Source organism: Pseudoramibacter porci, assembly GCF_009696145.1.
Classification (GTDB): domain Bacteria; phylum Bacillota; class Clostridia; order Eubacteriales; family Eubacteriaceae; genus Pseudoramibacter; species Pseudoramibacter porci.
The window spans coordinates 57,672-101,470 of record NZ_VUMO01000009.1 but is presented as its reverse complement, the minus strand read 5'-3'; the positions used below and the strand labels follow the sequence as shown (position 1 = coordinate 101,470).

General features: G+C 53.6%; 36 protein-coding genes (1 of these 36 only partly in view). 8 read left to right on the top strand and 28 right to left on the bottom strand.

Annotated elements, in window-relative coordinates; translation table 11 throughout:
• Positions 1-238: 238 nt before the first annotated feature.
• From FYJ52_RS07610 to FYJ52_RS07575, 8 genes are all read right to left on the bottom strand, one after another.
• Positions 239-2,647 carry a homocysteine S-methyltransferase family protein gene (locus FYJ52_RS07610; protein ID WP_154576627.1) on the bottom strand — a complete coding sequence of 803 codons (2,409 nt, stop codon included), beginning with the start codon at positions 2,645-2,647 and terminating at the stop codon, positions 239-241.
• Between the two features lie 149 nt (positions 2,648-2,796).
• Entirely contained in the window at positions 2,797-3,138 is a 342-nt protein-coding gene (locus FYJ52_RS07605) for a DUF2442 domain-containing protein (RefSeq protein WP_154576626.1), read from the bottom strand.
• An 84-nt stretch (positions 3,139-3,222) separates the two neighbouring features.
• Positions 3,223-4,479, bottom strand: coding sequence for a phosphoribosylamine--glycine ligase (gene purD / locus FYJ52_RS07600; RefSeq protein ID WP_154576625.1), 1,257 nt, complete (start codon positions 4,477-4,479; stop codon positions 3,223-3,225).
• A gap of 20 nt (positions 4,480-4,499) precedes the next feature.
• The gene (gene purH, locus FYJ52_RS07595; protein WP_154576624.1) at positions 4,500-6,053 is read right to left on the bottom strand and encodes a bifunctional phosphoribosylaminoimidazolecarboxamide formyltransferase/IMP cyclohydrolase; all 1,554 of its coding nucleotides are present in this window, start codon (positions 6,051-6,053) and stop codon (positions 4,500-4,502) included.
• Positions 6,054-6,074: 21 nt separating this feature from the next.
• On the bottom strand, positions 6,075-6,701 hold the full coding sequence (gene purN / locus FYJ52_RS07590) for a phosphoribosylglycinamide formyltransferase (RefSeq protein WP_154576623.1): 627 nt from the start codon (positions 6,699-6,701) through the stop codon (positions 6,075-6,077).
• Positions 6,698-7,726 (bottom strand): phosphoribosylformylglycinamidine cyclo-ligase, encoded by a 1,029-nt coding sequence (gene purM, locus FYJ52_RS07585; protein ID WP_205960805.1) that lies wholly within the window; start codon positions 7,724-7,726, stop codon positions 6,698-6,700. Before purM ends, purN begins: the two co-directional genes overlap by 4 nt.
• A gap of 23 nt (positions 7,727-7,749) precedes the next feature.
• Positions 7,750-8,247 (bottom strand): 5-(carboxyamino)imidazole ribonucleotide mutase, encoded by a 498-nt coding sequence (gene purE, locus FYJ52_RS07580; protein ID WP_154576621.1) that lies wholly within the window; start codon positions 8,245-8,247, stop codon positions 7,750-7,752.
• 35 nt (positions 8,248-8,282) lie between these two features.
• Positions 8,283-11,999: a phosphoribosylformylglycinamidine synthase gene (locus FYJ52_RS07575; RefSeq protein ID WP_235901570.1), complete on the bottom strand. Its 3,717-nt coding sequence runs from the start codon at positions 11,997-11,999 to the stop codon at positions 8,283-8,285.
• A 196-nt stretch (positions 12,000-12,195) separates the two neighbouring features.
• Between FYJ52_RS07575 and FYJ52_RS07570 the strand changes: the two genes are divergently transcribed.
• Positions 12,196-12,912 carry an MBL fold metallo-hydrolase gene (locus FYJ52_RS07570; protein ID WP_154576619.1) on the top strand — a complete coding sequence of 239 codons (717 nt, stop codon included), beginning with the start codon at positions 12,196-12,198 and terminating at the stop codon, positions 12,910-12,912.
• A 50-nt stretch (positions 12,913-12,962) separates the two neighbouring features.
• On the opposite strand, the gene whiA is transcribed toward FYJ52_RS07570, so the two are convergent.
• The 7 genes from whiA to recD2 all read right to left on the bottom strand — a co-directional run bounded on the left by whiA (position 12,963) and on the right by recD2 (position 20,557).
• Positions 12,963-13,880 (bottom strand): DNA-binding protein WhiA, encoded by a 918-nt coding sequence (whiA, locus tag FYJ52_RS07565; RefSeq protein WP_154576618.1) that lies wholly within the window; start codon positions 13,878-13,880, stop codon positions 12,963-12,965.
• Positions 13,877-14,905, bottom strand: a complete 1,029-nt coding sequence (locus tag FYJ52_RS07560; RefSeq protein WP_154576617.1) for a gluconeogenesis factor YvcK family protein — start codon at positions 14,903-14,905, stop codon at positions 13,877-13,879. The genes whiA and FYJ52_RS07560 overlap by 4 nt, the downstream gene beginning before the upstream one ends.
• 48 nt (positions 14,906-14,953) lie before the next feature.
• Complete coding sequence (gene rapZ, locus FYJ52_RS07555) at positions 14,954-15,823, bottom strand: RNase adapter RapZ (RefSeq protein WP_154576616.1); 870 nt, start codon at positions 15,821-15,823, stop codon at positions 14,954-14,956.
• A gap of 40 nt (positions 15,824-15,863) precedes the next feature.
• Positions 15,864-16,604, bottom strand: coding sequence for a PHP domain-containing protein (locus tag FYJ52_RS07550; RefSeq protein ID WP_154576615.1), 741 nt, complete (start codon positions 16,602-16,604; stop codon positions 15,864-15,866).
• Positions 16,594-17,532, bottom strand: coding sequence for a UDP-N-acetylmuramate dehydrogenase (gene murB, locus FYJ52_RS07545; protein WP_154576614.1), 939 nt, complete (start codon positions 17,530-17,532; stop codon positions 16,594-16,596). The genes FYJ52_RS07550 and murB overlap by 11 nt, the downstream gene beginning before the upstream one ends.
• A 74-nt stretch (positions 17,533-17,606) precedes the next feature.
• A complete protein-coding gene (locus FYJ52_RS07540) occupies positions 17,607-18,350 on the bottom strand; it encodes a ComF family protein (protein WP_154576613.1) in 744 nt (247 codons plus the stop codon).
• The gene (recD2, locus tag FYJ52_RS07535) at positions 18,347-20,557 is read right to left on the bottom strand and encodes an SF1B family DNA helicase RecD2 (RefSeq protein WP_154576612.1); all 2,211 of its coding nucleotides are present in this window, start codon (positions 20,555-20,557) and stop codon (positions 18,347-18,349) included. Before recD2 ends, FYJ52_RS07540 begins: the two co-directional genes overlap by 4 nt.
• Before the next feature lie 198 nt (positions 20,558-20,755).
• Between recD2 and FYJ52_RS07530 the strand changes: the two genes are divergently transcribed.
• Positions 20,756-22,258 (top strand): IMP dehydrogenase, encoded by a 1,503-nt coding sequence (locus FYJ52_RS07530; RefSeq protein ID WP_154576611.1) that lies wholly within the window; start codon positions 20,756-20,758, stop codon positions 22,256-22,258.
• 69 nt (positions 22,259-22,327) lie between these two features.
• Here the strand turns inward: FYJ52_RS07530 and FYJ52_RS07525 are convergent, their stop codons facing one another.
• From FYJ52_RS07525 to FYJ52_RS07505, 5 genes are all read right to left on the bottom strand, one after another.
• Complete coding sequence (locus FYJ52_RS07525; protein WP_154576610.1) at positions 22,328-22,897, bottom strand: xanthine phosphoribosyltransferase; 570 nt, start codon at positions 22,895-22,897, stop codon at positions 22,328-22,330.
• 1 nt (position 22,898) lies between these two features.
• Positions 22,899-23,570: a Maf family protein gene (locus FYJ52_RS07520; RefSeq protein ID WP_408003709.1), complete on the bottom strand. Its 672-nt coding sequence runs from the start codon at positions 23,568-23,570 to the stop codon at positions 22,899-22,901.
• A gap of 48 nt (positions 23,571-23,618) precedes the next feature.
• Positions 23,619-25,808, bottom strand: a complete 2,190-nt coding sequence (locus FYJ52_RS07515) for a SulP family inorganic anion transporter (protein WP_154576609.1) — start codon at positions 25,806-25,808, stop codon at positions 23,619-23,621.
• On the bottom strand, positions 25,805-26,818 hold the full coding sequence (locus FYJ52_RS07510; RefSeq protein WP_154576608.1) for an NAD(P)-dependent oxidoreductase: 1,014 nt from the start codon (positions 26,816-26,818) through the stop codon (positions 25,805-25,807). The genes FYJ52_RS07515 and FYJ52_RS07510 overlap by 4 nt, the downstream gene beginning before the upstream one ends.
• 97 nt (positions 26,819-26,915) lie before the next feature.
• On the bottom strand, positions 26,916-29,495 hold the full coding sequence (locus FYJ52_RS07505) for a PEP/pyruvate-binding domain-containing protein (protein ID WP_154576607.1): 2,580 nt from the start codon (positions 29,493-29,495) through the stop codon (positions 26,916-26,918).
• Positions 29,496-29,717: 222 nt separating this feature from the next.
• On the opposite strand from FYJ52_RS07505, the gene FYJ52_RS07500 reads away from it, so the two are divergent.
• Positions 29,718-30,731 (top strand): helix-turn-helix domain-containing protein, encoded by a 1,014-nt coding sequence (locus FYJ52_RS07500; protein ID WP_154576606.1) that lies wholly within the window; start codon positions 29,718-29,720, stop codon positions 30,729-30,731.
• A 7-nt stretch (positions 30,732-30,738) separates the two neighbouring features.
• Here the strand turns inward: FYJ52_RS07500 and FYJ52_RS07495 are convergent, their stop codons facing one another.
• From FYJ52_RS07495 to asrA, 7 genes are all read right to left on the bottom strand, one after another.
• The gene (locus FYJ52_RS07495; RefSeq protein ID WP_154576605.1) at positions 30,739-32,109 is read right to left on the bottom strand and encodes an MATE family efflux transporter; all 1,371 of its coding nucleotides are present in this window, start codon (positions 32,107-32,109) and stop codon (positions 30,739-30,741) included.
• Positions 32,099-32,575, bottom strand: a complete 477-nt coding sequence (locus FYJ52_RS07490; RefSeq protein ID WP_154576604.1) for a pyridoxamine 5'-phosphate oxidase family protein — start codon at positions 32,573-32,575, stop codon at positions 32,099-32,101. Before FYJ52_RS07490 ends, FYJ52_RS07495 begins: the two co-directional genes overlap by 11 nt.
• Positions 32,576-32,618: 43 nt before the next feature.
• Entirely contained in the window at positions 32,619-33,932 is a 1,314-nt protein-coding gene (locus FYJ52_RS07485) for a C1 family peptidase (protein WP_154576603.1), read from the bottom strand.
• Between the two features lie 10 nt (positions 33,933-33,942).
• Complete coding sequence (gene pepT / locus FYJ52_RS07480; RefSeq protein ID WP_154576602.1) at positions 33,943-35,193, bottom strand: peptidase T; 1,251 nt, start codon at positions 35,191-35,193, stop codon at positions 33,943-33,945.
• A gap of 158 nt (positions 35,194-35,351) precedes the next feature.
• Positions 35,352-36,392 (bottom strand): sulfite reductase subunit C, encoded by a 1,041-nt coding sequence (asrC, locus tag FYJ52_RS07475; protein WP_154576601.1) that lies wholly within the window; start codon positions 36,390-36,392, stop codon positions 35,352-35,354.
• A 9-nt stretch (positions 36,393-36,401) separates the two neighbouring features.
• Complete coding sequence (gene asrB / locus FYJ52_RS07470; protein WP_154576600.1) at positions 36,402-37,205, bottom strand: anaerobic sulfite reductase subunit AsrB; 804 nt, start codon at positions 37,203-37,205, stop codon at positions 36,402-36,404.
• On the bottom strand, positions 37,198-38,214 hold the full coding sequence (gene asrA, locus FYJ52_RS07465) for an anaerobic sulfite reductase subunit AsrA (protein WP_154576599.1): 1,017 nt from the start codon (positions 38,212-38,214) through the stop codon (positions 37,198-37,200). Before asrA ends, asrB begins: the two co-directional genes overlap by 8 nt.
• 290 nt (positions 38,215-38,504) lie before the next feature.
• Here asrA and FYJ52_RS07460 point away from each other — a divergent pair, with 290 nt between their 5' ends.
• Both FYJ52_RS07460 and FYJ52_RS07455 read left to right on the top strand, forming a co-directional pair.
• The gene (locus tag FYJ52_RS07460; protein ID WP_154576598.1) at positions 38,505-39,005 is read left to right on the top strand and encodes a DUF2798 domain-containing protein; all 501 of its coding nucleotides are present in this window, start codon (positions 38,505-38,507) and stop codon (positions 39,003-39,005) included.
• Positions 39,006-39,080: 75 nt separating this feature from the next.
• Entirely contained in the window at positions 39,081-40,022 is a 942-nt protein-coding gene (locus FYJ52_RS07455; RefSeq protein WP_154576597.1) for a DUF1848 domain-containing protein, read from the top strand.
• A 45-nt stretch (positions 40,023-40,067) separates the two neighbouring features.
• On the opposite strand, the gene FYJ52_RS07450 is transcribed toward FYJ52_RS07455, so the two are convergent.
• Positions 40,068-40,775 carry an alpha/beta hydrolase-fold protein gene (locus tag FYJ52_RS07450; protein WP_154576596.1) on the bottom strand — a complete coding sequence of 236 codons (708 nt, stop codon included), beginning with the start codon at positions 40,773-40,775 and terminating at the stop codon, positions 40,068-40,070.
• Positions 40,776-41,050: 275 nt separating this feature from the next.
• Here FYJ52_RS07450 and FYJ52_RS07445 point away from each other — a divergent pair, with 275 nt between their 5' ends.
• The 3 genes in view from FYJ52_RS07445 to FYJ52_RS07435 are tightly spaced (at most 58 nt apart) and all read left to right on the top strand, a layout consistent with a single transcriptional unit that may run on beyond the window.
• Positions 41,051-41,671, top strand: a complete 621-nt coding sequence (locus FYJ52_RS07445) for a pyridoxamine 5'-phosphate oxidase family protein (protein ID WP_154576595.1) — start codon at positions 41,051-41,053, stop codon at positions 41,669-41,671.
• A gap of 58 nt (positions 41,672-41,729) precedes the next feature.
• Positions 41,730-43,265: an ABC transporter permease/substrate-binding protein gene (locus FYJ52_RS07440; RefSeq protein WP_154576594.1), complete on the top strand. Its 1,536-nt coding sequence runs from the start codon at positions 41,730-41,732 to the stop codon at positions 43,263-43,265.
• A 10-nt stretch (positions 43,266-43,275) separates the two neighbouring features.
• Positions 43,276-43,799 carry the 5' portion of an ABC transporter ATP-binding protein gene (locus FYJ52_RS07435; RefSeq protein WP_154576593.1) on the top strand. The gene runs 271 nt beyond the window's last position, so 524 of the gene's 795 nt are visible here — the first part of the coding sequence; it begins with the start codon at positions 43,276-43,278; the stop codon falls past the right edge of the window.

Below are 43,799 nucleotides of genomic sequence, written 5' to 3'. Positions count from 1 at the left end.
CGTATGTGCTAAACTATCTTTATCATTTTTCATAATGATTTACCTCCTTTGCGTAGTGATGCGGTTGGCGAACCGGCATCATTTTAGCATAGGAGGTTTTTACTTGAAGCTAAAGCTTTTTTAAACTCACCGACCTAGCCGGTGGTTCTTTGATTCTCCTCGTTCCTCTCGGCGAATCCTTTGCTAAAGCATTACAAAAAAACAGCCGAAGGTTGAATCACCAACCTTCGGCTATTTTTTATCCAAATACTTTTTCTGCGATGGCGACTCCGGATTTTGCATCGCTTCCGTAATAATCCGCATGGATTTTTTCCGCGTATTCTTCATTCATCACCGCGCCGCCGACCATGACTTGAATGGTCGGATCCGCCTGCTTGATCATTTCAATCGTCGTTTCCATATTTCGAACTGTCGTCGTCATCAAGGCGCTTAGTCCGACCAGCTTCACCTTATTTTTCACAGCGGTCTCCACGATCACTTCGGGATCGACATCTTTACCTAAGTCGATAATCTGGTACCCGTAATTTTCCATGACCGTCTTTAATATATTTTTTCCGATGTCGTGAACGTCGCCTTTCACTGTCGCCAGAATCACTTTATCTTTCTGCACAGACGATTCTGTATCCATATGCTGTTTGAGCACTTCAAAGGCATTCTGCACCGTTTCTGCGGAAAAAATCAGATTAGGCAGGAAAACATCGCCTGTTTCAAACAAATCGCCAATTTCGTCCAATCCGGGGATTAAATCACCGTTGACAATGTCCATCGGGCTGCAGGTCGCAAGCTTCTTTTTAACTGCCGGAACAATTTCTTCTTTTAGTCCGTCGACGACCATTTGTTTCAAATCCAATTGGTTTGCTGACGGCTGCGTTTGATTTTCCGTCTGAGTTTCAGCGGGTGCCTGCTTGTCATCCCGGGTCACTTCAATGGTCTTGTCATCTTTGTGGGCTGCGACGTAATCGATACACCCTTCGTCAATTCCAGACAAAGCCTTGTAAGCCGAGATGGTGTTCATCATTTCGGCGTCGCCGACTTTTAAAATCGGGGTGTCCAGGCCAGCGGCCAGCGCCATCGTCAAAAACGTCCTGTTGATCAGACGTCTGTTGGGCAGTCCAAAGGAAATGTTACTGACGCCCAGCACCGTCGGTACGCCGAATTTCTCTTTGACTAAAGTCAGCGCGCGAACCGTTTCCTTGACCGCTTTCTGCTGAGCGGAGGCCGTCAGCACCAGACAGTCGATGGCGACGTTGTTTTGAGAAATGCCGTATCCTTTTGCCGTGCTGATGATTTTATCCGCAATTTCGACGCGCTTCTCTGCTGTTTTGGGCAGCCCGTCATCGTCCAGGGCCAGCCCGAGAACTGCCGCGCCGTATTTGGCAACGATGGGCAGAACCTCGTCCATGGATTCCTGTGTGCCGTTAACCGAATTGATCAAGACCTTGCCTGGATAAGTCTTCAGTACCGCTTCGATGACCTCTGGTTTTGTGCTGTCGATTTGAATGGGCAGATCCACCACCTGGCTGATCGCGTGCACAACCTTGATCATGGTTTCCGTTTCGTCCAGCTCGGGCAGGCCGGCGTTGACGTCGAGAATATCCGCGCCCTGGCGCTTTTGTTCAATGGCCAGCTGTTTCACGACGGACAATCCGCCCTGCTTCAGGTCTTCCCGATACGCGGCGTTCGCCGTAGGGTTAATGGCCTCCCCGATGGTTCTGATCTCCGTCCCGAGGGTTACGGTCTTCGTCGTCGAGGCGATGCGCATCGGCTGCGGCCGTTCCCAGGGTTTTAAAAGCGGGAGATCCTTGGTCTTTTCGATGGTTTTCGCGATGTATTCCGGCGTCGTGCCGCAGCATCCACCGAGAACCGCTGCCCCAGCCTGCGCAATCTTTTTCATAATTAACGAAAAATCTTCGGCTGAGACGTCGTACACCGTCTGTCCGTCGACTTCTCTCGGCAGGCCCGCATTGGGTTCCACGACGATCGGAACCGAGGCGGTATCAATTAATTTTTCGATAATCGGCAGCATTTCTTCCGGTCCTGTGGAGCAGTTGACGCCGACCGCATCGACGCCGAGGCTTTCAAGGATGGTGACAACGGTCTCTGGATCGCTGCCGGTCAGCGTGCGTCCGCTTGATTCATAAGTCATCGAGCAGATAATCGGCAAATCGCACGCCCGTTTTGCGCCGATCACCGCCGCGCGGGCCTCAACGATGTCCGTCATCGTCTCGATCAGAATCAAATCAGCGCCAGCGGCCGCCCCCGCCTTGGCTGAGCGTTCGAAACAAGCTGTGGCATCTTCAAAGGTCATCTCGCCAATATCGCCAATCAGTGCGCCTGTCGGCCCGATGTCCAGCGCAACGTAACGCGGGTGCTGCGCCTTTGCAATTGTCACCGCCTGGGCGATCACGTCTTCGACCGAATACTTCGACGCCGCCATTTTGTGTGCATTCGCGCCAAAGGTATTCGACGCCAGAATATCGGCGCCTGCCTGAACGTAGCCGCTTTGAATATCTGCAATCAATTCGGGGTGCGTCATGTTGAGCTCTTCCGGAATCGGTCCTGGATCAGCAATGCGCTTTTGGATCATGCTGCCCATGCCCCCGTCCAGATAAAGCCGGTTTGTCTTGATTTCGTCTATTATCTGCATCGTTTTATCCTTATCTTTAAAAAATTTAATTCAAAATATCATAAAAACCTATTAAACTCAAGGGCAATATAAAAAAACCACCTGCAGCAGGTGATCGGCCCCGTCAAATCGGCAGGGGGCTGATCAAAGCAAGTGGCTTTGTCTCAATCTTAATGCATATGGCCCAATTGTTCGAGCGCTTTTCCCCAGATTTCCTCGTATCGTCTGAACGCGGTCATCTGGCGGGAAGGCAGCTTTTCAATCCAGCCGCCTTCGTAGATTTCTTTGGCACTGACACGGAGGACACCTGGCCAATAAATCGAACGGCGTCTGTCGTGAAAAGAAACCTGCACCTCCCTAAAGATGCGCGGATCCCGAAGCGGCTTAATCTCGGGATCGGTCTCGATCAGTGGCAGCATATCGTAGCGTTTAACGCATTGATTTTGAAAATGAACTTCAATCACGTAATCTTCCAGCGGAATAACTTGAACAATCGTCGGTATTTTTGACATGATGACCTCTTTATTTTTCTTAAATGTCGGTTTAAAAGATCAAGCGGAAGGATCAACTTTCTCCCCTCCGCTTGATCGCCTTACCTACGCATCGACGGCAATGTCGTTCCGATGGAAGCAGTCCTTGAACTGAATCTTGTCAATCTGGCTGTAAACTTTTTGACGTGCAGCTTCTGTCGTATCGCCAAGGGCCGTCACGGCCAGCACGCGGCCGCCGTTGGAGACAACTTTACCGTCTTTAAACGCCGTCCCGGCGTGGAAGACCACACAGTCTTCGACGTCGTCGAGCCCTGTGATTTCGTATCCTTTGGTATAACTGGCCGGGTATCCCCCCGACGCGATGACCACCGTCACGGCGTGTTCGGGACGCCATTTGATGTCGCAATCTGCTAATCGGCCGTCAATGCAGGCTTCCATGACGTCGACCAAATCCGTCTGCATCCGCGGCAGCACGACTTGCGCTTCCGGATCGCCAAAGCGCACATTGAATTCCAATACCTTCGGTTGGCCGTCTTTGATCATCAGGCCGATGAACAAAATGCCGACAAAATCCATCTGATCCGCTTTAAAACCTTCGATGATCGGCGTCAAAATTTCATCCTGGATTTTCTGATTCAATTCGGGATCGTCAAAGAGCTTGTTCGGGGAAACGTTGCCCATCCCGCCGGTATTGAGCCCTTTGTCGCCGTCGTAGGCGCGCTTGTAGTCCCGGGCGCTTTCCATCGGCACAATGGTATTGCCGTCAACGAAGCAGAGAATCGACGCTTCAATACCCGTCAGATATTCTTCGATCACCGCGGTGTCGCCGGCTTCGCCGAATTTTTTATCCGCCATGATTTCTTTCATCGCCGCCTTGGCATCAGCTTCCGTTTCTGGAATCACGACACCCTTGCCGGCTGCCAGCCCGTCGGCTTTGATGACCATCGGGTAGCCAAAGATGCCCAGATCTTTGACGATATCGTCGTAACTGTGGTATTCCTTGTACTGTGCGGTCGGAATGTTGTGGCGGATGAGGAAATCTTTCGTGAAGGCCTTGCTGCCTTCAAACTGGGCACATTTTTTGTTCGGCCCAAATACGCGGATGCCCGCCGCCTGCATTGCGTCCGCCATCCCTAAAACCAGCGGCACTTCCGGTCCGACGACGACGAGATCGACGGCCTTATCCTTTGCAAACTGAACGCAGCCGTCGATATCTTCAACTGAAATATCAACGCACTCTGCCAAATCGGCCATGCCGGCATTTCCCGGCACGCAGTAAATTTGATCAACCTTTGGACTCTGGCTGACTTTCCAGGCAATGGCGTGTTCTCTGCCGCCGCTGCCGACAATCATAACCTTCATGTGGTGTGATTCTCCCTTCATTAAGCGTGTTTGAAATGACGCATTCCGGTAAAGATCATCGCAATGTCGTTGTCATTGCAGACCTTGATTGAATCGGCGTCGCGAATCGAGCCGCCCGGCTGAATAATCGCAGTAATGCCGGCCTTTGCCGCTGCGGTGCAGACGTCATCAAATGGGAAGAAAGCGTCAGACGCCACAACCGCACCCTGGCATTTTTCGCCGCCGTGTTCGATACAGTTTTCCATCGGCCAGATGCGGTTCACCTGTCCCGGTCCGTTGGCGACGAGACACTTATTTTTGGCGACTGAAATCGCGTTGGATTTTGTGTGCTTGACCGCTTTCCACGCAAAGAGCAGATCTTCCATTTCTTTATCCGTCGGTTTGCGGTTGGTGACCACTTCCAGCTTATTGTAAAGCTCGGTGTCCCGTTCGGTGACTAACATGCCGCCGAGGACTTTCTTAAGTTCAAATCCGTTGTCACTGTACAGGATATCGTCGAGCTTGAGCAACCGCAGATTGGGCTTTGCCGCCAAAACTTCCTTTGCTTCTTCTGTGAAATCCGGCGCCACAACCACTTCGAGAAAGATTTTCACCATCTGATCGGCTGTGGCTTTGTCAATAGGCCGATTGGACGCGACGATTCCGCCGAAGATCGACGTCGGATCGGCTTCGTACGCCTTATGATAGGCTTCAGCGATGGTTTTATCGCTTGCAATGCCGCACGGATTGGCGTGCTTCACCGCGACAATCGTCGGTTCGTCTGTGTATTCTTTAAGCATTTCGATGGCGCCGTTGGTATCGTTGATGTTATTGTAAGACAATTCCTTGCCCTGGAGCTGTTCGGCACCGACGAGTGTGCCCTTATCTTCCCCAATTTCTCTGTAGAAGGACGCTCTCTGGTGCGGGTTTTCCCCGTAGCGCAAATCCTGAACCTTTTCGTAGGTGAAGGTAACCGTATTCTGAGCCAGCAGGTCTTCTTTATTCTGGGTCTGTTCCATCGACTGTTTTCTCAGGAAATCAGAGATCATCGTATCGTAATTGGCCGTTGTGGTGAAAACCTTCAGTGCCAGGTGATACCGCGTTTCGTAGCTGGTGCCGCCGTTTTGTTCGATTTCGGTCAGAACGGTTTCGTAATCCTTAGGGTCCACCACGACGGTGACGTCGTTAAAATTCTTTGCCGCAGAGCGCAGCATGGTCGGCCCGCCGATATCGATATTTTCGATGCATTCCTGGAAAGATACCCCTGGTTTGAGCATCGTCTTCTTAAAGGGGTAAAGGTTGATCACGAGCAGGTCGATATTTTCGATGCCCAGTTTTTGACATTCTTCCTGATGTTTTGGATTGTTGCGAATATTCAAAATGCCGCCGTGAATCAGCGGGTGCAGGGTTTTAACCCGGCCGTCTAAACATTCAGGAAAGCCTGTGATGTCTGAAACATCCTTGACATCCAATCCGCCTTCCCGAAGGGCTTTCGCTGTCCCTCCTGTGGAAATGATATCCCAACCACAGGCCGCGATTCGTTTTGCAAAATCGACAATCCCCGTTTTATCCGAAACTGAAATCAATGCTCTCATCCTACACTCCTCCTTAAATTATTATGGTTTATCAATCGTGACACGCCGACCATTGACGTGCACCCGCCCCAGGCAAATTTGCGTGACAACCCAGGGCAAAATCTGGTGTTCTTCTGCCAGCACTTTTTTCTGGATATCTTCCGGCTTGTCACTGTCTTCGAGCTGTACCGCTTTCTGTGCGATAATCGGGCCGGCATCCGCCTCTTCATTGACAAAATGAACCGTGCAGCCTGAAACCTTGCAGCCGTAGTCGTAAATCGCTTCGTGAACGTGCATGCCGTAAAATCCCGGTCCGCAGAAAGACGGGATCAACGCCGGATGAATGTTCACAATCCTGTTGGGATAGGCGTCCACAAAATTTTTCGTAACGATTTTCAAATAGCCGGCCAAAACGACGAGCTCGCAGCCGTATTTTTTCAGGGTCTCAACGATTTTGGCGTTGAAATCCTCTGCGCCGTCACAGGATTTTTCGTCGATAAAAACAGCCGGAATTCCTGCTTTTTCAGCTCGCTTGAGCGCGAAGGCGTCCGACTTGTTCGAAATGACAACGGTGATTTCTCCCGTCTTGCCGTGCACGCCGTCAATGACAGACTGCAGGTCTGTGCCGCCGCCGCTGGCCAGCACCCCGATTTTCATCAATGGTTTCATAAAACTATTTTTTCCGTTCCCTCTGTCACTTCGCCAAGGATGACTGGTTTTTCGCCCTTTTCTTTTAAGGCGTTGACAAATCCGTCCGCCTGATCCTGCGGCAGGGCGCAGACCAAACCGATCCCCATGTTGAAGGTATTGTACATGTCGTGATCTTCTACCGCGCCCAATTGTTTGAGGACATCGAAAATCGGCAGCGGTTCAATCACAGAAGTATCGACCTTCGCGCACAATCCGTCCGGAATCATCCGCGGAATATTTTCGTAGAACCCGCCGCCTGTAATATGGCTCATCCCTCTGACGCCGTAAGGGACAATGAGATCCGACAGCGCGTGGACGTAGATCCGCGTCGGCGTCAGAAGGGTTTCACCGATGGTCGCGCCGAGCTCGTCGATATAGGTGTCGACGGTCAAGTCGTGATCCTTGAAAATCAGTTTGCGCACCAGCGAAAAACCGTTGGAGTGCACCCCTGACGACGGCAGGCCCACTAAAACATCGCCCTTCTGAATGGACTGTCCGGTGACAATTTGATCTTTTTCAACGACGCCAACCGCAAAACCGGCCAAATCGTATTCATCGGTTCCGTACATATCCGGCATTTCTGCGGTTTCCCCGCCGATCAGCGCCATATCCCCCTGGACACATCCTTCGGCCACGCCGGAGACGATCTGCGCAATTTTTTCAGGGGTATTTTTCCCACAGGCAATATAATCGAGGAACAGCAAGGGCTTCGCTCCCTGGCAAAGGATGTCGTTGACACACATCGCGACACAGTCGATCCCCACTGTGTTGTGCTGATCCATCATGAACGCGATCATCAATTTTGTCCCGACACCGTCAGTGCCAGAAATCAGACAGGGCTTTTTGTACCCTTCCGGCAGCTCGATCACACCGCCGAATCCTCCCAGTTCAGAAAGAACGTACTGGTTGAACGTTCTTTTTACATCTTTTTGAATCAGACGAACCGACTCGTACCCGGCTTCAACATCGACGCCGGCTTCCTTGTAGGCATTCGTTTTGGACATGAACATTCCTTTCTTTTTGTGTATTATTCTTCGTTTAAAAGCGCCTGGACGCGGGCATTCTTGGTCTTAACTTCTTCGTCCAGTTCCTGTTTGTAGGCTTTAATCGCTTCGCGCAATTCCGGATATTTAACGGATAAAATCTGAACCGCTAAAATGGCTGCGTTGGCTGCGCCGTTAACCGCCACCGTCGCGACTGGAATCCCGGTTGGCATCTGAACGATGGAGAACAATGAGTCCATCCCGCCTTCCAGAGATGTCTTAATTGGAATCCCAATGACAGGGAGCGGCGTAGAGCCTGCAATGACCCCTGGCAGATGTGCCGCCTTACCGGCCGCCGCAATGATGACTTCGTAGCCCTTTTCTTCGGCGGTTTGAGCGAAAATCGCCAATTCCCGCGGATTGCGGTGCGCTGAAATGACACGGACGTCAATTTCAACGTCAAATTTTTTCAGCATGTCGATACATTTTTTAACGACATCAAAATCCGAATCGCTTCCCATGATCACTGCTACTTTTGCCATAATATATTTCCTTCTTTCCTGCAATGCATGCATGCTTATTTAAAATACGCCACGCCAGATTCAAAGATTTTCTGATCTTTTTCCCCTGGGATATTTTTATACAATCCGCTGCCGATCCGTTCGGAGTGGCCCATTTTCCCGAGAATTCTGCCATCTGCGGAGGTGACCCCTTCAACGGCGCAGACGGAGCCGTTCAGATTGTAGGCGCCATCCATCGTCGCGTGGCCCTCGAAGTCGACGTATTGTGTCGCAATCTGGCCATTTGCAATCAGCTTCTGAATCACGTCATCGCTGGCGACAAAACGCCCTTCACCGTGGGAAATCGGCACACGGTAAATGCCGCCCAGTTCCGCCTGAGCCAGCCAAGGCGACAGATTGGAGACGACTTTGGTCAATGGGATCGCCGAAATATGACGGCCGATCGTATTATAAGTCAGTGTCGGCATTCCCGGCTTGATCGGTTCGATCTTGCCGTCCGGCAGGAGGCCGAGTTTAATCAACGCCTGGAATCCGTTGCAGATGCCGAGGATCAAACCGTCCCGTTTGTTGAGCAGGTTCATGACCGCTTCGGTCATTTTCGGATTTCTGAAGACCGCCGCGATGAATTTCCCGGAACCGTCCGGCTGATCCCCTGCAGAGAAGCCCCCTGGCAGCATGATCATCTGGGCGTTGTCGATGGCGTCGGCCATCGCGTTGATCGAATCTTCGATATCCTGAGCGTTCTGATTCTTAAAGACGATGGTCTGGGCGAGCGCGCCGGCGCGTTCAAAGGCACGGGCCGAATCGTATTCGCAGTTGTTCCCCGGAAATACCGGAATGAAGACGCGCGGCTTGGCAAATTCAGAGGCGCTGGCAATAACCGGCCCTTTGTTGTACATCACATCTTCGACGTGGCCTTCGGTTTCAACAGTTTCCGGATAGACGTCCCACAATGGTTTCTGATAAGCCGTTAGAAGTTCGTTCAAATCCATCTTGACGTCGCCGACTGTGATGACGGCGGCAGAAAGCGTTTCGCCGATTTTTTCTCCGGCATCGATCGGTTTTGCCGTTTCGACGACCAACGTACCCGGATCTGCGTCAAACAGGGCCTGTTCGGTCAAGCTCGGATCCAATGCGACCCCGATTTTATTGCCGAAAGCCATCTTCGTCAAGGTTTCCATCAGGCCGGCTTCGCCAACGGTCCGCGCTGCCAATACCTTGCCGTCGACGACGAGCTCGTGCACCGTATCAAAGGTCTTGGCCGCCGCATCGAAGTTGATCAATCCCTTTTCGTCCCGCTGAATCGGGAAGCGGTACAGATAATGGCCTGCGCCCTTTAATTCGTTGGTCACGATGTTGTCGACCTTTTCTGCCGTGACGGCGAAAGAGATCAGCGTCGGCGGAACCGTCATGTCTTCAAAGGTCCCGGACATCGAGTCCTTGCCGCCGATCGCGGCCACACCCATCGCTTTCTGCGCTTCAAAAGCGCCGAGCAGTGCGGCAAACGGGCGGCCCCATTTGGCCGGATCCTGTTCGAGACGTTCGAAATATTCCTGGAAGGACAGCCGCGCCTTTCTGAAATCGCCGCCCATGGCGACCAATTTCGACAAAGATTCGATCACAGCGGAGGCTGCGCCATGGAACGGGCTCCATTCCGCTAGCGTCGGATTGTAGCCGTAAGTCATGATCGAGCAAGTCGTCGTTGTGCCGTGTTCCACCGGAATCTTTGCCGCCATACCGTCCTGAGGCGTGGCGGCGTATTTCCCGCCGTAAGGCATCGTCACAGTGCCGGCGCCGATGGTCGAGTCAAACATTTCGGACAGCCCTTTTTGGCTGGCGACATTCAAATCGCCCATCATGGCCAGGGTGCGGCCCGCAATATCCCCAGTCGCTTCAAAGGTCTTGTGCTCTGAAGGTTCGCTGACGTAGACATCCGCGTACTGTGTGGCCCCATTGGTATTTAAAAATTCGCGCGACAAATCGAGCACAGTCTGGCCGCGCCATTTCATTTTCAGTCTGCCGGTATCGGTCACATCGGCCACATGGGTGACTTCCAGATTTTCCTGGTGGCCCAGTTCGATAAAGCGGTCGACATTTTCCGGCGCGACGACGACGGCCATCCGTTCCTGAGATTCCGAAATCGCGAGTTCCGTTCCGTCGAGGCCTTCGTATTTCTTCGGCACCAAATCCAGATTGATGTCCAAAGAGTCGGCCAATTCGCCGATGGCCACTGAAACGCCGCCGGCGCCGAAGTCGTTGCAGCGCGTGATCATCTGAGACAATTCCGGATTGCGGAACAATCTCTGGATTTTCCGTTCTTCGACTGGATTCCCCTTCTGGACTTCCGCCCCGTCTTCCTGAATGGAGTGCACGTTGTGTGCCTTCGATGAGCCCGTGGCTCCGCCGCATCCGTCACGCCCTGTTCGGCCGCCGATGAGCAGAATTGCATCGCCCGGTGCCGGAGTTTCCCGCCGGACGTTTTTCTTCGGAACCGCAGCGATCACCGCACCCACTTCCAGACGTTTTGCCAAAAATCCCGGGTCGTGCACTTCGTAAACCTGACCTGTTGCCAGACCGATTTGATTGCCGTACGACGAATAGCCCTGAGCGGCTTCCTGAGAAATCTTTCTCTGGGGCAGCTTGCCTTCCATGGTTTCGGATAACGGCGCTGTCACGTCGCCCGCGCCGGTCAGACGCATCGCCTGATAGACGTAAGCTCTGCCTGAAAGCGGGTCGCGGATCGCGCCGCCCAAACAGGTTGCGGCGCCCCCAAAAGGTTCGATTTCGGTCGGGTGATTGTGGGTTTCGTTTTTAAATTCCAGAAGCCAGTCTTCATCCTGTCCGTCGTGATCCACCTTGATATTGATTGAGCACGCGTTGATTTCATCAGATTTGTCGAGATCCGGCAAAAGGCCTCTGGCCCGGATATCCTTGGCGCCGATGGTCCCCAAATCCATCAGGGTAATCGGACGATCCGTATCTTCGCCGTAAATCATATCCCGTGTCGAATCGTAATCCGCAAAGGCCTGTTCAACTGCGTCGTTAATTTCGCCCTTTTCAAAGGTGATTTCATTGAGATTCGTCGCGAAAGTGGTGTGACGGCAGTGATCCGACCAATAGGTATCGATGACGCGAAGCTCTGTCACCGTTGGATCCCGTTTTTCGTCATCTCTGAAATAAGCCTGAACCATTTCGATATCGGCCTGGCTCATGGCAAATCCCATCTCCTGTTTAAACGCCGCGAGTTCTTCTTTGGTTTTTACAATAAAACCCTCTATCGTCGAAACAGGCGCAGGTTCCTTCACAACGTCAGTCAGCGTCGTGCGCGGCGCCAGATCTGCCTCTTTCGAGTCAACAGGGTTGATCATGTAATGTTTAATTTTTTGAATATCGTCGTCGGACAAATTGCCTTTGAGCACAATGCACTCCGCGACTTTAATGGTCGGGCGTGTGCCGGAAAGCAATTGGACGCATTGCACAGCGAAATCAGCCTGCTGGTCGTACTGTCCCGGCAGGTATTCGATCGCAAAAACCTTTTCATCCTCTGAAACCGGTAAGTCATCGACATAAACATTGTCAACATTCGGTTCGGAGAATATCGTATCGACAACCTGATGCATCACCTCATCAGGCAGCGCTTCGATATCGTAGCGATTGACAATGCGAAGCCCCTCCAGTGCTTTCAGATTCAATATCTTTCTGAAAGTCATTTGAAGAGCCTTGGATTTTGTATTAAATCCAGCTTTCTTTTCAACGAAAAATCTCTTGATCAATGTACAAATCCGCCTTTTCAATAGATTTGCATTTATTGTATCGCTTTTTGATAGAATTTTCAACGAATTACATTCAGAACATTGCAATCTCACCAAGGTTTTATAGTGCATTTACTGAAATTCTTTGTCATTTTTCCCGATTGCGGCGCAATTCTGATATAATGTAAACAATAATATTTTTTAACAGGAGGATCCGATGAAAATTATCTATTTGCATCATTCAGGGTTTGTCGTCGAACTGGATAAAAACACCCTGGTCTTTGATGCGATCACCTATATTCAGCCGCAATATTTGAAAAAAGGCAGACGCAAATATTTCTTCGCCTCTCACGCCCATACCGATCATTTTTCGCAGATTATTTACAATTACGGGACGGATTTCGACACCCGCTACATTTTGAGCGATGACATCACCCGCCGTGGTGGCAAGAAAACGACTTTCATCAAACCGTACGAACACCTTCACTACGACGACATCAAATGCGGGCCGGTGGAAATCGACACCTTCGGTTCGACCGACCAAGGCGTTTCTTTTCTGGTTCAGGCGGAAGGCAAAGTCATTTTCCACGCCGGCGATTTAAACTGGTGGGACTGGTCGCCTGAAGCCCGTCCTGAAATTGACCGCGCCGCCGAAGAACGCGACTTTAAAGCAGAAATTGCCAAGATCAAGGAATTCCTCGAAACGAATCACCGGAAGATCAACGTGGCCTTCGTGCCTGTCGACTCCAGACTCGGACGCTCTGCAACCAAAGCGGCCGAATACTTTGTCGACGAGCTGCACCCGCAGATTCTCGCGCCCATGCACTGCTGGGATGAATACAGCGTCATCACAGACCTGCAGCAGGCCTGCTACGGCAAAGACGTTAAGATTCTGACGATGTCCAAGCGCAACGAAATCATTTACGCTGACTAACCTGGCGCCCTTTCAAAAAGGCTGTTTGACGATATTCGCCAAACAGCCTTTTATAATGTTTCAGCCCATTTTTTTATTTTACGGATGCGGTAATACATCGTCGATTTTTGAAGGGGCGGCTGCATCAAGGCGCCCAATTCCTGAACGGAGGCGTCCGGATGTTCGAGGCGAAGCTCGGCCACCTCGCGCAATGCCTTCGGCAGCACGCCGAGACCTGCCCTCTCCTCAATTTTTCTTATGGCGCTGATCTGATCGCCCGCTGCCTTCGCGCTTTTCTGCAGATTCGCCACGTCGCAGTTGACTTTGCGGTTCACATCGTTGCGCATCCCTTTGACGATTTTGACATTTGTCATCTCAAGGGCCGCTTTCGCCGCACCGATTAAACTTAAAAAGTCCGCGATGCTGTCGCTGTCTCTAAAATCCAAAACGCCCTGCTCCCCTCGGAAGCGCGCCTTGCTCGAAATATCGTAGCCCTTTAAAATGCGGCTGACATTTTCAAAAAATGGCGTAGAATTTCCGTTAAGCTCCAATTGGTACTTTTTCTGTGGATCGGAAACCGAGCCGCAGGTCAGAAACAGCCCGCGCAGATAGGCCTTGAAATAATGCTGCTTCGACAAAAAATAAGGCGGAATATCCGCACTCGCGCCATCTTTGTCAATCCGCGCATCTTTCATCAGCCGCCGGGTGAACGCTTCGGATTCAGCGCTCACCACGTACACCCGCTGCTTTCTGACTATCTGGATCGCCACTGTCAGAGCGCTGCCGTACAGCGCTTTACTGACACTGCGCATGCGCGCCGCCAAAAATGGAAATTCCGTCGTGATCGAAAAACGGCTGTCCCCATCTCGCCGGCGGCCGGCCAGCACGTAACTGCCCATCACCATGCCGGCCATCTCCGCGCGCATTTCGTTTTCGCTGCGGCAGGTCAGCCGGCACAATTCTTTTTTAACATCGTCTGAAAAACTCATACGGCCTTCTTGTGATCGCCCATGTACACTTCAAAAATCCGCTTTGCGAGCAGGTCGGCGTCGTGTCTCACGTGTTTTCCCCGCTGCACGACAAAATGCTCTTTAATATAATGGTAGGGCAGCAGCTCTTCGCCGATTTGCACCGGAGCGGACCCGATTTTGGCATATTGCCTGCGCATTTCATCGGTGAGACCGCCATTGTTGACGACGACATAATCAAAAAGCGGTCCCCTGTTTTTGATCTGCTGATGCGCTTCTATGGCGCGGATGTGATCGGCCTGGGTGTAACCGACCGTTTCGCCCGGCTGGGTCATGATATTGCCGACGTAAAATTTCTGGGCGGTGCTGGTTTTAATCGTTTCTTCAATGCCGTCGATCAGGAGATGGGGAATCACTGAGGTGTACAGACTCCCCGGCCCCATAATGATAATGTCGGCAGATTTGATTGCGTCAAGGGTTTCCGGAAGGGCCGCAGCCGGCGTCTTCAACGAGATTTTTTTAATGTGGGTCTTGGCTGCCTTGGCTGCCTTTGGAATTTTCGATTCGCCCTCTACGATTTCGCCGTTCGCGAGCCTGCCGACTAAGGTCATGTCGTCGAGTGTCACCGGCAGAACGGTTCCCGTAATCTGAAGGACATCGGACGTTCTGCGAATCGCGTCGTAAAAATCCGAAGAGATCCCGGTCATGGCAGCCAGAAACAAATTGCCAAAATTGTGTCCTTCAAGGCGGCCTTTGTCAAAACGGTAGCTGAACAGCGCCTGCATCACATTTTCATCGTCAGCCAGCGCCAAAATACAGTTTCTGATATCGCCCGGCGGCAGAATGCCCAGGTCTTCTCTCAGCTTGCCGGAGCTGCCGCCATCGTCTCCAACGGTGACAACGGCAGTCAGGCGGTCGGTATATTTTTTAAGTCCGCGCAAAATGACCGAAAGCCCGGTGCCGCCGCCAAAAGCGACGACTTTCGGATTGCGAACGCGGACAATATCTTTGATCGTAAATTCACGGATATATTCTTTGATTTCCATATCTATCCTCCAATTGGCTACTCCATTGGGATTTTCGTTATGCTATGCTCAGCGAAGATCTTTGTCAATATCGCGGTGGGACAAACTCACGGGGATATTTTCCTTTCGAAGCGCCTCGCTCAAGAGGCAGGCAAAAGTGACCGAGCGGTGTCTGCCGCCGGTACAGCCGAAGGCAATTTCCACGTATTGCTTGTTTACTTCCTCATAATGGGGAATGGTCGTCTTGATCAAGTCCAGCACCTTTTCAAAATAAACCTTCGACTGCGGGAACTGCATCACGTAATTTTGAACTGCCTCGTCCTCCCCGGTCAGCCTTCGCAGCTCCGATTTGTAATAGGGATTGGGCAGAAAGCGCACGTCGAAAACAAAGTCGGCCGAAATGGGCATGCCGTATTTAAAGCCAAAGGACGAGACCTTGACGCCCACCTCCGTATTCTTTTTCTCCAGCGCGAGCATGTTTAAAATCAGTTTTTTCAGATCGTTGACAGCGAGGCTCGTCGTGTCGATGATATAATCCGCGCGCGTGCGCAGTTCTTTCAAAATGCCCCGTTCCATTTCGATGGCGCCGACCAATGTATTGGCCTGATCCAAAAGCGGATGCTTGCGCCTTGAAACCTGATAGCGGCGCACCAATTCCTGTGTATCCGCCTCGAGAAAGAGCACCTCGACATCTGTCGGAAGGTTGCCGGCAAAATGGTCGAAGGTCTCCGTCATGTCCTGATCTGCGCCAGAACCGCGGATATCGGTCACGATGGCCAGGCGTTCGAATTCAGATCCCCTGTTTCGGCACAGCCCGATAAAAGTCAAAACGAGATGAACCGGTACATTGTCGACACAGAAAAAGCCTTCATCTTCCAATATATTAATTGCTTTTGATTTACCTGCTCCGGATAAACCTGTAATAATCAAAGTTTTCATTCTCGTTTACCTGACTTTCTAACGCTTTGCTGCTTACCTTTTACATTTCATCTTGTGCGAGATTGATAATCTGCTCCTGCGGAATTCCAGAAGCCGCTGCCCAGGCGATGCCCTCAGCCACGTCGGCAACCCGATCCGTTGAATGGGCATCCGAATTGATGGCGAAGGTGCCGCCGTACTTCGCCGCACGTTTCAATTCCTCGACGTTCAAATGGTGGTGCCGCGGATTGATTTCCAAAATCACGTGCTTTTCGGCCGCCTTTTTCGCCACAGCCTCTACATCGATCGGGCACTTATCTCCCGGATGGGTGATCATCTTCAAATCGTAACGATCCATCATTTTTAAATAGGTCTGCGTATTGGCCCGGCGGCTCCCTGCCTTCAAAAAAGGCAGCACTTTTGTCAGGTAATTGCGCAGCTTAAACGTGAAGAAATCCGAAAACCGGTGCGGGATATACACCCAGTGATACCCGGCGTAAATCCAGTCGCAGTACTGTCTCTCTTCTTCGCCAATATCAATCGTCCCGTCTTTCCCCGTGATATTGGACTCCACGGACAAGTAAATCTGGATGTCCGAATATTTTTCGTTGAGCCGGTCGATTTCTTCGCGCATCACGCGGAAGTTGTAGGGCTTAACGCCGTAAAGGGGGTGGCTTCGGCCGTGATCAGAGATGACAATTTCTTGAAGTCCCAGCTGGCGCGCCCGATTGACCATTTCCTCGATGGAATTTTTGCCGTGGCTGAACGTCGTGTGGGTGTGCAGATCCGCCTTAATTTTCATCGCCGATATCTTCTCCAATGGTGATGACTTCCGGTTCGAGATCCACGCCGAATTGCGCCTTCACTTTGCGCTGGACGTCCCCGATCAGCTGGAGGACATCGGCCGCCGTCGCGCCGTCCGCGTTGATGACGAAACCGCTGTGCTTCTGGCTGACCATTGCGCCGCCGACCCGGTAGCCCTTCAGCCCGGCGTCCTGAATCAGCTTGCCGGCAAAATAACCCTCCGGCCGCTTAAACGTACTGCCGGCACTCGGGTAATTGAGAGGCTGTTTATCGCGCCGGCGCTGATTCAATTCCTGCATTCTCGCCCGGATCGTCTCCGGATCCCCAGGCTCCAGGGCCAGTTCTACCGCAGTGACCACTTCGCAGGCATCGCGCATGCGGCTCTGACGATAGCCAAAATGACAATCGCGGCCGTCCACCGTTTCAAATTTGCCGTCCGGCGTCATGATGTGCACCTTCGCGATGACATCCTTCATCTCGCCGCCGTAAGCGCCGGCGTTCATGATCGCCGCTCCCCCGATGGTCCCCGGAATGCCCGATGCAAATTCGAAGCCCTTCAAGCTGTGGGCCAACGCTTCTTTTGCCACAGCGCGCAGCAATGCGCCCGCCTGCGCCACGACACGGCTGCCGTCTGTCACGACCGTCGTCATCTGCCGCGTGTTGATGATGACGCCGCGGAACCCGCCGTCCCGAACCAATAAATTGCTGCCGTTTCCCATTAAAAAGAAGGGAATCTCATTGGTACAGCAAAGCCCTGCAATTTCGGCCAGCTGCTCCTGATTTTCCGGAAAAACGATGAAATCCGCCGGCCCGCCTACGCGAAATGTCGTATGATCCCGCATCAGGCTGTCTGTCAGCAATTGATCGCTGCTGACGATTTCCAGCAATTTATTTTTAACTTTATTTTTATCGAATTGATATTTCATAAGCTTGTTTCAGCTCCTTTATTTTTTGCAATTCCGACGATCATATCACAGCATCATTAAAAAGGGTTTAAAAATTACGATGCTACGGCCGAAAAAGTGATCAGCGCGACAGACGACGCGCCGGCTGCCTTCAGCGCCGCTGCACAGGCGTCAAGGGTCGCGCCGGTCGTCATGACGTCGTCGACGAGGGCGATCTGTTTCCCGCGAATCCCCTCGGCCTCAGCGACGGCAAAGGCGCTTTTGACGTTTTTAAGGCGGAAAGCCGCCGGTTGTCCCAATTGGTGGGGCGTATCGACAAGGCGCTTCAAACACCCTGTGTCCATCGGGATGTCCAGACCCTTTGCCTTAAGGGCGGCGGCGATGCCTGCGGCGAGCTGTTCGCTCTGATTGTATCCCCGCTCAGCCAGCCGATTGGGATGCAGCGGCACCGGCACCAGCACGTCGATGCCCCCGATCCACGGACAATCCGCGAGACCTGCTGCCATCTGCGTGCCGGCCCAGAAGGCGAGTGTTTTCTGATGTTTGAATTTAAATCCGGCTGCGATCTGCTCCGCTGTCCGGCCGTAGACCAGCCACACCCAGCCGCGGTCGACAGGCCGATCCCCATTGCTCCTGCACGTTTGGCAGAGATCGGCATCGTCTGAGATCAGCGGCCGGCCGCACCGGCGGCACGTCCGCGCGTCGTTTTTCGGCAATGCCCGCTGACATTGTCCGCAGAGGTATTGTTCTTTTTTCCACAAAATTTTTTTGCAGACCGGGCAGCGGTCGTTATCGATCAATAACAGCCGTTTCAACGGCTCGAGTTTTTTTGTGTTCATGACAATAAATCCCGGTAGCGCGCGATGCGGAAGACCAGACCTGTTTTCCGCTTGCGGCTGTCGTCGGACTGAATCATCCGGATAAAATGCTCTGGCCGCCCGACGAGGATGATCATCCGCTTGGCCCGAGTGACGCCGGTGTACAAAAGCTTTCGATTTAAAAAGAGCGGCGATCCGCCGATCATCGGCATGATGACCACGGGAAATTCCGAGCCCTGGCTCTTGTGCACCGTCATCGCGAAGGCGTGGGAGAGCTCGTCCAGCTGGTCGAAGCCGTAAACCGCGTCACGGCCGTCTGTGAAGGCCACCGTCATCTGATGCTTGTCGTCGGCAATCTGCTTCACGGTGCCGATGTCGCCGTTGTAAACGCCGTCGCCCTCTTCAAAGGTCAGGGTGTCCTGCCATTTCATCTGGTAGTTGTTGCGAATCTGCATGACTTTATCGCCCTCGCGAAAGACGACCGGCCCGAAGGTGTGCTCGTTTTTCCGGGGCGAGGCCGGATTGAGGATGCTTTGAATTTTCTGATTGAGGGCGATCGTCCCCACCAGGCCTTTTTTCACCGGTGAAATCACCTGGACGTCGTGCACCACGTCGATGCCGGCGTTGTCCTTCAGCCGGTAGCCCAAAAGATCGAGGACCGTCTGTTCGATGCCCTCTTGATTTTTTTCAGGGATCAGCACAAAATCCGACTGGTTGTCGATCCGGGGCACGCGGCCCTCGTTAATGGCCTTGGCGTTGACGGAAATCTGACTTTTTTCCGATTGCCGGTAAATCCGTGTCAGCCGGACGACCGGCGCAATGCCGCTTTCAATGATATCGCTGAGCACATTGCCCGGCCCCACTGAGGGCAGCTGATCGGCGTCGCCCACCAAAATCAAGCGTGTGCCCTCTTCGATCGCTTCCAGCAGGCTTTTCATCAAGACAATATCGATCATCGACGCCTCGTCGACGATCAGCGCGTTCAGCTCCAGCGGATTGTCCCCATTGCGCTCGAAGGTCGGCGTCAGTGCGTTGTCGTCGTAATGATATTCCAGCAGACGGTGCAGGGTTTTCGCTTCCTCGCCGGTGGTTTCTGTCATGCGCTTCGCCGCGCGCCCCGTCGGCGCCGCGAGCTGAACGGACAGCCGCATGCTTTTTAAAATGTTTAAAATGCCGTTGATGATCGTCGTCTTCCCGGTGCCCGGGCCGCCTGTGATGACGACCAGCCCTGCCTCAACGGCGGTCTTGATCGCGTTGCGCTGCGCCTCGTCGAGGGTGATGGCCATGTGTCTTTCGTAGCGGTCAATGGCTTCGCCCACATCGATAGCGTCCGTCTGAAAATGGCTCTCTGCCAGCTGCGTCAGCATGAGTGCCGTGGCATCCTCCGCTTCGTAAAGCCCCATCGGGTAATAGATCCGCTTGCCGTCGAGGTCGTCCATATGAGCGCCGCCGCTGATAATCGTATCCCGGACGCCCCCCTCGACGGTTTCCCTGGCGACGCCCAGAAGCGTCTGGGCCCGCGCGATGAGTTCCCCTTCGTTCATGTACGTGTTGCCCTGCGCGTAGCACTCTCTCAGGGCCTGGACGACACCGGCCTGAATGCGCTTGCTGTTGTCTTTGTCGACGCCCAGTTTTTCAGCCAGTTGATCCGCCGCTTTAAAGCCGACGCCGCGGATATCCCGAACAATGCGGTAGGGATCCTCGAGCAGAATCGCCACCGTCTGATCGTGGTAGGCGTTGTAAAGCTTCATCGCCATTTTCGACGAGACGCCGTATTCCTGAAATTCAATGAGGACCTTCCGGATATCCCGCTGATCCTGGTAAGCGCCGAGGATTCGGCTTAACGTCTTTTTGCCGATGCCGGGAATTTCCAAAAGCCGGGACGGATCGTCGTCCAGCACGCGCAGCGTCTCCTGTCCAAAACGCTCGACGATCTGCGCCGCCGTCTTCGGCCCGATCCCCGGCAGCAGACCGCTGCCGAGATATTGAATCAGCCCCTCCTCCGTCGTCGGCAAGTCGACGCGGTAATGCTCAAACTGAAACTGACGGCCGTAAACCAGGTGATTGGTCCATTTGCCCAAAAGTGTCAGATGGGTGCCCAGCTCAACTGTCACCATATGTCCGACGACGGTCACCATTTCCCCGTCGGCGTCGAGATCGGCCACGGTATAGCCATTTTCATCGTTATGAAAAACGACATTTTCCAATGATCCGCTAAGCTTTTCCATCCCATCCTCTTTTCTCGTTTTGATTCATTTTTATTATACACGACGGCGCTTTCTTCCTGCAACGATTTTCCAGCCGCCCCTTTTCTTGACACCCCCGAAAAAAACCACTATAATAATTAAAATTTTATTCGCAACAATTTATTATTGTGATTTGTCGTTCGTTTATTTACTTTTATTTCACATAACAAGGAGAATTATATGGCACAGATTTATGAAGAACCGTCCCGTACATTTAACGAATATTTGCTTGTCCCAGGCTACTCCTCATCTGAATGTATCCCTGACAATGTCGATTTAAAGACCCCGCTGGTCAAATTCAAGAAAGGGGAAGAACCGGCGCTGTCCCTGAACATCCCCATGACCTCCGCCATTATGCAGGCGGTTTCCGGCGAAAAGATGGCCATCGCCCTCGCCCAGGAAGGCGGCCTCTCATTCATCTACGGTTCCCAGTCCGTCGAAGACGAAGCCGAAATGGTCGCCCGGGTCAAGGCCTACAAAGCGGGCTTTGTTCCCTCTGACACCAACCTGTCACCAGAAGATACGATGGCTGACTGCCTGGATATCAAACAGCACACCGGCCACTCCACCATCGCCATCACCAGCGACGGCACCGCCAACGGAAAATTCCTCGGCATCGTCACCAGCCGCGACTACCGTGTCAGCCGAATGGATCCATCCACCAAGATCAAAACTTTTATGACCCCGAAGGACAAGGTGGTTTCCGCGCCCATCGGCACATCCTTGAAAGAAGCGAACAACATCATCTGGGATCACAAATTAAACACTTTGCCGATTTTAAACGAAGACGGCACCTTGGCTTATTTCGTTTTCCGCAAAGACTATTCTGTCCATAAATCCAACCCGCTGGAACTGCTCGACGCGAAAAAGCGCTACATCGTCGGCGCCGGGATCAACACCCGCGACTACGCCGAACGCGTTCCGGCCCTGATCGACGCCGGCGCGGATGTGCTGTGTATCGACTCCTCCGAAGGGTTCTCTGAATGGCAGAAACTGACTCTCCAATGGATTCGCGAACATTACGGCGATTCTGTTAAAGTCGGTGCCGGCAACGTCGTCGACGCGGAAGGGTTCCGTTTCCTCGCCGACTGCGGCGCTGATTTCATCAAAATCGGGATCGGCGGCGGTTCCATCTGCATCACCCGCGAACAGAAGGGCATCGGCCGCGGACAGGCGACCGCTGTCATCGAAGTGGCCAAAGCCCGCGACGAATACTACAAAGAAACCGGCGTCTACATTCCGATCTGCTCCGACGGCGGCATCGTCTACGACCACCACATCACCTTGGCGCTGGCCATGGGCGCAGACTTCGTCATGCTCGGCCGTTACTTCTCCCGTTTTGACGAAAGCCCGACCCGTGTCGTCACCATCAACGGCAACTACATGAAGGAATACTGGGGCGAAGGCAGCAGCCGCGCCCGCAACTGGCAGCGCTACGACTTGGGCGGCAAAAAGGCCCTCTCCTTCGAAGAAGGGGTTGACTCCTACGTCCCCTACGCCGGAAGCCTGCACGACAACGTGACCGGCACCCTCTCCAAGATCCGCTCGACCATGTGCAACTGCGGCGCTCTGAATATTCCGGAATTCCAGAGCAAAGCCAAGCTGACGGTCGTTTCAGCCACCAGTATCACCGAAGGCGGCGCACACGACGTCATCCTCAAAGACGACAGCAAAGTCAGATAATAAAACTTAAACCAAACCAAAACCCCGAAAGCTTTTGCTTTCGGGGTTTATTTTTATCTCACCAAAATTTTATCTAAAAACAATTTTTCCATTTTCGATGTGCGCCACTATGGCGAGGCTTTCGACCCGGACCCCCTGTTCCCTCAGGGCGTCTCCGCCGCCTTGAAAGCCTTTCTCGATGCAGATGCCGACGCCGCAGACTTCGCTCCCAGCCTGCCGGCAGATATCTAACAGCCCGGTCATGGCCTTGCCCCGGGCCATAAAATCGTCGACGATCAAAACCCGGTCCGCTTTCGTCAAATAGCGTTTGTCGACGGTGACATCATAATCTCTGTCGTAAGTAAAAGAATGCACCCGCGACGTGTAAACCTGACTGCCGAGGTTTAAACTTTTCGCCTTTTTGGCAAAAACCACCGGTGCTTTAAAATGCCGGGCCGTCATCGACGCGATGGCAATGCCCGACGCTTCGATGGTCATGATTTTATTGATGCCGGCGTCTTTGTACAGTTCATAAAAAGCCCGGCCGATTTCATCCATGAGCTCAATATCGATCTGATGGTTGAGGAAGCTGCCCACTTTTAAAATCCCGCCGTCCTGAATTTCGCCGTCTTTTAGGATGCGCTGTTTGAGTAATTCCATCTTACACTTCCTTTTCAGCCTTTGAAATAAAAGCCTTGAGGGCCTGATACAGTGCGCCCACCGGCAGCCCGACGACATTGGTGTAATCCCCGTCAATCCCGCGGATATAGGCGGAAAACGCCCCTTGTATCGCGTAACCGCCCGCCTTGTCCATCGGTTCGTCGGTGCTGGCGTAGGCGGCGATTTCGTCCGCCGTCATCGGGTAGACGTGCACGTCGGTCTTTTCGGCAAAGGTGACGGGCGTCCTGCCGCCCTCAGAGAGCATCAAGGTCACGCCGGTGTAAACCTGATGGGTTTTGCCTTCGATCATGCAGATCATCTCGGCCGCCTCTTCGTGATTTTTCGGCTTGCCGAGAATTTTGCCTTCTGCCGCGACGACGGTATCCGCCGCGATGATCAGCGCGCGGGCGTTGAGTTGGTCCGCGACGTTCTCTGCCTTCTGCCGGGACAGCGTTTTGACCGCTTCCTCCGGATCGGTCGTTTCGATCCCTTCGTCGATCGTCGACGGCATGACCACCGGATCGATGCCGACCTGCCGGAGCAGTGCCCTGCGCCGCGGCGACTGGGAAGCCAGTACAATGGGGAGGTCTTGTTTTTTCTTCATCTCCGCCATGCCGCAGGCCTCTGCCGTGGCGTTACTCTTTTTTGCTTCTTCTGATGTCTGTCTTTCCATTTTTTATTGACTCCTTCACTATTGTGATTCGCTTGATCTTGTGATCCGTTATTTATCTTTTGGGGTTTGATTGTGCCGGTCGATGAGATGTCTCAAATCGTGCAGATAGTCGCGCAGATTGTCAAGTCCGGAAATTTTCCGTCCGTTCAACCGCGATTTTCCCAGACCGCGTTCAAATTCGTCCAATTCGCCGCGGTGCGCCTTGAGCATGGCGTACATCTGCGGGTCCTCCCGCTTCATCTGTTCGGCGATCTGGCGGCGTCTTTCGCCCAAGGCTTTTTGAATCTCCTCAGCACTAAGGTCCAGCTTTTTCGCAATGGCCCCGATGCGCTGCTGCAAATGTTCGAGCAAATCGTCTTCGCGGACGCCGTTTAAATGCTGCCAGACCGGTGAGTGCCGCATGAAGGCTTCCAGACTGTCTCCTGCCTCTTCAGACTGCTGCCAATGGGCGACGATGGCCTGGACGTAGGCCGCAATTTCATCGTTGGCCTTGTCGCCAAAGGCCCATTCAATATCGTGCAGCAGCAAATGCCGGCGTGAACGCTTTAAATTCGGCGAATTGCTTTCGCCGCCTTCCACCGGATAGGGCGGATGATAGCCAGCCGCCAAAAGCGCGCCGGTCATCGTCCGCACCACGCTTCCCTCCTGGATCATCGCGTCCCGGTCCGCTTCACGCAGGGTCTGGTTCACGCTGCTGATGTGCTCTGTCAAATAGAGGCGGATGCCGCGGTCCTTTAACCGTTTGTAAAGGGCGTCTATTTTTTTCGCCGCTGTATAATCGATACTCGTGATTCCGGACGCGTCGACGATCACCGTCTTCGTGTCGGGACGAATGGCACCTAAAATATCTTCTTCGAACAAATCGTAATTGGCGAAATATAAATTAGACGAAAACCGGTAGAGCACCGCGCCAGCGATGGGCTTGGCCCCCTGCGCAGTACGCAGATCGTAAAACCGGAGCTGCCCCGGCATCACGCCGAGGAAGGTGCGGGGCGGTGTCATCGTCCGCATCAGCACCACCACAAAGGACAACGCCACGCCGATGACGACGCCGTAAATGGTGCCGAGCAGCACGACGCCGCAGAACGCCCCGACAAAAATCATGAATTCGCGCCAATCGATTTTAGCCAAATGCACGGCCTCGTCGATTTCCAAAATGCCCAGCAGCGCTGAAATTACGATCGCCGTCAGCACCGGCACCGGCAGAAAACCGATAAATCCGGTCCCGAAAAGCAGAATCGCGATCATCGCAAGACCGGCCACAATCCCGGTGAGCTGAGAATCGCTGCCAAATTGATCGGCGATCCCCATTCGGGAAACGGACCCATTGACTGGGCAGCAGCCCGTGAACGCCGCCGCGAAATTGCCGAGAGCGTAAGCCAAAATCCCTTGATTGGGTTTAAGCGTGACGCCCTTGCGCTCTGCCATGTTGCTGGAGGAAAGAAGGGTCTCCGCCGTAATCACCAGTGCAATCGTCATGCTGTACTTAATGATCGTATCCATCGGCAGCACCCCGGCTGCCGCCGCGGGATTGACAAAATGGGGCAGCCCCGGCGACACGCTGGGCAGGGTCGCGACGCCGAAACGGGTCAAATTGATCCGCCAATTGAGCAGCGCCCCGGCGAACATCACGACCACCGCCATCGGAAACTTCGGCAGCCATTTGCGGCTGGCGAGCAGCACGGCCAACGTCCCCGCGCCCAGGGCGAAGGATACGCCGTTAAACGCGGCGGCGCTGTGCACGATGTGGACGATCAGCTCCGGCAGCTCGCCGTGGCCCACCGGCCCGCCAAAGAGCTTGGGCACCTGCATCGTGATGATTTCGACGCCGATGCCCGTGATGAAGCCGCCCATGACGGCCTCTGAAATGTAGCGCACGAAATGGCCGAAGCGCAGCACAGAAAAGACCAGCAGCCAGCAGGCGGTGCACAGGGTGATTAACGGCACAGCCTTCAGCGCCGCTGCCGACTCTGCCGCGATGCCAAGGGAGACGAGAACCGATCCGGTCAGTGCGGCCGGCGCCGCGTCGACCCCGAAAATCATGTGGGGCGACGTCGACATCAGCGCAAAAAACAGAATCGGCAGCACCGATCCGTAAAGCCCGTAGACCGCGGGAAGCCCGGCAATCTGCGCGTAGCCCATGGAAATCGGAATGGACACAGCCGCTGTGATCAGCCCGGCCACGATGTCGTTTTTGATGTTGATCCTTTGTCCGAGAATCGTCGGGAAGACTTTCATTGCGCCCTCCCCTGTTCAACGTGATTGACCACGCGCGCCGGCCGTCTGCCTTCCAGAACCGCGCGAATATCTGCATCGGCCATCGCGTAGCTTCTGGCAAAGCTCTGGGCGGTAATGCCGCCGATGTGGGGGCTGAAGAGCAATTTCTTTTCAACGGAAGCGGACTGACACAACAGCGGATGACTGGTCTGGACCGGCTCGCCGTCCAGTGTGTCCAGCCCCGCCATCGCGAGTTTCCCCGACGCTAGGGCGTCGATCAGCGCCTGATCGTCCACGAGCTCACCCCGAGCCGTATTGACCAGATAGCTGCCCGGCTGCATCAGCTCGAAAAACCGGCGGTTCGCAAAATGGGTCGTCTCCGCGTTGACCGGCAGATGGAGGCTGACGATGCCGCTCGCTTGGAGCAGCTCATCCATCGGCTTGTAGATGACGCCCTGTGCCTTTTCTTCTTCTGGATTCAGGCGGTGCCGCTTGTTGTAGTAAATCGTCGAAACGCCGTAGGCCCGGACCAGCCTCGCGGTCTCGCGGGCGATGTCACCGTAGCCAATGAGGCCGATCGAAAATTCCGAAAGCTCCCGCAAGTCACTCCTGACCATGTAGCCTTCCTTCATTTCAATTTGATGGCCGGCTCGAACTGCGGCATCACCCTGGGCCACATTTCTGAGCATGCCAACCATGAGGAGCACGGCCTGTTCCGCCACGGCGACCGCATTCATTCCTTTGGAATTGCAGACGTAGACACCGCACGCGTCCGCCGCCTCCAAATCGAAACTGTTGTAAGCAACGCCTTCGGAATGAATGAGCTTCAGATTCGGCATGCTTTGGATCAACTCCCCTGTCACCGGCGCCATCGCGTCCGCGATGATAAAATCTGCGTCGGCGCCATCTTTCAAATACGCCGATACCGGCTCATTCATCGGGACGTCCACCAGCGTCATAGTCCGTAAAATACTGCTTTTCTGGGTAAAGCGCTGCAGATTGCCCCGCTTTCCAATATGTAAAATCTTCATTTTTTCACTATTCTTTCTATCAAAATTACTTCTATTTTAACATGGAATGGATTTTCTGCATAGAAAAGCTCTGGCCTGAAGCCAGAGCTGAAATGAACTACGCATCAAACGCCAAGACAAGCCGCTGCGCCGACATGTCGTGATAAACGGTCAGCCCAGCCTGAGCCGTGTCGAATAGGCTAACCACACCCTCAATATGGGTCGTATCCTGAATCACTTCGGCGATCCTGTTCGGCAGATCTTTGAATTTTTCTGGGTCGAATATTTTCGTTTTCTCATTTTCGAAAACCGCGGTATACAAAATTTTCGCTTCAACGAGATCCTGGAAAATGTGGCTGCCGTAGGAAAGTTCCGGACTGTAGCCGGCGCGGGAGTCGGCAATTTCGAACACCGCGTCGAACCCGTCGATATCGGAAAACATCGTCGGCACACCGAGCTCCGGCGAGGATGTGCCAACCCGCCCGGGCACCATCAGGATTAAATGCCTGCCAGATTTTTTAAAGTGCCAGTTGATCTGACCGATGACTTTGGCGACGCGTGTCTTGTCGACGTAGGGCATTTCGTAATACGCGACCGGATCGACGTAGGCCACAGCGTCGATTTTCTGGGTCAGAGACAGCCCCATCGACGCGCCATCACACTCGAGGACAACCTTGTCCGGTGAAAATGTCTCGGGCATGTCGGTCTCGCCGTCGTCTTTGAAAACCTGAAGCGGCCGGCACTGCAGCAGGTTGATGACGTAGGTGCCGTCCTCCGCCAGATTGATGGTGAACTCGATATCCACCGGGTATTGGTAAACCCGCTGAATTTCGGCCATCATTTCCCGCATGTCCTGCATCAGCGCCTTATTTTTCACAAGCCCCGCGCAGGAAACGAACAGAATCTCGCGATTGCTGCCCCGTTCCCGGAATTGACGCTCCGCATCCCAATCGTGCTCGAAGAGCAGCTTTTTCATGTACGCCGGCAGCAGCGGCTCAATCCGGTTGGACAACGCCTGCTCCACCTTGCGGGTCTTGCTGCTGATGTATTCGACGCCGCGCTGAGAGTAACGGTGCTTTTCTGCCGAACTGACCGCCGACACGACCTCTGGCTTGTCGAGACTGACGAGCCTTGGATAGGAGCCCTCGGTCCGGTCGACGGCCGACGTGCCGAGCCCCATCACCAGTCTGAGCATCCCGGCTTCGGGATCGAGATCCTTTAAAAATCGATAGGGGCTGTAGGAATAACCGACACCGGCCGCGCAAGGCATGTACACATTGCCGTAATAGGAGCCGGAAACGCGCTGCACCAAAAGCGCCATCTGTTCATCCCGCTGATCCAAGCCGCGGTCCTTGCGGTAAGTCAGCGCCGACAAGCTCATCGTGCTGGCGTAGACCTGGCGGACTGCGTCTTCAAATTCGGCGAGCCGCGTTTCCATCGGGCCGGTATTGGCGCAGAAGACGGATTCGTATTTGCCCGCAAAGGCATTGCCGAAGCCATCCTCCAGGATGCTGCTGGAGCGCACGATAATGGGGTCTTGGCCGAAATATTCCAAGAGCTTGCAGAATTGATCCTCCATCTCTTTGGTGAATTTGCCTGTCCGAAGCTTTTCGGCCAGGGGTCCGGCCAGGGAAAAGTATTCTTCCGGGCGGCGCTGGCGCACGCGTAAATCCCAGAAATGATTTTCAACGATATACGAATAAAAGACGTCGGAGCCCACATAAAACGAATCGTGGGGCTCGAGCCGCGCCGCGATCTCCGGGCAGTTGCGCTCGACAATTTTCCGCGCGAGGAGCATCCCGCAGGCTTTGCCGCCGATGAGTCCGGTCCCCACCATCCGCAGGCGCACGTCGAAATAGTCTTCGAGCTTGAAATACTTACGCACCAGCGGCCGCAGCCGTTCGTCCCGGGTGATCATGATCCGGCACATCCGGCTCTTTTCCTCGGAAACATCTTGGCCGTTTTCAAACTGTTCCATGGTCCGGTCAAAGAATCGGTCCCAGGCGTCGCTGTTCTGTTCTCTGCCCGGCCATCGTTCCCGATTCAGCGCCCGATAAAACTGGCTGGCCTGCACCCCGTCGAGGATCGGGCGGAACGTTCCGTCCTTTGGCTGATAGAGCTGGGGCAGAAACATCGTTTCAGAAAACCGGCGCCACACCTTTTCCGGCCGCACGTAAATATTCGTGCCGTCGTCGTAGGCATCCAGGAAAATCTGAGCCGTGTCGCGGATTTTCGCCACAGCCTTTAAGGAATGTTTGCCCCGCATCAGCGGAAAATACGCCACGGTGTCCATTTCAAAAAGAAAAGGACAGGTCACCTGAAAGAAATTGCCCATCATCAAATCCGTCGACCAGGCGGTCTGCAGCTCTGAGAGGCAATCGAAGACGTAAAACACGTCCTTGCCACGCTGTTCGATGATGTTGTGAATATCGACGGTGAAAGTCTCGAACCGATGGGACAATTCGACCTGAACCACTTCCACGCCCGTCAAATCGTCAATCAGCGAATCGTGGGCAGCGAAGCGCACGTAGACGACATGCCGCCCGTCTGCGACGGCCTGCCTGACGTAGGGATTGACAAAGGCTTTGAAAACGTCAAGATCGGACACCCGCCACACCACATTGTCGCCGAGCCGGATGTTGTCGAGCACCTTGTCCATCTCTGGGATGCCGGATGGAATGCGGTCAAATGCTGCCATTTTGTTACCCCCCTGTTTCATAATTGTTTGCGTTTTCTTTTATTGTATCACGCGGCTCATTATTCGTCGACTGATTTTCTTTCTCCTCCCTGAAACCCGCATAAAATAAGGACTCGACCGACAGTCGAGTCCCGTATGCTTGACAGCTGTGCGCCGTCAAATTATGATAAGCCTAAATCTTAAAACGCAGCGGCGCCCTGCTAAAACATTGGAGGTATCCTGATGGAAGAAAAGAAAAGTTTAGGCAAATATATTCAGAACAAGAGAAAAAATCTGGGCATGACCCAGAAAGAGCTGGCTGCCCAGCTCTTCGTCTCCGAATCGGCGGTCAGCAAATGGGAACGCGGGCTGTCCTATCCGGACATGACCCTCGTCAGCCCTTTGTGTGAAGCCCTTCATATTTCAGAGCACGAGCTCTTCACCGCCAGTGACGATTGGCGTCAGCGCCAAATCGAGGAACAAGCCCGACGCTACAAACGCAATAAGACGATCTGGCTGTGCGTCACCTGTATCATTTACGCCGCGATGCTCTTCGGCACATTGACCTGGGGGATCACTACGGGAAACGGCTTAACTACTTTCGCCTACACTTTTGGTGCGTGCGCCTTGTTGTTCTCTCTGATCGACGTGCCAATGCTTGCAGAAAATGACAAAGGCGTCAAGTGTTTTGCCGCCAGCTTCGCTTCGCTTTTACTGCTGGAAATCATCGCCCGAATCGTCAGCCCCACGAACGATCCGCATTGGCTCTGGATGGCCCTGCCCGGAACGGCCCTCGGCCTGCTCAGCGTATTCCTGCCAATTATTCTGGCATACGCAGATTGGGATTTCCCTTTTATGCGTCACAAAGCTGCATTTTGTCTCGGCGTCGACTCCGCATTAATCGGTCTGCTCGTGATTTTCGGACAGTTTTTTTACGGCGATGGACACCCTGCCGTGCCGATCGCCTCAACGGCCTCAATGCTCGCGCTGATCTGGGGCGTATTTATCGTCGCGCACTACACCTGCTGGCCCGTTCCCTTTAAAATCAGCGCCGGACTCACCATCGGCGCGGCGTTTTGTCTTTTTACCAATGCACTCATCGAAGCGCTCGAGGGATACGGCTTTCGGGTTGTCTTCAACGCAAATCGATCAAATTCTGGCAATATTGCCCCCGATATCGGTCTGATTCTCCTTGCCGCAGCGGCCGTTCTCGCCATCATTCAAGTGATCATATTAAAGCGCCGTCCCCGTCCTTAAACCTGTTTTAATTCCGTCTGCGCGCCGGCCGGCGGATAATCAGGGCCGTGCCGATTAAAATCATCGTAATGCCGAAACTGATCGGATAGGCCATCATCAGCTGGCGGAAGGTGTGATGGCTCGGGAAGTACAGAAAAATCCACAGCAGTCTGAACACGCAGACGCCGAAAATCGTCAGCACCGCCGGCAGCAGTGAAATGCCGAAGCCCCTCAAATAGCCCGACATCACCTCGTACACAATCGCGAAGAAATAACCGGAAAACAATAGGCCGAGCTTCACGTAGCCGTAATGAATGACGCGCGGATCTGTATTGAACAGGCCGAGCAGCGGTTTCGCAAAGGTCCAGATGAGTGCCATGAAGGCGCCGCACACGATGAAGCTCTCGATCAGGCACAGCCACATGACGCGCACACAGCGGTCTGGCTTTCCCGCGCCGTCGTTCTGCCCGACAAAGGTGGTCGATGCCTGACCGTAAGCGAGAATACTCGCGTAAATCAGATATTCCAGATTCAGCGCCGCACTGGAGCCCGCCATGACCGCCGCACCTAAGGAATTGACGGCCGACTGAATGACAATATTGGCCACACAGAAGACGGCTGACTGAATGCCCGCGGGCAGGCCGATCCGCAAAATCCGTTTAAGCGTTGCCCAATCCACGCGAAGCCGCTGCCGCGCCAAATGAATAACCGTCTGTTCCCGCATCAAGCGCCAGAACAAAAAGGCCGAGGAAACACAATTGGCGATGACTGTCGCCGTTGCGACACCATCCACGGTACGCTTGAATCCGATGACGAATATCAGATTCAGCACGACGTTGAGCGCCCCTGACACGACGAGGGCCATTAACGGCATCTGCGTCTTGCCGATCGCCCTGAAAATGGCCGCCTCGAAATTGTAAAGAAAGATCACCGGCAGGCCGACCAGATAGATGCGCAAATACAGCACGGCCAGCGGCAGCACCTTTTCCGGCACGCTCATCGAGCGCAGGATCATCGGCGCGAAAATTTCGCCGCAAATCGTAACCACGACACCGGCGAAAAACGAAAAGAGTACGGCGGTACCAACGGCCTTCTGCACCGTGTCATCCCGGCCTTCACCGACCGCGTGAGCAATGACGACGTTTGCGCCCAGTGAAATTCCGAGAAAAAGATTTAAGATCAGGCCGGTCACAGGGGTGTTCGCGCCGACCGCCGCCATCGAGAGCGTGCCCATTTTTCCAGTGAACCGCCCGACCACTGCGAGATCCGCCGCGTTGAACAGCTGTTCCAAAATAGACGTCGCCGCGACAGGCAGCGCAAAAATCGGCAGCTTGTTCCAAATCGAGCCGTGGATCATGTCGATGCTGCGCCCGGCGCCAGCCCGATCCTTACTTTTCATGAACCCTTTTCCCGGTGATGTGTGCCGCTTTGATCGCTAAGCACAAGGCCCGCGCGCCGTCCTTTTTGACCTCGCGCGCCGCGCTTTCCTGATCCGGATAGTATTTTTCCGCTATTTCCCGGGTGATATCGATGGATTTTTCGCGGTCTTCCACCGGCGCGATGGTCCCAAATACGACGACGCTGTTCACGTATTGAAACCAGCCGTCTTCGTCCGGCGTGCCCTGGTCCATGACACAAAAGGACACCTTCGGATGCTTGGCAATCGCATCGATTTTATGACCTTCGTGAGCCCCGTGAAAATAAATGACCTGCGCTTTCGGGTCGTAAACGTAATTCATCGGAACGGTATAGGGATAGTCGTCATCCCCGAGCACCGCGAGTACGCCCCGCTTTGCATTTAATAAAATGGCTTCGCACGCTTCAGCAGTCAGTTCCTGCTTAAATCTTCTCATTTTTCGTATCATGATTTTCTTCTTTCTTTTGTGTGATGAGGTTCCATCCGCATGATCAATAATCTTCGTCCCAGGCGTTGATGATCACCGGTTCCTTTTCTAACATCTTCAGCTGGTCTGGCGTGAAATGTTTTTTGTCGATGACGGCTTCGTAGACGTAATCTCTGAAATATTTTTCAGAGCAGACAAAGTATCCTTTGTCGCCCACGTCGTCGCCCCAGGAATTTTCAATTTTCCAACGGTCGGGCTTCCCGTCCGCGTCGAAGTGCACACCGGTCAGCAGCATCGCGTGGGTCGCCGAGCTGGCGTTGTAGTCCAGGCGCTTGCCCTTCGGGAAATCCACAGAGAAGCCGCCGAGCAGGGCTTCGATTTTTGAGCTGTCTGGGTCCCAGATGCCTTCCTTGCGCATGCCAAAGGCACCGGCATCGCACGCGAACCAAACCGGTTCGCCGCCCTGAAGCTGTTTGACGCACAGGGCTTCCATCGCGTCAGCCGAGAGGTTCAGCGCCTCCATGTCCCGCCCGATCATGTTTTCAATCGCGTGAAAACGAATGGGGGTGTCCATTTTCTTGTCGGCCGTCGGCTCATTGATCACTGCCGCCAGTTCCCGCAGCGGCAGTCCCACGTATTTGTGATAAAATGCCTGGGGCGTCAAGCCGCGGTCGATGTAGTAATTGTCGTCCTTGTCTTTATATTCGAAATCAAAGACGGTGACCGGCTGACCGAAGGCGATACATTCCGCGCGGTAAACCTCCAGCAGCATTTCCTGTTTTCTGGGATAAGGGTCCTTCCCGGCCTGGACCAGCTCGCGCAGCTCTGCCGCGTCCTTTCTCAACAAGCGGTTCAGCGTCGAGACAAACTGTGCCGTGTGGTTCGACTGATAGGTTTCCGGCTGCACCGCCTTCGGTACGACGCCGTACTTTTCAACCAGATCCGCCGCTTCGCACCAGTAGCCGCCATCGGTCATGCCGCGGAGCACGTACTGCATCAGCTGCCCCTTGATCGGTTCGTCGGCGTGGTCGATGACCATCTGAAGGAAATTATTGGCCTTTTCCAATTTATCGTAAAAGGATAAATAATTTTGGGACAGTTCAAAATTTTCAAGCTGGCATTTTTCAGCCACCTGTTCCCTGAGGATGTTCAGCGCCGCAAACAGCCAGCACCGCCCCGACCGTTCCTGAGACGTCACGCCGCGGGTTTTGACTTCTACCGAAAAGGCACCCTTGAGCTTGGCCGCCGCGGCCGGCACGTACGCCAGCTGTTCCAAATCCGTTCGGCTCAGCGCGGCGTTCAGCGTCTGTGCCGTTTCGTCTTGGCGGTAATTGTCGCCAAACTGCTTCAATACTGCTTCTGTAATTTCTTTTTCCATATTTTTACCTCTACGCTTCTTTTTTCAGTCGATACGCCCGCTTCGCGATTTCGACAACTGTCTCGCACGCCTTTCTCAGCGACGCAGTCGGCAGGTATTCAAAGCGGCCGTGAAAGTTCGCCCCGCCTGTAAACAAATTGGGACAGGGCAGCCCGCGGAAGGACAGCTGAGCGCCGTCGGTGCCGCCGCGGATCGGACTGACGACCGGCGTGACGCCTGCCGCCTTCATCGCGGTCTTTGCCAAATCCACCACATCCATGTGGCCGTCTGCGATTTTTTCGAGCATGTTGAAATACACGTCGTGATGGGTAACTGTGACGGTGCCCGCGCCGTATTTCTGGTTCAGAAAGGCGGCTATCTGGTCGAGCAGCGCCTTGCGCGCGTCAAACCGCGCCCAGTCGTGGTCGCGGACCAGCATGTGCATCGTGCATTTTTCGACGTCACCCTCAATTTTGTAGACGTGGAAAAAGCCCTCACGCCCTTCGGTGTATTCCGGCTTTTCGCCAGCCGGCAACATCTGCTGCCACTCCGAAGCCACCGACAGCGCGTTGATCATTTTCCCCTTGGCGTCGCCGGTGTGCACGCTTCTCCCGCAAAAGGTCACCACAGGATTTTCGGCGTTGAAATTTTCGTATTCCAGTCCGCCCAGCTCGCCGCCGTCCACGGTGAAAGCAAAATCGGCGCCAAAACGATCGACATCGAAGTGGAGCGGGCTCCGACCCGTTTCCTCATCCGGTGTAAAGGCCACGCGGATTTTTCCGTGTTTTATTTCCGGATGCTGAATCAGCTCTTCCATCGCGCTGACAATCGCCGTCACACCAGCTTTATCGTCGGCGCCGAGGAGCGTCGTGCCGTCAGTAAAGATCACGTCCTGCCCCGCGTATTGGGTCACTTCTGGGAAAGCCGCCGTCGAAAACACGATGTTCTTTTCGACATTCAGCACCACGTCGCCGCCGTCGTAATTTCGGACAATCTGCGGGTGCACGTCTTTTCCAGGCGCGTCCGGAGACGTGTCCATATGGGCGATCAAGCCGACGACCGGCCCGTCCTCAGCCACATTTGCCGGCAGTGTCGCCATGATGTAGCCGTTGGCGTCCAGCTCAACCTCCTGCATGCCGATGCGTGTTAACTCTTGGGCTAAGGCCTGTGCGAAGACCAGCTGTCCCGGTGTGCTCGGACAGACCTGATCGTTCTCTTCATCCGACTGCGTGTCGAACGACACGTAATGTAAAAAGCGCTGAATCAATGCCTCTGTGTTCATATTCAGCCATCCTTTCTTAATCAAATTATTTTAAATGTTTGCTTCACTTTAGTTTATCACAGGAAAGAGGGCCCCGCCACGGCAAATGCACCGTAAACATTTTCACGTAAAACAAAAAAATACCGGCCGAAGCCGGTATGTGATATTTAAACCAATACTTATTTTTCGCTGAAATCCGTCACAATCGTGCCGTCCGCATGGTAGCGCTGATTGCCGAAATACTTATTGTGCGCGTATTCGATGCCGTTCCAATTCAGCGGCGTGTAGACTTCCGCAATTTCCGGAAGGTGGACGTCCTTCAACGCCCATTTCAGGAATTCCTCGGTGCCGGTGCGGTCGACGATATAGCCGATGTGTTCCTTGCCGCCCGGTGAATCGGGGTTGATGTAATGTGCGGTGTAGTCGTAGACGTTTTTGATAATCTGAATGATGCTGTCTTCGTCCGCCCATTTGATAAAATCGACACCCATTCTCGGATTCTTCTTCCCGGTTCGGCCGAGGAGCGTCACGCGGTAATACTTTTTCTGGCTCCGCGTCCAGGCCAAATTCGGGCAGGCATTGATGCATTCGCCGCAGCCAATACATTTGTAAGCGTCGCGCTGCGGACGGAAACGCACTTTTTCCAGCGCGTCGACAGATTTGGAGCGGCAGGCTTTGATGCAGGCGCCGCAGCTGATGCAGCGTTCCGGATCGAGGTGGGGCTCGGTCATGCCCATGATGCCGATGTCGGCCATTCTGACTTTTTGACAGTCGTTGGGGCAGCCGGTTAAAACGATTTTGACGTGGAGGTCATTCGGGAAAATGACCTTTTCAATGCGCTGGGCAAAGGCCGTCGTGTCGTAGCAGGCGTAAGGACAGACGCGGTTGCCGACGCAGGCTGAGACGTTGCGCGTCCCGGATGCCGGATAGCCTTCACCTCGTTCCTTACCTGTTTGGTTGACGTCGGTCCCGTCGATGATTTCCTGAAGCGCCGCGTTAACTTCACCCATTTTTTCAAAGGGAATGCCTGGAATTTCGAAGCCCTGGCGCGCCGTCAGATTGACGTGGCCGTTGCCGTATTTCTCTGCAATTTCCTGAATTTTGCCAAGATATTCTGCCTTAAGGAAGCCGCCGGGCACCCGAACTCGTGACGAGGTGATCCCTCTGTTTTTAGTTACGCGGAAGGCGTTCTTTTTTAATTTTTTGGTATTGATGTCCATCGTGTCCTCCTAGTCGACCATTGTCTTGCTCTTCAGATACGGGAAAACCGGACCGTCGATGCAGACGTAAGTGTTGCCGATTTTACAGTGGCCGCATTTGCCGAGACCGCAGCACATTTTCCGTTCCTGAGACAGCCAGATATTTTCTTCCGGTATTCCCAGTTCGATCAATCCTGCGATGGTAAAGCGCATCATCGGCGGCGGCCCGACGACAATCGCCTTCGTGTTCGCCAAATTTTTCGGCGTCAGTTCCGGCACAACCGCTGTGACAAATCCTTCGCGGTAGCCTGGCTGACCCTTCGCGCTGTCCACGGTCATTCTCAAATCGATGTGTGCGTCCCAATATTTCAAATCGTCGCGGAACAGCATGTCGTCCGGTGATTTAAACCCGACAATGGCCGTCATGCCGTCCACAGCTTCTGGATGATGGGCGTAATGATCGATGACACCGCGAACCGGTGAAACCCCAGTCCCGCCGGCGACCACGATCAATTCGGAGCCGTCGTAATCGGAAAATTGAAAGCCATTGCCGTAAGGCCCGCGGATCAAAAGGCTGTCGCCTTCGTAGTGTTCAAAGACCTCGTTGGTCACGACGCCGACACGGCGGATCGTGAAATCGATGGTGTCGTCGCCGATCCCGCTGACTGAAATCGGCGCTTCGCCGTATTTCGGCATAGAGATTTCAAAGAATTGGCCTGGTTTGACCTTTTCCTTCGCCCCGTCAAAATGCATCCGGAAGGTGTATTCGGTCTGGGTGTGACGGATGACTTTTTCAATTTTTGAAGCAAATGGAATGTATTGATTCTTAGTCATTGCCGCGCACCTCCTTCATGCCGTCTTCCAGGTGGTTGATGATATTTGAAAATGAAATGTATTCCGGGCAAATGTCGTCGCATCGGCCGCAGCCCACGCACATCTGATAGCCAAAGCGTTCTCTGAAATCCAACACCTTGTGCAGGGTTTTAAAGCGCATCCGCTGGCCATTTTTCTGACGGTAGCTTCCGCCGCCGGCCACGTCGGTGTACCCGTCGACCATGCAGGAGGCCTGAACCCGGCGCCGTTCGCCGACTTTGCCGTTGTCGTCGTAAAACACATCCTGCATCGTAAAGCAGGTGCAGGTCGGGCACACGAGATTGCAGCGGCCGCAGTTGATGCAGCGGCTGTCGTACTGATCCCACATCGAACTCATGCCGACCTTGTAGCTCAAGTCTTCTGGGATGTTCACCTTCACCTTATTTTCAGTGACCCGCTGCGGGACAACGTCTGCAGATGCCGCGCCAGCCATCTTTAACAATTCGTCCCAGGCTTCCTTTTTGCAGTCCAGACGATAATGACCGTCTACCAAATCGACACTGAAGTCGTAATTGTCGGCCATGTTGGACTGCATCGACACGCAGAATCCGTTTTCGCAGGATTCAGAACAGCCGATTAAGGCAAAGGCCATGTCCTTGCGTCTTCTTTCATAGTAATAGTCCGGATCGCCGTTTTTCATGTAGATTTGATCCATCCGTTTCACCGCGGCCAGATCACAGCTTCTCAGAAATACCAGTTTTTTCTTGGCTGGCCCTTCTGTTTCGCCGGCGTGATTTTCCGCGAAATAAAACAACGTTTCTGATGGCGGCAGTACCGCCTCTTTCCACGAATACGCGGACTTTTCGTTCAACTCAATTTCGTCCGGCGATTCGATGACAGCGTAGCGGACCGCATCCGTGTCGGAAAAGCGTCCCCCGCCCTTAAACTTCTTCGGTGCCCAGATTTCGTAATCTTCTTTCAGCTTGTCGATGAAATCTGAAAATTGCTCCCGATCGGCAATATAACCCATAAATCCTCCTTCTGTATTAGCATAATTTTATTATGCAAACCATTTCTGTGTTAATTTTAGCATTTTTTTTTTTTTTTGTCTGTTGTTTTTACAACGATATGGTCATTAATTGTTTAATTCGTGTAAATTTTATCAATTATTTTTGAAAATTTTCAAATAATTTTACAATCCGCTTTACAAAACGACAGGGCCGTGATAAAATGCAAAGCAAATTCAATATCGGTGAAATTGGAAACGCACACTCCTGAAGTGATAACGAACAACACGGTGATCACGAGAGGAGTTTTTTTATGCCTAAAAACAAATTTGAAAACTTTATTTTTACCGTCATCATGGCTTTCATCATGGTTTACGCGATGATCTGCTACAACATTTCGCTGAACATCGGCGGCATGACCAATCAGGTCTTCCTGATGGCCTTCTCTGAGCTGAGAATCATGTGGCCGGTGGCCATCGTGCTGGAAATGTTCGTGATGGAAAGACCGGTCATCTACCTGACAAACCGCGTCGTCACAAAAGACATGCCGTTCATCTGGATCCTTTTAATCCGATGCTCGCTGACCGTCTGCCTGATGTGCCCGGCAATGAGCTTCGTCGCGACGCTGCTTTTCAAAAACTTCGCGCAGTCCGGATTTGTCGGCATGTGGCTTCAGACCACGGCCATGAATTTCCCGATGGCACTGGCTTGGCAGATCTTTTTCGGCGGCCCGCTCGGGCGTCTGTGCTTCCGCCTGATCTTCAGAAGACAAAAGCGTCAGGCTCCCGCTGCCGCTGAAAGTATCTCCGAATAATCGCCGTCTGCAGCGGGTCCGCCCTCTTGTTGACAACTGTGTTAGACTTAAATCAAAAACAAGGGAGGCGGACCGATGATTTTATATTCCAGCATGCGCACGGACATCCCGGCGTTTTACAGCGATTGGTTTTACAATCGGATTGCCGACGGCCGAGTCCTGGTCCGCAATCCCTATTATCCCCAGCACGTGTCGCAATATCGGCTCACGCCCGATGTTGTCGACATTTTTTACTTTTTAACGAAAAATCCCGAACCGATGCTGAGCCGCCTCGACCGGCTTAAGGCCTTCCGCACTTTCTGGCATATCACCCTCACGCCCTATCAACGGGATATCGAGCCGAACGTCCCGGACAAGCGGGACATCATCCGCGCCTTCAAAGCGCTGTCCCGCCGCGTCGGGGCAGACCGCGTCGAGTGGCGGTACGATCCAATTTTCGTAACCGGCCAATACAGTGTCGCCTACCACATCGACGCCTTCGAAAAACTCGCGTCGGCGCTGGAGGACGCCACACACCGCTGCGTCATCAATTTTATCGATCTGTATCAAAAGGTTCGTAAAAATTTTCCTGAGGTCACCCCGATTACGGCGTCGCAGCGCCAGGCCATCAGCGCGGCCATTGTCAAAAGCTGCCGCGCCCACGGCATGATCCCCTGCGCCTGTGCGTCCAACGGCGATCTCGCCGCTGTCGGATTCGACTGCTCCGGATGTATGACAAAAGAAAAGGTCGAGCGCCTCTACCACGAAGCGATCGACCCACCGGCCTCTCGGATTGGCGCCGGCACCGGCGCCCTGGCCGGCTGTCCCTGCATCACTGGCTACGACATTGGCGCCTACAACACCTGCCCCCACGGCTGCAGGTACTGCTACGCCAATTACGATTTAGAAACCGTTCGAACCAATTACCGTAAACACGACCCCGCCGCACCGTTTTTAATCGGCGGCTCGCTGCCGGACGATATCCTGCACGACGCCCACCATACCTCCTGGATGACCGGTCAGCTCACCTTATTCTAAATTTTTTAGCCTTTTACCAGCAGTGATTTAACGATCACTGCTTTTTTATTTCGTCAACGCCTTAGCGCACCAGATGTACCCCGCCGCGCAGCGCTTTTCAGGATCCTTGAAGTGGTTGCCCGGATGCCATGCCAGCGTGCAGCTTTCAACCGACGCATTTTGTTTGAGCACGTCGTATTGGTGGCGGATGTTGTCGCCGACCTGCGCCATAACCTGATTGCGTGTCTTTTCCTCTTTATCGCCAAGGCTTAAATAAATCGCCGGCACCTTGGGCGCGTGGGCGTCGCTGTAATCCCGCCATCCGGGAAACCAGACTGAAGGTGACGCTGCCATGACCGCCGCGAAGGCGTCTGTCTGGTAAACGCTCCAAAGAGCAAACAGCCCGGCCAGAGAGTAGCCGCCGACGACAATCGGCGTTGTTTCGGAAAGCTTCGCCCGCGCGCGCACTTCTGGGATGAACATCTCACTGACGAAAGCCAAGGTGTCTGCCGCGCCGTGACCAAAGCCTTCCTTTCCGAAAACCGGCGGCGCGTCCCACGGTGTCAGATCGGCGTTCCAATCGCCGACGTAAAAATCGGCAAAAACAAAGGGCTGTTCGATTTGTTGATTCATGATCTCCAGCATCGCGGGAAAGCCCTCAGCGTCGTGATCGTCTACCGCCTGAATGAAGATCAGTTCTGCTTCCCGGCCGTCACCGTCCGGCGTGTACAGCTCGCAGACTTTTCCTGCCAGTTTAAAGGCTGCCTTTTTCATTGATTTTCCTCCTGTGAATATTTTATGTCATTATAACACATATCATACGGGTCAGGCACCTCTAGAAAATTGCCACGAATCTCTTTAAGCGTATGATCAAAATGATTATTATTTTGCGATCCTATTTCTAATCTATACAACACCATCATTACAGCCGCCTAACGGCGGATTTTTTATTGTAAATTTTTCGTTGACATTTTAATTTGTTGGGCTTATAATGACATCAATAAAATTTGTAATGTATTTAGATTCAACAGATTGAAGAGGAGAACGCAATGAACGCACAAGATTGTTTGAACATGCTCAGAGAAATTCGCGACGTGGCCTTCGCAACCGTCGATGCCGACGGCAGACCTCATAACCGTATTATTGACGTCATGATCGTCGAAAACGAAAAGCTCTATTTCTGCACGGCAAGGGGCAAGGATTTTTACAAAGAGCTGATCGCTAACCCAAACGTCGCGATCACTGGATTGAATCAAAATTGGCAGGCTGTTCGGCTGACCGGAGAAGCGAAGCGGATCACAGAAGATCACGATCAATGGATCGACCGCATCTTCGAAGAAAATCCGTCGATGAACGGCGTGTATCCCGGTGACGCCCGCTACATCCTCGATCCCTTTGTGATTGACGCGGGACAGCTGGAATGCTTTGACTTATCCTCGCATCCGATCCACCGGGAATACTTTACCTTCGGCGCGGAAAAGGACGTGCAGACGCCAGGATTCTTGATCACGGACAGCTGCATTGAATGCGGCACCTGCCAATCGGTCTGCCCACAGAACGCGATCGAAGCCGACAGCCCCTACCGTATCCGTCAGGACGCCTGCCTCCACTGCGGCTTGTGCTACGAAAACTGCCCGGTCTCCTGCATCGTGCGCCGGGACGAAAACTAACTATCTCTCTCTTTGAGGCTAAAGACAGGCGCATCTGCGCGTGCCGGAAAGGACATGCATGATCACTTCAACCTTTAAGCTGCTGGCCGCCCGCCGGGATTTCTTTCTCGGCCTGCTGGTCGAGCATCTCGAAATTTCTTTTGCCGCGATCGCTATCGCCATCGTTTTTGGCGGGCTCGTCGGCATCCTGATCGCCGAATACCAGAAATCGGCGAAGCCAACCCTAGGCGTTATCAATTTTTTATACACCATCCCTTCCATTTCGATGCTGGGGTTCCTGATTCCCTTTTCAGGCGTCGGCAACACCACCGCTGTCATCGCGCTTACCATTTACGCGCTGCTGCCGATGGTCCGCGCCGTCCACACCGGACTCACCAACGTCGATCCGGCGATCATCGAAGCGGCAAAGGGCATGGGCAGCACCAAACGGCAGGTGCTCTTCAAGGTAAAACTGCCGTTGGCCATGCCCGTCATTCTTTCCGGCATCCGCAATATGATCACCATGACCATCGCCCTGGCCGGGATCGCCTCCTTCATTGGGGCCGGCGGCCTCGGGGTGGCGATTTACCGCGGCATCACGACGAACAATGCTGCCATGACCCTCGCAGGCAGTCTCCTCACTGCCGTTCTGGCCTTAGTTGCCGATTTGCTCCTCGGCCTGCTGGAAAAACAGCTCCAAAAACGCTCCGTTAAGGCGCGGAAACGCACGAAGGGCGTTTTGATCGCCGTCGCCGCCGTCGTGATCGGCGCCATTGTCTTTGCGGCCATTCCCCAAAAACAAAACGCGACGATTCACATCGCGACCAAACCAATGACAGAACAGTACATCCTCGGTGAAATGCTCGACATTTTGATTGAACAGGATACCGACCTCAACGTCAAGCTCACTCAAGGTGTCGGCGGCGGCACCTCCAACATCGAACCAGCCATGGAAAGCGGCAAGTTCGACCTCTACCCGGAATACACCGGCACCGGCTGGAATATGGTGCTCAAAAATAAATCGGTCTACAGCGAGGATCAATTCAAAACGCTGCAAAAGGCCTACAACAAGAAAGGCTTGACCTGGATTGGCATGTACGGCTTTAACAATACCTACGGCCTCGTCGTCCGCAAACCGATTGCCGATCAGTACAATATCAAAACTTATTCTGACCTTCGCGATCACGCTCAGGATCTCACCTTCGGTGCCGAATACGACTTTTTCGAACGCAAGGACGGTTACGACGCCCTCTGCAAGGCCTACAACATGCGTTTCGGCAAGACGATGGACATGGACATCGGTCTCAAATACAAGGCCTTATCAGAAAACCAGATCGACGTCATGGTCGTGTTCACCACAGATGGGCAGCTCGCCGACGCCAACGCCGTGGTGCTCAAAGACGATAAAAATTTCTTCCCCTCTTACCGCTGCGGCAATGTCGTTCGGACAGAAGTCTTAAATGCGCATCCTGAGCTCAAAAAGGTCTTTAAAAAGCTGACCGGCAAAATCAGCGACGCAGACATGGTCAAGATGAACAACGAAGTCGACGTCAAGAAAAAAGAACCTCGGGACGTCGCCAGAGCTTTCTTAAAAGAAAAGGGATTATTAAAATAAGAGGTAAAAAATGAACGAACCTGTGATTCAATTTGAACACGTCACCAAAAAATACGGCGAAGCGACGATCATTCCGGATCTGAGCTTTGCTGTCGCGCGCGGCGACTTCGTCACCATCATCGGCTCTTCGGGATGCGGCAAAACGACGACCCTCAAAATGATCAACGCGTTAATTGCGCCCACAGCCGGCGACATTTTCGTCCAAGGCAAAAACATCCGCGATGTCGATCACATCATGCTTCGGCGCAACATCGGCTACGCCATTCAGGGCAGCGTCCTCTTCCCACACATGACCGTCGAACAGAACATCGCCTACGTGCCCAATCTCTGGAACAAGAATGACCGCAAACGCACGGAGGCCGCCATTGACAAGTGGATGGCCATCGTCGGGCTGGACCCGGCGATGAAGGACCGCTTCCCGGCGGAGCTCTCCGGCGGCCAGCAGCAGCGGGTCGGTATCGCGCGAGCCCTCGCCGCCTCGCCGGAAATTCTGCTGATGGATGAACCCTTCGGCGCGGTCGACGAAATCACCCG

What these genes read in the sequence shown, in the direction of transcription:
- asrC (WP_154576601.1), bottom strand. Translation starts at nt 36,392, where the DNA reads ATGGACATCAATACCAAAAAATTAAAAAAGAACGCCTTCCGCGTAACT.
- FYJ52_RS07515 (WP_154576609.1), bottom strand. Translation starts at nt 25,808, where the DNA reads ATGAAAGTCTTCCCGACGATTCTCGGACAAAGGATCAACATCAAAAAC.
- purD (WP_154576625.1), bottom strand. Translation starts at nt 4,479, where the DNA reads ATGAAGGTTATGATTGTCGGCAGCGGCGGCAGAGAACACGCCATTGCC.
- FYJ52_RS07560 (WP_154576617.1), bottom strand. Translation starts at nt 14,905, where the DNA reads ATGGAAATCAAAGAATATATCCGTGAATTTACGATCAAAGATATTGTC.
- FYJ52_RS07495 (WP_154576605.1), bottom strand. Translation starts at nt 32,109, where the DNA reads ATGAAAAGTAAGGATCGGGCTGGCGCCGGGCGCAGCATCGACATGATC.
- FYJ52_RS07510 (WP_154576608.1), bottom strand. Translation starts at nt 26,818, where the DNA reads ATGAAGATTTTACATATTGGAAAGCGGGGCAATCTGCAGCGCTTTACC.
- FYJ52_RS07540 (WP_154576613.1), bottom strand. Translation starts at nt 18,350, where the DNA reads ATGAACACAAAAAAACTCGAGCCGTTGAAACGGCTGTTATTGATCGAT.
- FYJ52_RS07525 (WP_154576610.1), bottom strand. Translation starts at nt 22,897, where the DNA reads ATGGAATTACTCAAACAGCGCATCCTAAAAGACGGCGAAATTCAGGAC.
- pepT (WP_154576602.1), bottom strand. Translation starts at nt 35,193, where the DNA reads ATGAACACAGAGGCATTGATTCAGCGCTTTTTACATTACGTGTCGTTC.
- FYJ52_RS07505 (WP_154576607.1), bottom strand. Translation starts at nt 29,495, where the DNA reads ATGGCAGCATTTGACCGCATTCCATCCGGCATCCCAGAGATGGACAAG.
- FYJ52_RS07605 (WP_154576626.1), bottom strand. Translation starts at nt 3,138, where the DNA reads ATGTCAAAAATACCGACGATTGTTCAAGTTATTCCGCTGGAAGATTAC.
- purM (WP_205960805.1), bottom strand. Translation starts at nt 7,726, where the DNA reads ATGTCCAAAACGAATGCCTACAAGGAAGCCGGCGTCGATGTTGAAGCC.
- purH (WP_154576624.1), bottom strand. Translation starts at nt 6,053, where the DNA reads ATGAGAGCATTGATTTCAGTTTCGGATAAAACGGGGATTGTCGATTTT.
- asrA (WP_154576599.1), bottom strand. Translation starts at nt 38,214, where the DNA reads ATGGGTTATATTGCCGATCGGGAGCAATTTTCAGATTTCATCGACAAG.
- purE (WP_154576621.1), bottom strand. Translation starts at nt 8,247, where the DNA reads ATGGCAAAAGTAGCAGTGATCATGGGAAGCGATTCGGATTTTGATGTC.
- FYJ52_RS07500 (WP_154576606.1), top strand. Translation starts at nt 29,718, where the DNA reads ATGGAAGAAAAGAAAAGTTTAGGCAAATATATTCAGAACAAGAGAAAA.
- FYJ52_RS07570 (WP_154576619.1), top strand. Translation starts at nt 12,196, where the DNA reads ATGAAAATTATCTATTTGCATCATTCAGGGTTTGTCGTCGAACTGGAT.
- rapZ (WP_154576616.1), bottom strand. Translation starts at nt 15,823, where the DNA reads ATGAAAACTTTGATTATTACAGGTTTATCCGGAGCAGGTAAATCAAAA.
- FYJ52_RS07550 (WP_154576615.1), bottom strand. Translation starts at nt 16,604, where the DNA reads ATGAAAATTAAGGCGGATCTGCACACCCACACGACGTTCAGCCACGGC.
- FYJ52_RS07445 (WP_154576595.1), top strand. Translation starts at nt 41,051, where the DNA reads ATGAACGCACAAGATTGTTTGAACATGCTCAGAGAAATTCGCGACGTG.
- murB (WP_154576614.1), bottom strand. Translation starts at nt 17,532, where the DNA reads ATGAAATATCAATTCGATAAAAATAAAGTTAAAAATAAATTGCTGGAA.
- asrB (WP_154576600.1), bottom strand. Translation starts at nt 37,205, where the DNA reads ATGACTAAGAATCAATACATTCCATTTGCTTCAAAAATTGAAAAAGTC.
- FYJ52_RS07485 (WP_154576603.1), bottom strand. Translation starts at nt 33,932, where the DNA reads ATGGAAAAAGAAATTACAGAAGCAGTATTGAAGCAGTTTGGCGACAAT.
- FYJ52_RS07490 (WP_154576604.1), bottom strand. Translation starts at nt 32,575, where the DNA reads ATGATACGAAAAATGAGAAGATTTAAGCAGGAACTGACTGCTGAAGCG.
- FYJ52_RS07520 (WP_408003709.1), bottom strand. Translation starts at nt 23,570, where the DNA reads ATGGAAAGACAGACATCAGAAGAAGCAAAAAAGAGTAACGCCACGGCA.
- FYJ52_RS07610 (WP_154576627.1), bottom strand. Translation starts at nt 2,647, where the DNA reads ATGCAGATAATAGACGAAATCAAGACAAACCGGCTTTATCTGGACGGG.
- FYJ52_RS07440 (WP_154576594.1), top strand. Translation starts at nt 41,730, where the DNA reads ATGATCACTTCAACCTTTAAGCTGCTGGCCGCCCGCCGGGATTTCTTT.
- FYJ52_RS07460 (WP_154576598.1), top strand. Translation starts at nt 38,505, where the DNA reads ATGCCTAAAAACAAATTTGAAAACTTTATTTTTACCGTCATCATGGCT.
- FYJ52_RS07455 (WP_154576597.1), top strand. Translation starts at nt 39,081, where the DNA reads ATGATTTTATATTCCAGCATGCGCACGGACATCCCGGCGTTTTACAGC.
- FYJ52_RS07530 (WP_154576611.1), top strand. Translation starts at nt 20,756, where the DNA reads ATGGCACAGATTTATGAAGAACCGTCCCGTACATTTAACGAATATTTG.
- whiA (WP_154576618.1), bottom strand. Translation starts at nt 13,880, where the DNA reads ATGAGTTTTTCAGACGATGTTAAAAAAGAATTGTGCCGGCTGACCTGC.
- FYJ52_RS07450 (WP_154576596.1), bottom strand. Translation starts at nt 40,775, where the DNA reads ATGAAAAAGGCAGCCTTTAAACTGGCAGGAAAAGTCTGCGAGCTGTAC.
- recD2 (WP_154576612.1), bottom strand. Translation starts at nt 20,557, where the DNA reads ATGGAAAAGCTTAGCGGATCATTGGAAAATGTCGTTTTTCATAACGAT.
- purN (WP_154576623.1), bottom strand. Translation starts at nt 6,701, where the DNA reads ATGAAACCATTGATGAAAATCGGGGTGCTGGCCAGCGGCGGCGGCACA.